Origin of the sequence: Nostoc sp. DedQUE02 (assembly GCF_034531035.1) — a bacterium.
Classification (GTDB): domain Bacteria; phylum Cyanobacteriota; class Cyanobacteriia; order Cyanobacteriales; family Nostocaceae; genus Nostoc.
Window position 1 is genome coordinate 1 of the sequence record NZ_JAVRBY020000044.1, and the last position, 57,671, is coordinate 57,671.

Below are 57,671 nucleotides of genomic sequence, written 5' to 3' on the forward strand. Positions count from 1 at the left end.
CCCCAATTTATCGGGGGATTTAGGGGGATCTAGAACGTTTTGCTACCAAGAAGAGGACTTTTCAAACATCCTCTTAGTAGAAGCCTACAGCTAGCTATAAGCCTTTACAGGAGGTTATGGTTCAAATAAATCAAAAAAGCTGTAAGGATAACATTTATGTAGCATAATAAATACAATAGAATTACAGCATTAATTGTGTAATTTTTCAAAAAAAGTATAAATAATTGCCAATACTCTATTGCCTAATATGAATACTAAAATATCCCACTATTATCTGATAGTCGATTTGGAAGCCACATGCTGTAACAGTGGGACTATTCCCCGTCACGAAATGGAAATCATCGAAATTGGTGCAGTGATGCTCAATCGAACAACCTGGGAAATTGATTCAGAGTTTCAGCAATTCATCCAACCTGTGAGACATCCACATCTGACAGGTTTTTGCACCGAATTGACTAGTATTCGCCAGCAAGATGTTGACGAAGCACCCAAATTCTTAGAGGCGATTACTCGTTTTAAAGAATGGATTAATTTATTTCCCAACTATATTTTTTGTTCTTGGGGCAATTACGACAAAAAACAATTTATTCAAGATTGCACGTTTCATAATTTTCCTTATCCTTTTACTTCAAAACATATAAATATCAAAGAAGAATTTTCAGAATATCTTGGCGTATCTAAAAAATTTGGTATGGCACAAGCTCTCAATGAGTTGGGGATAGAATTAAAAGGCACACACCATCGTGGTATTGATGATGCCCGTAACATTGCGGCTATCTACAGACAGATGAAAAACAAAAAAATAAGCTGAATAATAAAAAAATTTTAGTAGCATAGCCTAGCTAAAATAGTGCATAAAATCTAGCTATTCTAGTGTGGACAAGATGTTCATACGGACGAGACGCTTCTATCAAAATAAAATTAGGAGTTGGATTAATAATTATTCTTAGCAAAAATATTTTTTTGATTATAAGGTTTTAATGGTTTCACAAAATAAAAGTTCAGCTATATTTATAGCTTGTTCAAATTAACTGACAACTAAGGTAACATATATAATATTTGGCTGAATTAGACTGCAAAACAACAGTTTCCAATCGGACTAGAACCCAATAATATTGATTTCGAGGCTACAATTTATGATCAGATTTTGGGGAAAAACAATAGTTGTTTTCTTCACAACAATTGTGTTGACAATTGTGCTAATTTCTCATGAACTAGTACCAATAGCTGAGGCACAACCTTCCACACCAATAGATGCAAGACCGTTTGCCACTGTCGCTTATCCTAATAGATCGTTAAGTGCTTCTCCTGCACAGCTACAACCATTGCCTTATGCTTATGGGGCACTAGGAAAAGCTATTGATGCTGAAACAATGAAATTGCATCATGATGCACATCATGCTAGCTACGTCAAGAACTTAAATGATGCATTGAAACAGTATCCAGATTTGCAAAAAAGAAGTGTTGAAGGTTTACTAGTGAATTTGAACAGCGTACCTGAAGATATTCGCACAAAAGTACGTAATAACGCTGGTGGTCATCTCAACCACACGATTTTTTGGCAACTGATGAGTCCCCAAGGTGGAGGACAACCATCAGGAGCGATCGCTCAAGAAATTAACCAAACTTTTGGCAGTTTTGATGCTTTTAAAAAACAGTTTAATGCAGCAGGTACAGCTCGTTTCGGTAGTGGTTGGGTTTGGTTAGTACGCAATCCTCAAAAGCAACTCCAGATTGTCACTACAGCAAACCAAGATAACCCAATTATGGACGGTTCATATCCGATTATGGGTAACGATCTGTGGGAACATGCTTATTACCTCAAATATCGCAACCGTCGAGCTGAGTATTTGGATAATTGGTGGAATGTGGTGAATTGGCCGCAGATTAACAGGCGACACCTTTCCTTCTCTACGGGACGCTCCCCGAACTGAACCGTATTGACATTCGCTTTGCCAAGCCAACGCAATTTAAGGCGTTGCTGAATAGAAGTATGAATCTAGATGTAGAGACGTAGCACTGCTACGTCTCTACAAGGATTTTGGTATTATGCAAAATCGTTTTCATACATGGAATCAGCAACGCCCAATTTAAAGCTGACTCTGCGCGTTTTCTACGTTCCGATTTGGGAATACTTGCATAGATTATTGGCAGCATCACGTTTTCTATAGCCGTAGAACGAGCCAGCAAATTGAACTGCTGAAACACAAAGCCAAGGCAGCGATTACGGATATATGCCAACTCATCATCGGTTAGGGTAGCACAACTAACTGTGCTACCCTACGTGGTTAATTATTTCTTTCTGAGTATGATGTTCGCAGACATCGCTGGTTTCCAGCGCTCTGACTTTTCGCTAAATCCCCTTATGTAACATAATTACGAATTTTTAAAGATCGGTGTTTGTAACGCACTATGGATAGTAGAACAATTAGCAATACAAGTGCTTTGATCATTGATGGCTCCACTACCTTCTTCACTTCCGTAGGGGTTGTAGGAGTAACATTACACGGAACCTCAATCATCTGTGTGTGATCAGAACCATTACCACCGGGAGTCAGATCGCATTCGCCTTTGCTATTGAGAGACAAAGGTGTATTTGCTGGAGAAACAGGTGCAGGTGGTTGAGATGAAGAAACAGATGGTTGAGCCGAAGAACTATCGCCACCGAGTAGTAGAAGCAGCATTAAAGCAAGACCCCCAACCCCGATTAGTGGCCAGAGTGGAAAGGAACCAGAACCCTCTGGTACTAGGACATCTCCCGTAGAACCAGGGAAAGCATCAAGGGCTATTGTTTCTCCCTCCAAGGCTAGTGGGTTGTCACTTAGTAAAGTATCTCCTGCGATATCTTCTCCTAAGAGTTGATTAAATTCCTGTGGAATCGCATTATTGGGGCGTCCGAGTTCTCCACCATCTTCGGAGTATGGAAAGGATAGTACTTCAAAAATCTTCTGTTGGAGTTGGTTCTGATCTCCAGAATTCAAGGCATCCAAGCCTGTAGAGATTTTATTTACATAAAAATTTGTCATCTCTGGCGACAGACCTAGAGATTGAATCTGCTCTTGAATGTTAGAAATCTTTGAGGCTTCTTCAAACAGCAGTCGTCCGTATGACAATTTTAGGTCTAGTAATCCATTACGCAGGCTAACAGAGTCATTGACTCCTGAGTATGGTGCCCAGTAGAACTGCTTGGTTACTAGTCCGAGTCCTTCTACTGGATTGCGACCAAAAGATTGTCCAAGAAGGTATTGAGATCCATCCATGATTGTGGGAGATGCGTTTCTCCAAAATGAAGCGTAAGGCACCGCAGAGAGATTGGGATTATTGCTGTAGAAGCTAGCGAAATTCTGGAAGTTTTTCTCCCCACCGGCTGCTCGGATCAGAAGGTTTTGATAACTAGTCCCATTGTTCAACTCCACTAATCGTTGGATTACCGATCCGGTCTTATTGCAGGTCAGACCAAATCCCACATTACATGCAGGAATGACTCGCATCTGGCTTAGATTCTGGTTATTGATTTGGTACTGGAGATACTCAGACTCCAGTCCTTGTTGGATGCCATAGCGTCCAATATTTAGCTGTGCAAAAGCAGACTGATATGTAGTGAGTACTACTGCAACAGATGAAAATGCGATCGCTCCAAAGCGAACTACCTTCTCTACAAGATGCTTTGCGAACGGCATCGTAATTCTTTGAACACTTGATTTAGACAAGATGCACCTCCACTAAACGACAGCAATTTAATTGGGCATTGGGTATAGAGAAAAGACAAGGTAGACACGAAAGAGGAGGAGACAAGGGAGAGACTTGTTCAATAATTTCCCTTTGTCTCCTTATCCTCTTGTCTCCACTCTCTAATTCAACTCTTAGGTAAATAAATATTGATCGTGATTCCTGTACCTTTGAGATTTCCTGATGAGAGTGTGTGATATAAGACCATTGCCCGGTTTGGTTGATCAAAAAGATACCCACGACGGGTAGGTTTGATTTTCCCTTCTTTGACTAAGGAAACGAAGGCTTGTAAATATCTACGTATACCTTGACGGTTCTCTTGAGTAGTATTCGTATGATGCTCAATCAGCATCATAAAGAAGTCCAAGCTCCGATTTTCCTGCCCTTGAATCAGACTGCCTTCATCTAGGAAAGAACTTGCTATGAGCCTGTTATCAACTTGTTTAACCTTAAATAGAGTAAAGTAACGTCCTTCTTTTTTAGGATCGTTGGCATAACAGACCCAAGAACCCTCATTATTTTGTGTAAAACCCTGTTCAGCAAGGTAAGAAAGCAAAGAATTACTTGCCTTAGTTTGTGGTGGAGGTAATAAATCTTCAATGGGATCTAAAGAGCAAATCCTCTGTGTTGTTTTCTGTGGATGAACAGCAGGAGTCTCTTGAGTATTGACGCGAAAGGGCTTGTCATTAGACATTGCCATGCTAGACATTGCAGCCAATGCAGATACTTGAAGAGCGATCGCTCCAAACAAACGAACAATGATATTCATGTTTTTCCTGTTACTTTTACTTACTTTGTGAATAGTCAAATTGTTACTACGAGATTTATCTAGCAGCCCTAAATTATTTGTTAAATTTAAGTGTTTGCCTGATTTGAGCGAGGGAAACTTAAGTTTTCACTAATCAAATAGGGCTTTTATATATTGGTAACTAAGTACGAATAGAATCAATATCTAAATAAAACATCAATACCAATGTTTTGTTGGCAATAAAAATTAGGCTTTTTGATATTTTTACATACACAAAAAACAATCGACATTGTGTCAGAATTTTTCTATTTACTATTGTCTAATTTTTTGCCATTTCAAGAGGGTTTTATGCCTTTATAGCTGGCTATCATGATTCCTAAAAAAGAGCTTTAATTAGCTCTTTAGTACCTTATATAAGCAGAGTTTAAAAAGCTCTGTGCTTTGCACATTAGGGCTTTTGTTGATTTCCTGGGTAGGTTGAATAATTTTTTTTTTTGGAGGTAGCACACCTAATTAGCTGTTTCAGCATGGTTACAAATGGATGTATAAAATCATATCTCCTTGACAGTAAAATAATATTACCATGAGCTTGAGACATGCAACAGTATTGTGGACAGTTGTCAAAGCTGTACACTGGGAATCAGTAGGAATTCAGCACCCAAGAGTCAGGAATACACATCTCCAGAAATTAAATATGTGTTACCCAGAACCCTTGTAGAGACTTAGCAGTGCTACGTCAAAACAATTATTTTTCACTCCTATGTCTAATCAGAATTTATCAGGAATCTAGAATGATTGGTATATTTATTCATCAAATGCTCTCCTGATTTTTTAACTATTCTGACTCCTGAATTCTTACGGGAATCGTAACTACCTCTTCATTCAATTTCACAGCAAATACGTGAGAGACAAGCTTAATCTATTTACACACTACTAGTATTTAAGAACTTAATACTATTTTTAATAAACCGAATGACACGCTTGTTAAGATACAGCCCTTATCCTGACTGGTTAAGAGCCTCCAGGCTTGGGAACTCATTCTAGGAGGCTCCGCCTCCATAGCTTGACAAGAGGTAGAACCTCTCGGAATACATTCTCAAACCTCCAGGCTGGGAACGAGTCTACACAAGCTTTTGGGCTTTTCTTAGTGCCATTTGTTAGTAAACCCTTAATTTATGTAGTAAATATAACTTATATTTTGAATAAAATACGTATAAGTAATAGATTGCGATCGCTAATCCAAGTTTCTAATTATCGTGTCAAGCGATGTCTAGGATGGGCTATGCCTACGCACCAAACAAAGTTAAGTTAAATATAAGTATAAAATTCGCGATTTAGCACGGTGTTTCAGTTGTCGCCACAGACCTTATAAGCTTGTAAGCTAAAGATTTCCGACTTCTCTGAGTGTTTTAAGTAGGACTATATATTGTCATAACGAAAGAGTATGTGCTTAAATTAGCTCTATAGATAGAGAAATATCCTGAGCCAAGTTGGTATAATTACAAGTTTCACTAATAACGATTTTTTACTAAAATTAAGATATTAATTTGGTATTTTTACAAGCCTTGGCAGTATGAATGTGGAATTTTTTAACAGGATTCCCTTGATGCCTTTAGTATTACTCTTATTGGCTTATACTCTCCTGGGATGGTATCTTGCTGCTAATCATATTATTTGGTTAGTGGGAGCTTTTGTAGTGGCTATGGTTATAGCTGTAGTGCGAAAGAGTTTTTCTTGGTTAGAGCGTTTGGTTGAATTTGGATCGAGAACTTTAGTTGTCATATTATTTTTAAGTATATCTATTGCTTTTGTAGCAACTTGGTCAATATTATTAAGGTTCTTTATTATCCCCTTAGCAACTACGCTTTTAGCTGATTTAGAAATGCGCTTTTCTGGTTGCAATAAACTAGATTCATTTTGGCTTATAACTGTCCTAGCTGTCTTGGGTTTGGTAGTAGGTGAAGTAATAGATATTTTATTTTTTTCCAGTAACAGATACTAAAGAATTAAGAATAAGAAGCCGATATATTATTTCTTAATTAAGAGCGTACAGATGTGCATCTCTTTTTAATCAAAATTAGGGAGCGATCGCAGTCTTACAGTAGGTGTAAATCAAGCATATTAAATCAATAAAACGTTTGCAGTGTAGGAATTACGCTAAGTAAGTAGACGCGATTAAACCGAACTATATAAAGTTTTGTATTGATAAAGGGAAAAGTTAACTGCTTTGAACATCATCGGTTTGCAGCAGGGTAAGTGGACACAAAACTTGCTGAGTGGTGCGAAAGTTCTGGGTTTATTGCTGGTAGTAATTCTTGGACTTACCACCATTCCCAATTCTGCCGCCCCTGTGGAATCTGCATCATCAGGAACGTGGGGATTGGGAATGGTGTTTGTGTTGCTCTCTTACGGCGGTTGGAATGAAGCGGCTTACATCTCGGCAGAAATTCAAGATGGACGACGTAACATTGTGCGATCGCTGATGTGGAGTATTGGCATCATCACTACTATTTACTTACTCATCAATCTGGCTTACCTGCGGGGATTGGGATTAGCAAATATGGCCCAGTCCGAAGCAGTAGCCGCAGATTTAATGCGCTCTCTTTGGGGCGCACCAGGAGCTTTGTTCATCAGTGTATTGATTGCGATCGCTACTTTAGGAGCAACCAACGCCACAATCTTTACCGGAGCGCGTACCAATTTCGCACTGGGACAGGATTTTTCGCTATTTGGTTTTATGGGGCGCTGGCAGCAACCTCCTAGTAGCCCTACCTATGCCTTATTCTTACAAGCTGCGATCGCTTTAGCACTGGTTTTTTTAGGCACGCTCACCCGCAAAGGCTTTGAAACAATGGTGGATTACACCGCCCCGATATTTTGGTTCTTCTTCTTGCTTTCCGGTATATCACTGCTGGTATTGCGAATCCGCGAACCCCACATAGTGCGTCCATGCCGTGTGCCATTTTATCCTTTCACACCATTACTCTTTTGTGCCGTCTGTGTTTACTTGCTTTATTCCAGCTTGGTTTATACAGGTGTGGGAGCAGTTGCAGGTGTTTTAGTTGTGGCAGCCGATATCCCCCTGCTGTTCTGGAATAACTATCGTCAAGGCTAGTAGTCTGCCAACCCAAAATTGTTAGGTGAGGGCTGGGAAAAGGGGAAAGGTTAAAGGAGTAAACATCTTTCCCTTTCCCCCTTGCCCTTAAAAGAGCCAAGTGTTTGGCGTTAAGTTGACACTAATGAGCAATGCTGTGCCCTGACGACAGATGTGGTTCAAATACATGATTTATGCTGTAAGCAGAAAATATGATAGGGTTAAAAGGAAAGAATGCTTTAATTACAGGTGCAACTTCCGGTATTGGTCAGGCGATCGCAAAGCTACGTTGCCTGTTTTGTTAGCCTCGTGTAGGGTACGAACCACGCTTGTAGAAATGGGGGACTCAGACATTCTGCTTTGCTTCAGAGCAGTTCTTGGTGAAGTCATTTCCCCCTTTTCCCTGCCTCTCCCTTGATGTAAGGCTTGCGTACTTTCCACAATTGAGCCGATACATACCATTAGTGGAATTAAACGCTTATGACTAGCGCGATCGATAAGAACAGTTTGCTAGAAGCAGAAGCCTGGGAATTGTTGGAAGAGTCGATAATTTATTACCAGGGAAAACCCATTGGTACTGTAGCCGCCCAGGATGCGGAGTCAGATGCACTCAATTATGACCAGTGCTTCCTCCGCGATTTTGTCCCTTCTGCCTTGGTGTTTCTCATGCACGGCAAAGCAGAGATTGTGCGTAACTTCTTAGTAGAAACACTGAAATTACAAAGTCATGAAAAGCAGATAGACTGCTTTGAACCGGGAGCGGGATTAATGCCTGCAAGTTTCAAAGTACATTCTACTGGGAATGAGGAATTTTTGGTCGCTGATTTTGGTGAACTAGCGATCGCTCGTGTTCCTCCAATTGATTCTTGTATGTGGTGGATTCTCTTGCTACGCGCCTATGAAAAAGCTACAGGCGATTTGACTCTAGCGCGTCAGCCAGATTTTCAAGCAGGAATCAAGTTAATTTTGGATCTTTGCTTGGTACATCGCTTTTCCATGTACCCAACAATGTTAGTTCCCGATGGCGCATTTATGATTGACCGTCGTATGGGAGTCTACGAACATCCTCTAGAAATTCAGGTGTTATTCTATGCGTCCCTCAGAGCTGCTAATGAATTGCTTTTACCAAATGGAGATGGCGATAGCTACATTGGCAAAGTCAATAGACGCTTAGGATCTTTGAAATATCATATCCGCAACTATTACTGGCTAGACCTGAAGCGATTGGGGGAAATCTATCGTTACAAGGATAACGAATTTGGTAAAGAAATTGTTAATAAATTCAACATCAACTCAGAATCAATCCCTAGTTGGTTGACCGAGTGGTTGCCCGAAACTGGAGGATATTTAGCGGGAAACTTGGGGCCGGGACGGATAGATTTTCGCTTTTTTGCTCTGGGAAATCTGATGGCAATCTTAGCTTCCTTAGCAAGCGAAAAAGAATCTCAAAGCATTATGAATTTATTTGCCCAACGTTGGCAAGACTTGATCGGCTATATGCCTGTTAAAATTTGCTTTCCAGCCTTGGAAGGTTTAGAGTGGAGGATTGTTACAGGATGTGATTCTAAAAACAGGGCTTGGTCTTATCACAACGGCGGTAACTGGCCCGTTTTACTGTGGTTATTTACTGCGGCAGCACTGAAAGCAGGTCGAACAGAACTTGCCCAAGCAGCGATCGCTATTGCCGAAAAGCGTTTATTTAGAGATAAATTCCCGGAATACTACGATGGCAACAATGGTCGTTTAATTGGCAAAGAAGCCAGAACTTATCAAACTTGGAGCATTGCCGGATTGCTAGCTGCTAAAAAGTTTGTGGAAAATCCAGAATACTTGGAATTAATCAGCTTTGCAGAGGGTTTTGAAGTCCCAGGCTGTAGCCTGTAGGTACTGAATGCCCCACAAAACTCTACCCCCAAAGCTGATTTAATAGTGCAATTGTATTAGGGTGCTTCTGCTAAATAGCTATATTTACACAACATCACAAGCGATGCAGCTTTGCGTCTATGCCAAACTTTTAGTAAGTATTCAGTTAATAAATAGCATATTTGTGGTAGGTAAAATTTTGATCGCTTCTTTTCTAGGAGATACTACGCCAACGATTTATTCTGCGTCTGATGCCCCTTCTCAAATACCCGATAACTGATACACTATATTGTAAGAGGTATCTGAAGTGTCATACTTAGTAATATCACCAGATAGTCTTTGCATAATTAACACGTTTTAACGTGTATAAACCATGAAAACTACTTCAGATTTAATTCCAGAATTTGAAAAACTATTCAGACAGAAATTGCAACTAAATAATTGTAAGCTCAGAAAGAAAAGACAAGAAAATAATTATGAAATTGTGACGCCAGCTAAAGATATTTTTTTGATGTACTGGTCTGAATTCCCAGAAATTAACTTAATATATCAGCCTATAGGGGTACGCACTCAGCAGACTGGAGTTTATGAGCGAGCTATTCGCTTGCACATTAGTTCTAGTCTGAGTAGTATTCAAGAGAGTCCTAGCTCTGAATCTGCATTATTGGTGAAATAACTAATACTCAGATAACCCAGATAATATTTACTAATACTCTCGCCAGTTTTGTTATATAACTGACGAGAGTCAATCAACAAAAATCTGTTGATCAAGAGATAAAAATGCAATCCGAAAAAAATCAAGATCAAGATCAGCTAGATTATAAAACTTTGTTAGCTAATGCAAAGCAAGCTTTAAAACTTGAATACCATAAATCAGCCGCTTTAGCGTCCCAACTGCAAGCCATCAAAACTCAGTTACAGCAAGTCCAGGCTGAAAACAAAACTCTCAGAGAAAGTGCTTATGAGGATGTAATTAAGCACTTTGAGGCGCGTACCCAAGCAGCAGAAGCACTAGCACTAAAAACAGAAGTACGCCAAAGATTCCTTGAAGCTAATGGTTGCGAAGATGATGAGAGCTTCGATAATCTATGGGACAACATTAAAAATAAGATTCAGATCCAAGACGGTGAAGTGAGAATCGTTGCTCAAAATGGTACTCCTAAGTTCACTTTAACGGGTAGCATGATGACTTTGAGGGATTTTATTCAATCCCTCAAACAAGACCCAATCTTGGGAAAATTTTTCTTTAACTAGAGGGACAAATTAATAAAAACCTCTGTTTAGAAGTGGACTAAATCTTGTAGCAGAAAGCTATTCATCCCTACCTTGCGAGTACGCTGAAGGTGGGGACTTTCGCGTTACGTTAAACTATGTCTGTTGCAATAAATTTTGTTAATGGCAATCGCTCACTGTCGCCTGCTATGTAACTATTTAATCTTAAAATCGCTTAACCTGGGGGGGTTGCTTCTTCAAAGGGACGGATAATCGCCGGAGCTGGTGTAACCTCTGGTTTAAAAATTCCCTGCAAGGCTTGTTCTAAAGTTTGGGCCATGACAATCCGGTTTTCGTAAGCCACGACTACCCGCACCAAAGTTGGCAGACTATTCTGTGTGGCTTCTAGATAGATTGGCTCGACATACAGTAAGGATTGCTCAATAGGAATTACTAATAGATTGCCTTGAATCGCCCTTGAACCCTGGCGATTCCACAAGGAAATTTGCTGAGAAATTACTGGGTCTTGGTTAATCCGCGCCTCGATTTGCTCTGTCCCATAAACCAGGCGTTCTTTAGGAAATACGTATAGGACGAGCTTACCATAATTCTTGCCATCGGATCGCGCCGCTAACCAAGCGATTAAATTAGTCCGTTGTTTGGGAGTATAAGGGAGAAACAGGATAAATTCTTCTCTACGAGAGGCTTCTCTTTCAGAGACACGATCGCGATCGCCAACAAAAGCGACTGTAGGTAGACTAGTAATCAAATAGTAAGGCTCTACCGGACGGGGTTCACTACCATAAATTTCGTTGGGGATTTGCCATTGGTCTTCCCGGTTATAAAATACCTGAGGATCGGTCATGTGGTAAGTCATCAACCGCTTAGATTGAATTTTGAAAAAGTCTACTGGATACCGGGTATGACTGCGGAGATTTACTGGCATAGCACTGAGCGGTTTGAACATTTTAGGAAATATGTTTGACCAAGTGCCAATGATCGGATCGCTTGGATCGGCAATATAAAAGTTAACAGTACCGTTGTAAGCATCAATTACTACTTTGCTCGAATTGCGAATGTAGTTGATACCATCGCTACCAGTGTCTGAGTAAGGATAGCGATCGCTCGTTGTGTAGGCATCAACAATCCAGTAAAGATTACTGGGATTACTGGGAAAATCTTGATTAGCAGCAGCAGCTACTAAATAAGGGTCGCTGTCAAATTTCAGGAAAGGTGCGATCGCTTGAATTCTTTGCTTGACATTTCGTCGAAGTAAGACTTTTGTATCTGGCAAAAAATCCCGTGTCAGCAACATCTGCCAATCTTTCAAATACATCGCAAATAGCAAGCGCCGCCATACCGAACCAATTTCAACACCACCCAGACCATTGTAAGAGTTGTAAACATTATCACTACCGCTTGGGTAGTCCAATTCTCTAACTTTTGTGCCAGTCATTACATAACTATTAGTAATTTCGCCGTAATAAATCCGGGGTTGTCCAATGGGAATACTTTCACGAATGGCTTCACTGGAAGTTGTCAGAGCAGTACTATTACCGCTAATATCTTTGACAAAATATTCTGGTAGCCCACCCGGCCCAACTGTATTAACTGGGCTAACAGTGAATCCGAAACCGTGGGTATAAATTAAATGGCGGTTAACCCATGTTTGAGCTTCCTGTGGTACAGCAGTGTAATCTAATTCTCGTGCGGCAATCAATACCTGTCGCCGTTCTGGTGCTTCAACTGGTTCTGGTGGCTTTTGGGGAGCGGATGGTTGGCGGGAAGCTATATCTGTTTTGAGAGTATAACGATCAATATCGGCATCGGGGAACCGATAATACGGCCGAATTTGTTGCAGTTGACGGTTAGTTTCTAACAGTGGTCGCTGATCCCAAAGGCGAATATTCCGAATTGTCAGGTCATTTTTTTGAATGTCAGCTTCAGTCAATGTTCCTTGGGGGTTGAAGCCTCTAGAATCGATCGCCTCTAAATCAAATGCTTGGCGAGTCAAGGCGATAGTACGCTGAATATAGGGTTGCTCTCGTTGCAACTCATTAGGTTGGACAATTAAATATTGCACCACAATCGGTAGAACAACGCCAGCAGCAACTAATACTAGATAAACCCCTAATCCGTAAAATACCAAAGGACGATACTGCGATTTGGGTTTCCAGAAAAACGTTCGCCAAAGTAGGTAAAAGGCGATCGCTACTGCCAGAATGCATAATACGGTGTAAGCTGGCAACTGGGCTGTCACATCGGTATAGCTGGCACCATAACTTACTCCACGGCTAGAATACACGAGTTCATAGCGACTTTGCCAATAACTTAGAGCTACCACCAGCATCAATAAGCCACCCATACCGTATAAATGACGCTGCTGCTGGGGCGAAAAACCAGGGAAAATTCCTTGACTCAAACTATCCCCTGACAATAGATAAGTGAGAGTAACGGCGACGAAGCCATACAAACATAATCCCATCAGCCAGAGTTCTAGCAGTTCCCAAAAGGGTAAGGAAAATACGTAAAAGCTGATATCTCGACCAAATAAAGGCTCAGTGCTGTTGAAAAGGGTGGGGTAGAAATATTGCAGCAGTTTTGGCCAGTGTTGGAATAGGATGAACGCAAAAATGGGACTGAGCAAAACTGCGATCGCAGTTAATAAAAATTGGGGATAAATTAAGATGGCGATCGCAACTCCCCCAATGAAGCTGAGATTCCAGATTTGAGAGGGAATCTGCCTCAAGAGTTGCCAGATTGTCTCTGGTCGAAATAAGGCAGGAACAGGTAGATTAGCCTGATTAACGGGAGAATGCCAGTAAAAAAGAGCAATTTGACCATAGTGAGCCAGCATCAACCCGATCAACAAGCTCAGTACCAGAGTCAGAGGTAATAACCAACGCAATCTCAATGCTTGAAAGCGTTGTGGTGTAAGTCTTTGGGTTTCGTTGCTTCTTTGATAATCAGGACTGAGAAAATTTGTTAATTTACTGCTGAGTTGTGCTGACTCAACCTTCAAAGACTGGGGATATTTTAGTCGTTGTGCTAAAGCCAGGTTTAGCAGTAGATAAGCAGCAGTTATTCCAGCCACCACTACCCACAAAATACTACCAGTTATCACCCTCAACAGAAATACTTGGAGATAGCCGACTTCCTGAAACCAAAAAATCTCTGCTCCCAGCCGGGAACCCAGATCCAACAGTAGCCACAGCCCCAAGAATCCGATTAATATTCTAAAGCCCCATTTCCGATACATTCCGTGGTGGCCAAACTCTCTGCAAAGCTAACCTTACTGCATTAAGGAAAGTATGTAAAAGGGAGGGACTGGAGTAGTGGTATTTCAAACGACAAATTATGGAATTAGCTCTAAGCACGAACATATTTTGGAATGTTTTCCCGCCCCCAAACCCCAGTCCAGAAGCGGCGTTCCTCCCTCACCATACCTACTCATTGGTGGGAGATTCTTCGCTGCAACCAGTTGATACTTTTCCAAAAATTATTACTACTTTCTAGAATAGCTAAATTTAGCAATGCCTCAAAGCCGATATCCTACACTAAAATAAAAGCCATGATCCTGAGCATTTTCACCCCGGTCATCTAAGTTAATTAGGGGAAGACCATAATCTAACCGCATATTTAGATTTGGTAACGGTTCCCATAAAACTCCTAATCCCACACCTGCTAAAAATTTCTGTTTTTGTAACTGGTTGGGGTTATTATTCACATTCCAGATCACTCCCGCATCGAAAAATGGAGCAATTTGCAGCGTAGAATTTCCAGATTCGTCTTTTTCTAGAGTGATGCGGTCTTCTAGCGAAAATCGGACTCCGTTATCGCCAGCGCGGGCATTTTGTCGATAACCGCGCAAAGATTGACCACCGCCAATCACAAACTGCTGAGAGGGTAATAAACCATTGGGTGTTAGTTGTACCTCAGCTTGGGCGATTAAGAGATTATCGGTAGTCAACCGTTGCACCCGTTGGACTTGCGCCAACCAACTGAAAAAGCGACCATCAGGAACAGGGTCAGAGTTGATAGTGGCATCAAAGCTACCAATACCCAAATTAAATAGCGATCGCAATGCCCATGCACCATTGACATCCCGGCGTACATAATCTTGACCAAACTTAATAACACGGGTACGGCTATTACCTTCTGTGTCAGGCCCAAAGCCAAAAGCTGTTGGGCCTGCGAAAGTAAATGTCTGACCATCTTGGACAGTAAAGCCTAATGATAAAGCTAATTCTTCACGAGGCGATCGCACCAAAGGCTGACGATAACTTATTTCATATAACCGGGATTCTCCCCGAATATCAAAGGCATTCAAAGGTTCTTGAACGACTTTGTTGTTGTTAATAGTGGTACGTAGTTGTAAAGTACCATTCATCGCATTTAGTGGTACTCGGTAGCTAAAATCATAAATATTTGAGCCTCCCTGGGTTGTGCGGTAATAAGCTGCTGCAAGTTCATCACCTATACCGGTGAGGTTTCGATAACTAGCATTAAAGCCCAATCTTTCAGAACCAACGCTAGGTGGGGAATAATTATCAATACTTACTGACCCATCAAAGGCATCAGCTTCACTAACTCTGACTACCAGAATACTTTGACCAACCTGATTACCTGTGCGTAAGCTAGCTTCTACATTTGACAGTAGAGGATCGGTTCGTAACAATCTTAATTGGTCTTCTAAATTAGCTGTGGAAAGAGGTTTACTAGCGCCTAGAGCGACACGCGATCGCACATAATTAGGATTCAGGCGTTTTGTTCCTTGGATTTCAATTTTTTCCACACCACCTTCAATTACCCGAATTTGTACCACACCACCGGTAATTGCTTGGTCAACCAAAATTGCTCTTGAGGTGATAAAGCCGCGCTCAAGATAGATTTGGGTAATTGCATCGGCAACTTCTCTGAGTTGTTCTAAGCTGACAGAACGTCCTTCAACTGGCTTTGTGATGGAATTCAGTTGCTCTGAATTCAAAATTGTACTGCCTGTCACCTCAATTTTCTTAACCTGAATACTTTCAACAGCAGGCACAGGCGCAGGTTCTGGAGTCGGAATCGGCTGCACAGGTGTTTGAGTTTCTGGCGGTAAAGGTTCTGGATTTGGTGCAGATTGCGGAAACCTTTGCCGATTTGGATCGCCTTCTGGATTTGCTGCTTGCGCCAATATCTGATCTGGTAATTGTGAAGGAAGCAGGAGGTTGCAATACAGCGTAGGCAATTCTTGAAGACGCTGTGCTAACAGACCTAGAGTGATGGCAGGATACAAAATCAGAGATTTGGATGCGGACTCAAACCCAAAACCTGTTTGGTCGTGGCAAGAGGCAGATAGGGCAGCGTTAGCGTCGAGCAGTATTCCTTCTGCCTCTTCCCCTCTGCCTCCTGCATCTCTTTCTAAAAATACAGATGAACTAGACAAATTACCATAACTTGGCGATATGGATGCCAGCCATAACACACCATGAACTAAAAATACATACTGCATCCTAAACTTTAAATGCCACCGCATACAATTACTACTCTCTTTTGAATTTGCCTACGTAGATAACTAGGAGGTTTCCAAGTTAACACACGAGATTCACTCTGATGTAGTGTTGGCTGAGTTTTACAGGCTTTTTCTAAAATTAATCAAAAGATATATCACTAGTGTAAGTAATATTTAGCACTTATAATTTACATATATGACCTGATAATATGCTGCTTATTCGTAAAGAAAATCATATTTTGATTAAAAAATTATCAAGTACGTACTTACGCAATATTCCTATACTCGGTTAGATTTATTACAGGATATCTTGGACGAGAAATATAAACAATATTTGTTAGGAGACAGTCAGATGTTGAGACAATCTTTAGCTATTCTGAGTGGAGTTGCCCTTCTAAGTGGTCTAGGAGCAGTTTTCAACACACCTAGCTACGCAGCAGGCACTATTCAGTTTTCTTGCGATACTACTAGTAGTGCATTACCTGCAACGAAGGCTACCAACATCGCGACAGGTGCAAGCTTGTCAGTAGTTCGCTGGTACTCAGAGTATTTTACTGGTTCTGGATATGACCCTGTAACCCGTTGTCAGCAAGTGTCTGCAAGATTTCAACAAGCTCATAACAATGGTTCTTTAGATTACATCACCGCAGGTGTAGTTAACGGTATGCCTGTAGTTTGTGCAGCCAGTCCAGGAGGTAGTTGCAACAGCAGCAATCTACTATTCACCCTCAAGCGTGGTGTGAATGCGGCAGAAACCTTGCAAAGACTCTTTGATGTGCGTGATGGTGCTGGCCCTGCTTTGTATGAATCTAAAGGTCGGACTTATGTTAACTTGACACAAAAATTAGCTCCTCTGAACGCATCGACAGGAGTAACTGGTTCTAATGGTGCAGCAGCTACACCAACTACACCAAGCAAGCCGGGTCGCGCATTCTAAAGAATTTTTATTAAGTACAAAATGAAATTTCGTAATTTTTGTATGCTTGCTTGTGTTGCTAGTTTACCGTTTACGCTATCAACACAGGCATTTTCTTCAGAAGTAGCTTCCCAGGCTAGTGTTTTGGGTGTCAGTTTAACTAGTCAAGCAAAAGCACAATTGTCATTGAAGCAGTTACGCGATCGCGGTCGGGCAATTACCGTCAAAGTGCTTGCAGGACAAGGTTGGGGTTCAGGAATTTTAATCAAAAAACAAGGTCAAGTTTATACAGTAATAACTAATGCCCACGTCCTGAGAATCGGTAAAAGTTATCAAATCCAAACTGCTGATGGCAAGATTTACAGCGCACAGGCGATTAAATCTACGCAATTTCCAGATGATGATTTAGCTTTACTGAGTTTTAGGAGTGCGAATAATTATGCGATCGCGGCGATCGCTAGTTCATCTCTAGCCATTGGAGATGAAACCTTTGCAACTGGTTATCCTGACGAACAACAAGGCTTAGTTTTCACAACGGGTAAAGTTGAATACTTGTTACCAAAAGCTTTTCGGGGTGGGTATCAACTTGGTTACAGCAACGACATTTTTAAAGGAATGAGTGGTGGCCCATTACTAAATCGTCGTGGTGAACTTGTAGGAATTAACGGCAAACATAAGTACCCTCTCTGGGGCAATACTTATATCTTTAAAGACGGTTCCACCCCAGTTTTACAAGTCCGACAAAAATTTGATGCATCTAGTTGGGCTGTTCCAATTCAAACATTTTTACAACTTGCTCCCCAATTTGCCACTGGGGCGACATCTCCACCTAAAGTGCAATCTTCCTTTCCCACTCCCATTGTTCCTGAAGTTCCCCATTTACCCTTATCTCCAGAGGGAACGCCAAGTTTTCCCATCCCAACAACTAATCAAATCTCTCCAAGTTCATTTTGGTAAAAAGGAATCAGCGCCATGCTAAATCGATATCTCTTACCAGGTTGCTTTGTTGGTGTCGCAATGATCGCGCTAGCCAGTCCAGCAATGGCTAAACAAGCACTACTACCAACTGATGTAGCTAATATTGCTAAATCAACCGTAGTACGGATTGAGCCTACAGTTAATTCTCCAGGTTCAGGCGTGATTATCGGGCGCTACCAGGAAGGAGGAAAAAACGTTTACGTGGTGCTGACAGCGACTCACGTTGTCCAATACGACGATGATGAATATTCCGTTGTCACACCTCTGCCCCAAGGAGGTAGAAAACGCCAAAAAATTGCGATTTCCACACAGAAAGATATTCAGAAATTGCCTGGTGTAGATTTAGCGATTGTGAAGTTTCGCAGCGATCGCACTTATCAAACAGCCGCTCTTGGTAATTCTAGTTATACGACTGAAGGCGCTGGTGTCTATATTGCTGGATTTCCTAACCCTGGTGCAGCGATTAAAAAGCGTGTGTTTCAGTTCACCTCTTCTTTGATTTCCAGTCGCTTGGATGAGAGTTCAGTTGAAGGCGAACAAGATGCACAAGCAGTAGAAAATGGATATGCACTGGTTTATACAAGTGTCACTAGAGTAGGGATGAGTGGCGGGCCTGTATTTGATGTGTCAGGACGGCTTGTAGGTATTCACGGCAAAGGTGACAGAGAAGAAAGAGCTAATCCTCAAGCATCAATTGGAGAAAACCAAGAAAGCGGCGCTCAAAGTATTACTGATAAGACCGGATTTAACTTAGGGATTCCCATTCAGACTTTTCTTCAATTAATGCCGAATGCTGTCCAAGAATTGGGTTTAAAACTTGATACCTCAGAGCCTGGATTATTCAGTAATCTTGTTGCCTTGAGAGGTGGTGGCAACAATTCCTCGAAAATCCCGCCCAGTACGAATATTAGCGAAGAAGAAGAGGGAACCATCGATGTTGTCAAGGAGCATTCGGAGAATAGCACATCATCCCGCCCAGAGTCTATTCAGCCTGCGCGTTCGGAGAATAGTACACCATCCCGCCCAGAATCTATTCAGCCTGCACCCAACCAAAATACTGCTCCTAGTTCCTCCGGTTCTCGTGCGTGGTAAGTGAAGAAGGTAGAAGCTTGGAATTTGTCTGTTACTCTCAACCAGATATAATTTCAAGCCACCTATACAAATCAGCACAGACAAACTTTATGGTATCTATGATATCTGTAAACAGGAAGAGTTCATAAGTATTCTATCGGAGAATTTATCTCATCTTTTAGGAAACTTCCATACTTGTACTGATGTCGCTTATGTTACTACATAGGCGAAATTATAGTGAGATTGGAGTTTTCTTTATACAAGGATTTAGATGAATTCTGTAGCTCAAAAAATTGGTTTATTTTTGCTCACTCAAGCGATCGCTCTGGTTGCTGTTTTTCAGGCGATCGTGATCGTGAGGGCACAATCTATTACACCAGCTACTGATGGTACAGGTTCTCTTATCACCCCCAACGGCAACAAGTTAGATATCAGTGGAGGTAGTCTTTCTAGAGATGGCGCGAATCTCTTTCACAGCTTCCAAAAATTCGGGCTGGATTCCAACCAAATCGCAAATTTTCTCTCCAACCCAAATATTCAGAACATTTTGGGGCGTGTCGTTGGTGGTGATCCTTCAGTAATTAACGGACTATTACAAGTCACTGGTGGGAATTCCAATCTGTTCTTAATAAACCCTGCTGGGATCGTATTTGGTGCCAACGCCAGTTTAAACGTACCTGCCGATTTCACCGCCACCACTGCCAACAGCATCGGTTTTGGAGCAAATTCCTTTAATGCAGTTGGTAATAATAACTACTCTACTTTAGTCGGAACTCCCAATACTTTTGCCTTCACAATTTCTCAACCAGGGAGTATTGTTAATTTTGGCAACTTAGCAGTCGGTACTGGCAAGAACATAAATTTACTCGGTGGCACGGTCATTAGTACCGGAAAGCTATCAGCACCAGGGGGTAACATTACCATCGCCGCAGTTCCTGGTGAAAACCTCTTACGTATTAGTCAACCTGGACATCTGCTAAGTTTAGAAATTCAACCTCCATCAGCTACATCAGTTAATCCTGCAACTCTACCGCAATTGTTAACAGGTGCTAGTGTAGGTAACGCCAATGCCTTGAAAGTTAACAGCAAGGGACAGGTAGAACTTATCGGTTCTGGGATTGGAGTTAATTCTGGGGATGTCGTAGCCAAAAATGTCACATCTGGGACAGCAACCCTATCAGCTGCACGTAATTTGACACTACCAGAGAGTCAACTGCTGACAACTGGAGATTTAAACCTGTTAGCTAAAGACACGGTGCGGGTACGCGATAGTGTCGCGAATTCCTTTTTGGCACAAGCTGGTGGGAATCTCAAGATTCAAGGAAATCAGAATATTGATATCTTGGCGCTAAATCATCCGCAGACACCCTTTGTTAGTGGTGGAAATCTCAGTTTAATTAGCGATGGTAATGTTTCTGGGGATGCTCATTTTTTCAGTGGTGGGCAATTTTCAATTCGCAATTTGGCCGGAGGCGCGGGTAATTTTGTTAGTTTGTACGATCCAATTATTCGGGCTAATAGTGATGTAGAGTTTGGAAATTACCAAGGTGCAGCGCTGAAGGTAGAGGCGACGGGAAGTATTAAGGGTGGCGATATTACGATTAATTCACCCGATACGAGTGGGAGTATTCCGGCTGCTGATCCTGATTTTACAGCGTTGACTAGCAGCCGTGCTTTAATTTTGCGGGCGGGTTTGGCTTCAGTTACACCTGAGAATTTCCCTTCATCTCAAGGCTCACTACCAACTAATTTCCAATCGCCATTAAGTCCGTTGGGTTTGCCACCTGGAAGTATTCAGGTAGGGAATATTGATACTCGTTCTTCAACAGGCGACAGTGGTTTAATTGCCTTATCTGCCAGTGGTACTATCAATTCTGGTTTTTTGTTTACAACTGCGTCATCTACAGGTAGTGCAGGAGTCGTTGATGTTAACGCCGGAGGAAATATTTCAATTGGCAACGCTTCCGGTATTAGTGTGGAGGCTGTTGGTTTAAATGCTAATGGTGCCAATGTCAATATTAACAGCACTACAGGCTCTATTCTCTCAAGCGGTACAATTCAATCTGAAAGTACCAATGGAAATGGCGGAGTAATTACCCTTAATGCTTTTGGTGATATTAATACGGGTAGTCTTCGCTCATTAGCAATTGATCCTTCTAGCTCTGGATCGGGTGATGCAGGAAATATCAACGTTACTAGTACTAACGGCAGTATTATCAATACGGGTCATATTAATGCTGTTGCTGAAGGAAATCATAGTGGTGGAATAATCACTCTTACTAGTAATGGTGACATTACTATTAATAATTATATTGCTGCACAGTCCAGGACTGGTACAAGTGGCAATATTAATCTCACTAGCAACAATGGCGCTATCAATGTTAACAATTCACTTGGCAGTATTAGTGTTGGCTCATCATTCTTCCTAGATTCTGGTACAGGGTTGCTCACCTCTTTTAGCAGTGCTATTGGGGGCAATGTAAAGCTTATAGCATCAGGCAATATTTCAACTGGTGTGATCACAACAGGGGGAACGAGTAGTAGCGGTACTATTGACATTGATAGCATCACAGGCAGTGTTATTATTAATAGCCTCTATAGTGGATCGCAACCAACCCAAACGGTGGGTAGCGTAACACAACCGGGGATTTCTTCTACTAGTGGTGGAGATATTTCTGTTAGCGCGGCAAATGATATAACCTTTCAGAAAGTAAGTGCAGAAGGAAGTAGCACTGCGGGGACTATCGATTTAACTACCAGGAATGGTAGCCAAAATATTAATGAATTGATTGGCAAGAATGTCTTTCTCTATGGTAATGAAATTAATTTTACTGGCGGAAATTCATCAATTTCTGGGACAGTAAGTTTGTGGATAACAACATCTCCATCCAGTTTAAGCCAAGGAATTGCTATTGGCGGTTATAGCGATAGTGGTATAGGAACTTTAGACCTGACAACAACAGATATAGCTGCTTTAAAAGATGGCTTTAGTTTCATCAATATTGGACGTGATAATGGCAGTGGAAATATTACGATTGATGGCAGTGTAACTTTTAAAGATCCTGTAATCATTGGTTCGCAAACAAAAGCGCTGATAGTAAATAACCCAGTAATAGGTGCAAATGAAGCTTATATTACCGTAGATAGTCCTACTACCCTGAATGCAGGGATAACAACGAATAATAATAACCTGACTTTCAACAAAGATGTCACTTTAGGAACAGGGGTAACTCTTGATGCTGGGACTGCAACTATTGGCATAAATGGCAAATTAGCAGCTGGTAATAATGCACTGACGCTGACAGCAGATGAAATTAACTTGCCATCTACAGCTAATTCCGTCACGGGAACAGGTAATTTATTACTTCAGCCGAAAACACCTACTACAAATATTGCGATCGCAGATTCTACCGACACTGGTACAAATATCTTAAATCTGACCACAACTGACTTAGCCGCACTACAAAATGGCTTCAGTTCCATCACCATTGGACGTGATGATGGCAGTGGTGCGATCGCCATCAACCCTGTTACGTTCAACGATCCAGTAACAATTATTTCTCCCACTGGGAATATCGCTGTTAACGGCGCAATTATAGCTACAGACAACGCTTCACTTACTCTCAATACTGCCACAACAACTCTCAATGCAGGTATCACCACCAACAATCAACCCATCAACTTCCTGAATCAAGTCTTACTTGGCAATGGTGCTAATATCCCTCTTAACTCTGGCAATGCCAACATCAGCTTTGGTAATACAATTGATGGCGGTGGGAATTTAAACTTGAGTGCTGGTACTGGTAATATTACCTTTGGTGGTGCTTTAGGCGGTGTTACGCCTCTTTCAAGCCTAAATATTATCAGTGCAGCCAATACAACTATCCCAGATAATATCACCACAACTGGCGATATAAATATAAGCAGTCTACTCAGCTTAAGTGGCAGTGGTAATAAAGAATTCAATGCTGGCACAGGTACAATTGCCTTAAATAATTCCTTGGCAACTGGTAGCAATAACCTCACCCTCACTGCTAACGAGATTAACTTACCATTAACTTCTAATTCTATAACTGGTAATGGTAATTTACTGCTTCAACCCTTTACCACTAGTCAAAATATTACGCTTGGTGGTTCTAGTGACAGTGATGCAAACACCCTAGAACTCACTACAACTGACTTAGCTGCCTTCCAAAATGGCTTCAATACTATCACCATCGGACGCAATGATGGTAATGGTGCAATTAATATAGCTAGTAACCTCACATTCAAAGATCCAGTGACAATCCGCACTTTAGGAGCCGTTACAGGTCAAGGAATAAAGACTGTTGGTGATGCGATCGCTATTTTAGGACGAAGCATAAATCTCACCAATATTAGCACCAGTACTGATAGCTCTGTTGATGGCGGTGATATTAGTCTTACAGCCACAAACGGTGACATTATTACAAATAGTTTAAGTTCTGGATCTGCGACATTTTCATCTAATGCAGGCAATGGCGGTAACATTATTCTTAGTGCTAACAATGGCAACATAACTACAGGTGGTATTCTATCTAGTTCTGGCTCATTGACTTCTGGAGGTAATTCTGGAAATGGTGGTGCGATTAGTATAAATACTACGAATGGTAACGTTAGCATTGGTAATATACAATCACTCGCTTATAGCAATTTTGGTAATTCTGGGAATGGAGGAGCGGTAAATATAACTACCACCAACGGTAGCATTAACATGACAGGTTCATTTCCAAGTATAGAATCTGGCGTTTTTGCTTCCTCTTATAGTGGTGGCAATGGTGGAGCCATTTCTCTGATTGCTACTGGAGACATAAATACAGGTAGAATATCTTCTGAAACATCTGGCAGCGATAATGCAAGTGTTGGTAATGCTGGAGCAATTACTATCAATGCTGGGAAGAATATTTTCGTAAATGAAATTTCATCAAAATCTACAGCTAGTGATGGCAATGCTGGCAATGGCGGTAATATTATTTTTAATGCTGGCAAAAATATCACAATTAATGCTAATCCTGGACGTGAAGTTTACTCTACTTCTTATTCTTCCTATGGCAATTCTGGAGTTAGCGGTGCAATTAGTCTAACTGCTAACACTGGGTTTATTGATATCAATACTTTCTTGGCAAGTGGTACTTACCCTGGCTCTGTTGGTAATGTGTCGATCAATAATGGTGGAAATATTACTCTAAATGCCTTTAATGACATCACCACAGATAATATTTTTGCACAAGGTAATATTAGTAGTGGTACTGTAAGTTTAACCAGTAGCAATGGTAATATCAATACTAATAGTGTAAGTGGTAAAAATATTGCCATTACCAGCAACAATAATGCTACAAATATCATTACTTCTGGAAATTTAACCACAAAGGGCGATGACATCAATTTAAATGGTAACGTTTTACTTGATGGCGATGTCACCTTTAGTACTGATAGCAATAATCCAGGAAATATTAACTTTACTGGCACAGTTAATGGGGCTAACAACTTGACCCTGATTGCGGGGACAGGCAATATTAACTTTGGCGGCATTATTGGTGGGATCACTCCACTCACTAGCCTTAATATTACCAGTGCTACTAACACAACCGTCCCAGGTAACATTACCACTAATGGCAATATCAACTTTAACAGTCTACTAAGCTTGACTGGATTAGGTACTACAACCATCAACGCGGGTAAGGGTTCAGTCACATCAGGTCAGATTACATCAGCAGGCAAAAACATCTCTATTTTAGGAAGTAGTTTATCTCTAGGTAATATTTTTAGCAATGTAGGTTCTAGCAATGGTGGCAATATTAGCCTGACTTCCACTACTGGCAACTTTACTGGTAATGGTTTATTCTCTTATGCTTCTCAGACTGGTAATGGGGGCGATATTAACGTTACATCTGCTGGCAGTATTAATTTTACCAATGCGATAGTTAGCGATGGTAGTAACACCAGTGGAAACATAACACTCCAGGCAAATAATGGTATAAATGTCGCATCGAGTATTAGTGCAGGTTCTCCCACCGCCACCAAAGGAGGGAATATTACTCTCAATACTACTAGCGGGGATATTACAGTTGGGGGACAACTGGATGCGATCGCCAAAACACCTGGTAATATTCTAGTCAATAGCGGTGGTAGAATCTCCATCGGCACAACCGCAGCACCATTCCCATCAATAGACCTTTTCTCTCCAAACGGTTTCGGTGGCAATGTCAATCTTAATGCTCAAGGTGATATCAACACTCAGGGTATCCGCACTGATGGCACTACAGGTGGCGGTAACATTACCCTTAATAGCAATACTGGCAACATTAATTTTACCAGTGGGGGTTCAGTTTTAGCTGGTTCTGGAAACATTAGCTTGACTGCTAATGAGATTAACCTACTAGGAGGCGCAAATTCTTTCATTGGCAGTGGTAATATTTTCCTGCAACCCAACACACCCAGTCAAAATATTACCCTTGGTGGAATTAGCGATACTGATGCAAACACCTTAGACCTGACCACAACTGATTTAGCCGCCTTCAAAAATGGCTTTAATTCTATTACCATAGGCCGCAATGATGGTAATAGTGCAATTGAAATTAATAATGCCACATTCCAAGATCCAGTAAAGATTCAAAGTCCAACTGGTGCAGGTTCAATAATAGCAACTGGAGCAATTATAGGCACAGACAATGCCTCAATTAATCTGCTAGCAAACCAGAAAATTACCACCGCTAGCATCACTACAAACGGCAATAATATCGATATCACCAGCAACAACGGCGGTATTGAAAATACAAATTCTATCCAATCTTATTCTTATTCTGGCAGTACTTCTGGCAATATTACCCTCAAAGCCAGTGGCGATATTAACTTATCAGATGATTTTGGAACAGGAGAACAATTAAGCGATGTATTAACAGCAGGAGATATTTCGATTATTAGTGGCAGTAAAATTACTACTGGTAGGGTATCTGCCGTTGGTATTACTAAAAGTGGTAATATTACTCTGAATTCTGTAGGCGATATTACTACAGGAAAAGATGTGATCGACGCTAGTAGCGAAAATGGACAAAGTGGTAACATTTTCCTCACTAGCACTAATGGCAATATCTTCAGTGGGGGGGGTTTCTTCACTCAAAGTACTCTTGCCTCTAATAACGGTGGCAACATCACTCTCAAAGCTGCTGGTAACATTACTACAGGTGATATCGCGGCTGGTGGTGACAAAGGTGGCGAAATTCAACTCGTCAGTAGCAATGGTGCAATCAATACTATTGGTGGTTTACTGTGTGGAAGTTATAGTTCCTGCGAGATAGATTCATCAGGAAATACTGGTGGTAAAATTACACTCAGCGCTTTTGGTAACATCAACACTGGTGGTATATCGTCTCGCGGTTCTGTTACTGCTGGAGATGTTTCTCTGACTAGTAGTAACGGCAATATTGACATCAGTCGTCTTGTTTTCAACGGGTTGGAATCCAGGGGTGGCTTAGATGCTTCTGGCACAAACGGTGGTAATGGTGCTGTAATTAACCTTACTGCTAGAAATGGTAGTATTACCACCGATTATTTAGACAGTTCATCTTTTGGTAGTACCAGTAACGCTACTCCTGGTAATGGTGGTGCAATTACCTTAACTGCCAAGAATGATATTAATACAAATTACGTAGTCAGTACTTCCTATGGTTACTCGTCCTTTGGCGTTGGTTCAGCAGGTAATGGTGGAGCAATAAACTTCACAAGTACTGATGGTGGTATTAATGTGTCTTATCTAGCATCAGATACAGGTGCAAACGGCGGCAAAGTCGGTAATGGTGGTGATATCACTTTCAATGCTAAAAATGATATTGCTACAGGATATGTATTTTCCGGTGCTGAGGGTGCTACACCAGCTAATGGTGGAGCAATAAACTTCACTAGCACTAATGGTACTATCAGCACCAATTCAATAGAGACATCATCTTATTCCAGCACTGGTTTTGCAGGTAATGGTGGTGCAATTACCTTGAATGCAAACAACAGTATCAAAGCTGGAGAGTTAAATTCCCGTTCTAGAACAGATTTAGATACAACTGCCAACGGTGGTAAAGCAGGTAATGGTGGTGATATCACTCTGAAGGCTACAAATGATATTACTACAGGATATGTACTTTCTGGCACTAAAGGTGGTGCTATAGGTGATGGTGGAGCAATCAACTTGACTAGCACTAATGGTACTATCAGCACCCAAAAAATAGATACATCATCTAATTCCGCCACTGGTTTGGCTGGTAATGGTGGTGCAGTTACTTTGAATGCAAGAACTAGTATCAAAGCTGGAGAGTTAGATTCCAGTTCTACCACTGGTAATGGTGGTAACGTAACGCTAGATCCAAATAACGATATTGAAGTTACTTCTATCAATGCCCAAGGTGGAAGCAATGGCACTGGCGGTAATGTAGATATTACAACTAAAAAGTTCTTTCGAGCTACTGGGACATTTAGCGATCGCAATAACATCAATGCTAGTATTTCCACATCTGGTGGAACTGGTAGCGGTGCAGTCACTATCCGCCACGGTGGTAACGACACTACACCCTTTGTAGTTGGGAACGCTGATACTAATGGGACAAAAGGAGCAATTACTACTAGCTCTAACAATATTATTTCGCCTAACAAATTTTACACGGGTAATTACACACAAGGCAATATTCAAATAATTACCGCATCTTCTTCAGACAACGATCCTAAACCACCCGAACCGCCCATTCCACCGATTTCCCTGCCAATATCCAATAACAATTCTTTCGCTTTAGTTGACACAGCATTTGCAGAAGTAGATGAACAAGCTACACGCCAGTTTGACCAATATCTGGGACAATCAAGCAAAACTTCTATTAAAAGTTTGGCAGATGCACGCGCCGCCCTCAGCCAAATTCAGGCAAAAACAGGCGTTAAACCAGCAATTATCTATGCACAGTTTACTCCTAGCAGCAATATATCGACAAAAGATAAAGACATACTAGATTTAGTTGTTGTCACTGCTGAGGGTAAACCTATCCGCAAGCGGCTTCCTGGTGTCACGAGAGCGAAGGTTTTGCGAGTAGCTCAAAAATTTTACAATGAAATTTCAGATGTTAACAAAGCTGGCACTACCAGCTATTTAATCTCAGCCCAGCAACTATATAAATGGCTAATTTTGCCCCAAGAGGCAGAGTTGCAAAAGCAAGGCATTAAAAATCTGGCTTTTGTAATGGAATCAGGTTTACGTTCTATTCCTTTAGCCGCACTTCACGATGGTAAACAGTTTCTCATTGAAAAATACAGTCTGGGAATGTTGCCCAGTCTCAGCCTCACTGATACTAGCTACGTTGATATCAAAAACTCCCAACTCTTGGCAATGGGGGCTAGTGAATTTACCAAAGAGCAAAATCAAAGTCCTTTACAGGCAGTGCCTTTAGAAGTTTCTACCATCGTCCAAAAACTGTGGCGGGGTAAATTCCTCCTGAATAAAGACTTTACCCTAAACAATCTCAAGGCACAACGCCGACAAAATCCGTATGGGATGATTCACCTAGCAACTCACGTAGACTTTGTGCCTGGACAATCAAGTAAGTCATATATTCAGTTGTATGATACCAAACTGCGGTTAGATCAAGTACGCCAGTTGGGATGGAATAAGCCGCCAGTGGAATTACTGGTTTTAAGTGCTTGTAAATCAGCTTTTGGCGATGAACAGGCGGAGTTGGGTTTTGCTGGGTTAGCGATACAAACGGGTGTGAAGTCAGCGATTGCTAGCTTGTGGTATGTCTCAGATGCCGGAACTTTAGGGCTAATGACAGAGTTTTATAGCCAGTTAAAAACTGCACCAATTAAAGCAGAAGCACTGCGACAAGCACAGTTAGCAATGATTCAGGGTAAAGTACGAATTGAAGGTAATCAATTAACTGGCATAAATCGAGGCGTATCTTTGCAACCGCAAATGGCAACCTACTTGCAACAAAATATAGTTGGTAATCTTTCCCATCCGTTTTATTGGGCACCATTCACTATGATTGGTAGCCCGTGGTAAGAAAAGTGAGATTTCTTCGATTGCCACTTGATGCAAATTTTAGAAAAAACTTATTTAGCGATTTGCAATCATTCCTTGAGTAATTCGCTGTTTAAGTACACGATAAAAAAATAATGGAATGCCTACAATGTAACGATCCCATAAACGGGTAGGTTCAGTAACTAAGCGTGTTAACCACTCAAGTCCATTATCAGTTAGCCAACGTGGCCCGCGATATACAGAGTCAGTATAAAAATCTAGACAAGCACCTAAAGGTAAGAATACAGTAGTTTCAATTTTGTTAAAGTTATCTGAAATCCAGCGTTCCTGTAATGGCATACCAAAACCAATATATAAAATATCTGGTTGGAATTTATTAATTTTCTCTATTACCAGATCATTTTCTTTTCCTGATTTATCAAAATAACCATTATGTCCTTGTACGCGTAAATTAGGCGCAATTGCTACTAACTTAGTAATTGCCTTTTCCACTACGCCAGGTTTTCCAGCTAACAAAAATAAAGAAAGGTTTTCTTTCTCACATCTTAATGCTAAATCTTCTATGTAATCTGGCGCTGTCATGCGATGTATAGATTGCATTGAATAACCGTTGAATCTAGCTCCTAGCAATACACCAAATCCATCACAAAATACTAAATCAGCCTTATTCAAAAAATCTCTATACCAAGACTTTTCATAAGCAAAATTCATCGCTCTGATATTCACATGTGCGACAACTGTCTTTTTTTGGCTTTTCGCTGCTTCTATTAAATAATCAACTAATTCTTGTACTTTAACTTTATGGAATCTTGTATCAAACAACTTAACTTCAGGAAAGGTTTTCATTTCTGTACCTCGATTTATTTTATTAGCCAGTATACCAAATTTACAAAAATACAAACAATACCTCTATAGCTCCTTTTATTGTTATTAACATCTATTATCCTTATAAATTAATTGGGCAGTTTTCAATTTTGATATTTAATACATAGTATAAGTCACTTGAGCTTCAAAAGAGCAGTAAAACTAATAATCCAGACGGCTATCAAGCTATAACTGCTGCATAAATATACCTTAAAGATGCAAAATAATTGTTGATATCCAAGTGTTTAACTCTGAGTCGTGCATTATTTCCTAGAGATATTCTCAAATTTTCGTTTGCAATTAAAGATTGCATTGCCTCTGACAATTGTTGAATATCCCCCGGATTAACTAATAAACCATTTTGATCTTGAGTAACGATCTCAGGTATTCCTCCCACTCCTGTAGTAATAACTGCTAAACCCCAACTCATTGCTTCTAGTAGTGCCATAGGCAAACCTTCGTTGTAGGAAGGTAACACAAATACATCAGCTTTAGTTAAGAGATCGTCGCGCTTTTCTTGGTCTACCCAGTCAAGAATAGTGATAGAGTTAGTAAGATTTAGAGTAGGAATCAAACTACGAGCTTGTTCTACTTCTCCGTCCCCTGCCATAACTAACTTGGCTCGGCTTTTTTGAGCAACAGGTATAGAAGCAAATGCTTTAATTAAATCAAATGCACCTTTGCGCTCACCAATACGCCCTAAAAATAAGAAAAATATCTGTTCAGAATTTATCCGTTGTGGGATTTGGGGGGGAATTTTTACCGGGTTAGGGAGAACAATAACTTGCTCTGGCTTCAAACCAAGATTTTCAATATAAAATTTTTTCCAGCTATCTGATAAAACAATAAAACGGGTACACTTACAAAATGACCAACTGAGCCATTGCTGGAGCAATTGAGGAAGTTTAGAGTAAAATAAATGAAAATCAGCACTATGAGTATGAATAATTACTGGTTTTCGAAATAGCCAACCAATAAGAGTAGTGATTGAATGACGAAAAGCGCTACCTCTATCTGAAACGTGGATGTGAATTAAGTCTGCTTTCTGGTTTAATAAGTTCCAAAACAACTCACCTATTGCTTGCAAAAACACTAACATCTTATGAAGGGCAGAACCATTGGGTAAGGTAGTAATGTGTTTAATCTGAATATCAGAGGTAGCTTTTTCAAGAATGAGCTTTTCCACAGAAACTATTCCACCTTGGCGATCCAAGCTTTCGCCTAACATAATAATTTTTATGGGACTCATAATTGCTATTAATCTGTTTTTGAAACTCAGTACACCACTATAATTAATAAACGATAAGAAATTTTTTCCTATAGTTTATATGGAGAGCCAGACTTGACAATAATTTTGAAAGCCACTGCTATTGACTCTGCGCGATCGCATCTTCACAGATTCTTTAAATTTACACTTTTCTGATTTTACAGCATGACCTCCATAACAAAACTCTGCCATAGAAAGGGTTAGAGGATGTTTGAACAGTATGTTTTGATAATAGCAATAGCAAATTGTCAGAAACGAACTCTCCTTCCCGATGAAGGTATAGGGGTTTTAAAGCCTCTCAGAAGTTGAGGAGAGGTTTGAAGAGGGTGTTTATAGTAGACCTTTTGCAACTTTTCAAACATCCACTTAAACAATGCTTACTTTTGAACTCTGTAAACTATATCATGTATCACGTGTAGATCCAAGACGATCTACGAGAATTTGCCGATAAAACTTAAATCGCGTTTACCTTGAAATATTGTAGTTTTTTGGAATTAGGGTAAAGCTCAGAACTCAAGCTAGGAGCCGATAATATACTATCTTTGAAAACTCTAGGTTTCAAAATGAACGGAGTTTAATTCATAAAGTAACCATTATAAACTAAGTACACAAGTAGGTACACAAGGGCATGTTCCCAGAACTGGCTAAATTATTTGTTTACAGGGCGGAAAAACTTATGAATTTATTTCAGCTTTTAGTAGGAGAAGACAATCATCCAGCCCTAGTTATGCCTGAGGGGCGATCGCTAACCTATAAGCAATTGCGCGAGAATGTTGTTGGACTGGTATCTCAACTCAACAGCTTTGGATTGAAACGGGGAGAACGCATTGCCATTGCCATGACTAATGGTTCACCAATGGCTATTACCTTTTTGGCTGCGGCCCTGTGTGGAACTGCTGCACCCTTAAATCCCAAATACAAACAAGAAGAATTTGCTTTTTACTACCAAGATACCCAAGCAAAAGCACTGATTACCTTGTCTGAAGGGCCAGAAGCAGCCATTGCCGCCGTCACACCCGACATGATGCTGATTAATACTAGGGTAAACACTGACGGTACATTAAGTTTTGAACTGGGGACACTTCTCTTCGAGACGCTTTGCGAACGACAAGCTCAGTGCATCGCTGGGGATTCGGGACTAGAGATAAGAAGTAATGGGGACTGGGAAAATTTGGTTGGGGACGATGATATGGCAATGATTCTCCACACTAGCGGTACTACCAGTCGTCCCAAGCGTGTGCCGATTCGTCATCGCAACTTAATCGCTTCAGCCACCAACTTCATAGGTGCTTACTCACTGACATCTGCTGACACTACACTTTGCCTAATGCCTCTGTTCCATGTTCACGGATTGGTGGGCTGTTTGCTGGCAACTCTGGCATCGGGCGGTACACTAGTTTGTCCCAATGGTTTTAATGCCCTGGAGTTTTGGAAACTGGTAGATACCTACAAACCTACTTGGTACTCCGCAGCGCCAACTATGCACCAGACAATTTTGGCACGCGCTAGCCGCAACACAGAAATTGTCAAAGCTAACCGCTTTCGGTTTATTCGCTCTAGTAGCGCTTCCTTGCCCCCGATTATCATTGAACAACTAGAGACAACTCTTAATGCTCCTGTTGTGGAAGCTTACAGTATGACTGAAGCATCTCACTTAATGACCACCAATCCCCTACCGCCAAAAGTGCGGAAACCAGGTACTGTAGGTTATGGCTTCGGTGTAGAAGTGGGCATTATGGACTCTGAAGGCAACCTGTTATCTTTGGGAAGCTTGGGTGAGGTGGTGGTAAAAGGGCCCAATGTTATAGATGGCTACGAAAACAACCCAGAAGCTAACGCCACAGCTTTTGTAAACAGCTGGTTCCGTACAGGGGATCAAGGTACTGTGGATGAAGACGGCTACCTCCGCTTAACTGGACGCATTAAAGAATTGATTAACCGGGGTGGGGAAAAAATTTCTCCCTTAGAAGTGGATGATGTCTTGCTGCGCCATCCCGCCGTTGCCGAAGCCTTGGCTTTTGCCGTCCCCCACAAATCATTAGGAGAAGATATCCACGCTGCGGTGGTTCTGAAAGCAGAAGCTAGCGAAAAAGAACTTTTAACTCACTGTTCAACTATGTTGGCAGACTTCAAAGTTCCCAAGCAAGTTTATATTTTGGATCAATTACCTCGTGGTGCTACCGGGAAACTGCAACGGTTGACGATGGCAAAATTGCTTAATATTGGCGAGTAGAGACGTGATTAATTGCGTCTTTAGTGGGTAATGGGGGAAGATGTTAGCATTTTTGTATTGGATATCTTTGACCGACAAAGAAAAGGATACAGAGCAACTAAGATGTATTTATGGGAATTTTTAGTTTTTAATTATCAAGGTTTTATTTTTAATTAAAAATTCTTGAATACAGTTGACAAATTCTTCTAACTCTGAGACTAGGTTAGTAGCGCCTTTAAGGTCTTGGTCGTTAGTTATTTGTTCTAGTTTGTTGGCTGCTAGATACATAGCTGTGGCTCCAATGTTGGCACTAGCGCCTTTAAAATGATGAGCTTCTCGTGCTATTTGCTCAAAGTCATTATGTGCGATCGCTACTTTAATAAGTTCTAAACGGGGTTTAATATCTTCAACGCATAATTGCAAGAGATTTAATTCAAATTCTCGATCATTTCCTGATATGCGATGCAAGTGTTCCCAATTAATTGCTAGGTCAAATGTGCCGTTGTTTGTGGTATAAACTGTCTGTTCATAGATAACTGCCTTTTGTTGTGAAGCGATCACGCCTGTCCAATGCTCTAGAGTCGCAGCCAATTTTTCTTTAAACACTGGCTTACTCAAATAGTCGTCCATTCCTGCATTGAGACATCTTTGTTCGTCTTCTTTCATCACATTAGCTGTCATCGCAATCACCACAGGACGATGACCCAGGGCAAAAGCGTCCTTTTGCCAACGATGAATTTCTTTTGTGGTTTCCAAACCGTCGAGAATTGGCATTTGGCAATCCATTAGAATCAAGTCGTAAGGAATTTTTTCTAATAGCTGCAAAACTTCCTTGCCATTGGCAACGACATCGGCTTTGTAGCCCAAACTTTGAAGTTGCTTTAAGGCTACTTTCTGATTCACCAAATTATCTTCAGCTAAGAGAATTCTTAACTTGGATTTAGTAGATAGATGAGAGGAAGAAGCAAGAATGCCTGAAGTTTCTGGACTTTGGATTTCTTCAGTATTTTCTAGCCTCCAGCCTTTACTTGCTTGTGTTGATCCCGGCTGATTTTCTAAAATAGTCATGATGCTATCGAAGAGCCGTGATGGCTTAATGGGTTTGACTAAATAAGCAGCACATCCGATTTGAAACATCTGCTGCACTTCATGCCGTTGATTAGTAGAAATGAGCATAATCAAAGGGATCTCAGTAATTGCAGAATTGGCTTGAATTTGTTCTTTTATTGTCATGCCAGAAGTCTGAGGTATTTGCATATCAACCAAGGCAAGATGATATGGTTTTCCCTGCTCACGAGCTTGCCCAATAACTTTGAGGGCCGCAGCAATACTGTCAGCTTGATCTACCTGCATTCCCCAATGAGTAGCTTGATGGGAAATAATTTTGTAATTAGTAGCGTTATTATCCACCACTAACAAGCGGTGATTGTCTAAAAGTGCGCGTTCGCGTTTTGGTAGAACAGCCTCAACTTGCTTGGTAAAAAGCACCTCAAACCAAAAATTAGATCCTTTTCCTGCCTGACTTTCTACCCCAATCACTCCTCCCATTAAGGTTACAAGTTGTTTACAAATGGCTAATCCCAAACCGGTACCACCATACTTGCGAGTGGTAGAAGCATCCACTTGGGTAAATGGCGTAAAGAGTTTGCGTTGGTCTTCAGGGCTAATGCCAAGACCTGTATCTGTAATGGCAAAGTGGATGGTGGCTGTAGTGGGGGAAAGGGAACGCAATTCGGCTTCCACCAATACCTCGCCTGCGCTGGTGAACTTGATCGCGTTACTGATTAAGTTCATCAGAATTTGCCGCAGTCTGCCGGCATCTCCTTTGAGTTGGGTAGGGACGTTATGCTCAATCAGTGCAGCAATTTCTAATCCCTTGTTATGGGCTGAGGGAGCCAATAATTCCACCACTTCTTCCACACAATTGGATAAATCAAAATCTAGAGTTTCGAGAGCCATCTCTCCAGCCTCAAGTTTGGAAAGATCCAATATCTCGTTGATTAAACTTAAAAGCGCGTCTCCACTATTGCGAATTGTTTCAATAAAATCTCGCTGTTCAGCGTCTAGGGGAGTATCTAACACCAAACTGGTCATCCCCAATACAGCGTTCATCGGAGTGCGAATTTCATGACTGATATTTGCCAAAAAGGCACTTTTAGTTTGAGAAGCTAATTCGGCTTGACGACGGGCAATTTCAAGTTCTTGGCGCTGACTAGTTTCTGCTGCTAATAGTTGGGCTTGGGCTAAGGCAATACCTACTTGGTCGGCTATTTGCCGCAAGAGATGAGTTTCAAAACTAGACCAGTGATGGGAATCATCACATTGATGAACTATCAGCAAACCGCGAACTTCTTCTTTAACAAGAATGGGTATAACCAAATTGACTTTGACCCCAAACTGTTGCATTAGTTCCAGATGGGTTTGTTCAACTTCTGGCAGATACAAGTTAGCCAGCCCAAAAATCTGTCCTTGACGGTACTGCTGTAGATAGTACTGTTGTAGATATTCCGTTTGTAAATAGAAGGGAGTGATGTTTTCCTCTTTGATTGCTGGTAAGCCAAAAACTACTGCTTCAGTAACGGTGGTTGCAGACTGATCTGGCAAAAACTGATATATCAAAACTCGGTCGGTCTGGAGAATCTTTTGTACCTCTTGGACAGTGGTTTGGAGAATGTCTTCGATTTTCAAAGACTGGCGAATCTTGAGGGTGATTTCGGTAAATAGTTGCGATCGCAAGTTTTGGCGTTGTATTTCTTCTTCAGCCTGTTTACGCTGGATAAATTGCCCCACTTGCTCACCGATAGAATTCATGGTTTTTACCAAATCTTCGTCAGGCGGAAGGATTTCACGGTTGAAGCAGGTAATGACACCAAGGATTTGATGACCACTGCGGATCGGAAAACCAAAAGCTGCGTGTAATCCTACTTGAGCAGCAATTTTGAAGTTAGCGAAATTAATATCTTTAACAATATCAGCAATCCAAACTGGTTCAGAATTAGCCCAAACCCGGCCAGGTAGTCCAATTCCTGGTGCAAAGGTGGTTTGCCGCTTCAGCGATTCAAATTCTTGCATTTCCAGGGACTCTTTATGCCATATATCGAGAAAACACAGCACATTTGCTTGCTGATCCACCATCCAAATTTCACCCAAATCCCATACCAAACTCTCACAGATCCCTTGCAGGATTTGGCGAGTAGCTTCGCTGATGGTGGTGGACTCCGCTAAAACGCGGGTTGCAGCATATTGTGCAGTTAAATGCTGTTGTGCGCGTTTGGCATCAGTGATGTCAATGCCAGTGCTAATAATATATTCAACGCAGCCCTCATAGTCTTTTAAAGCAGTATTTGACCAGGCAATCAGTCGCCGACTGCCATCTTTCATTACCCAATAATTTTGATAATAATTGGAAAGTTGACCAGATTGTAACTGCTCAAAAACTGCTTTGACTGGCTCTACCTCTTCAGGGATTACGAACAAATTCCAGCTATATCTACCTCTGACTTCATCAAAGGAGTAACCCGTTATTCGCTCACAGGCTTGATTGAAACGAACGATTTGCCCTTGAGAATTGAAAACTATTACCAACGCACTGGCTGTATCAAGGACTGCTGAGATAAAGTTGCGTTCTTGATTTAGGGCTTCTTCTGTCCTCTTCCGTTCAATGACCTCACGATAGATGAAGTAGTAGACTACAGCAAGAACGATAAAAGTTAGACTTATGGCGATCGCAAGTATCACAATTGTGTTATGGTTTCTGGCTTTTTTTGCTAATGACTGCTGCTGAAGCCGCATTCTTTCCTCGTTCTCCATCTCATAGATCGCCTTGCGGATATCATCCATAAGATTTTGTTGATCATTTCTCAGCAGTACTTGCAACGCCGCCTCTAATCCCTTCTTCTGGCGCAAGTCTATAGTCTGTTTTAGTTCAGTAAGTTTAGCAATTATGAGAAATTCAAGCGTTGTGATCTGTTTTTGTTGGTTCGGTTGGTCTGCTGAGAAACCCTTCAGGTTGGCAATTTTTTGATCGACATTAGTAAGTGCTGCTTGATACGATTTTAGATAAAGTTTCTCTCCAGTGAAGATGTAACTCCTTTGTCCAGTCTCAACATCTTTTATCTGGGACAGTAGTTCTTCTAGGCTGTTGAGTTTTTTGTAAGTGTTTTTTATTATACTGCGATTATGCGTAGATATTTTTGTATTTTGATAAGAAACCACTCCAATCAGAACTAAAATTGCCGACGCTAAACCAAAACCTGCTGCAATCTTTTTGAAAAATTGCTTACGTACCCTCTGCGCCTGTTTGCTTTTCTTAGTGACAAGTACCAAACTTGCGAGATTTCGGCGTAATTCCAGTTGCTTAATGACTTGACGACCTAAGGTTTGTAATGCGTTCAGTTGCTCTGGATTCAGTTCTCGTGGTACGTAGTCAATTACACATAGAGTTCCTAGCGCGTATCCCTGAGGGTTAGTCAGAGGTACACCAGCATAAAACCGAATATTTGGATCAGATGTTACCAGTGGGTTGGCGGCGAACCGTTCGTCATTTGTTGCATCAGGCACAACAAAAACGTCAGGCTGTAGAATAGCATGGGCACAGAATGCTAAATCTCGATGTGTTTCTGGGACATCCAAACCGACTTTTGACTTGAACCACTGGCGATTTGTATCAATTAAGCTAATTAAGGCAATAGGAGTCTGACAAATATACGAGGCTAAACGGGTGAGGTCGTCAAAAGCGGCTTCAGATGGTGTATCCAGAATCTTATACTCTAAAAGCGTCTCAATTCTCTGTGCTTCGTTATCAGGTAATGGTGCTTTCATCCTTAAGCCTTATCTACATTCTGGGAACTGGGGCAGGGGGGGCAGAGGGGGCAGAGGGGGCAGGGGAGGCAGAGGAGGCAGAGGGGGCAGGGGAGGCAGGGGAGGAGAATAATAACCAATTCCCAATTCCCAATCCTCAATCCCCATTACCCCTTATCCTCAATTCCCAATCCCCAGTTCAACAAACTTACTTTAATTAATGACAATAGTTTAGTTAAAAACGTTAGCGTAATTTCACGGAGTTCGATATTGTTAAATAATCAATTAAATGATTAAGTCATTCCTGTATTTTTTCTGGGCTGGTTTCTTTGAAATTGGGGGCGGCTACTTGATCTGGTTGTGGTTGCGCGAAGGTAAGCCGTTCTGGTGGGGCATGTTGGGGGGAATTGCTTTAGCTTTCTATGGGGTTATTGCAACTCTCCAGCCAGCAAATTTTGGCAGAGTGTATGCGGCTTACGGTGGCGTGTTTATCGCAATGGCAATGCTTTGGGGTTGGAAGGTAGACGGGATAACTCCAGACCGCTACGACTTAATCGGAGTATGTTTAGCTTTAATGAGTGTTTTAATTATCATGTTTGCACCTAGAATTTAGGTAAAATTTCTATATTATTTTTGCTCAATAACTTTTATATTGTTCCCTTTTAAACAGATAAAATCTCACGCCAAACTGCAATTTTTTTTAGTAACCAACCTGTAAGAAGCAGCCAAGTACATATCTACACGTTTATGTAGGAGATATCAAGAGAACTCAATTTTTGTGAAAATTATTTAATAATACTGGCGATAATCTACAATATTTGTCAATTCTCACAATCATTTTGGTTTGTAACATGAGGTAACTAAAAATTTGCAATTTTGTAGCACTTGAATAAAATGCTATTCTTCAAAAAAAAAGATGCAATGATTGCCTCGGTACACCCTTGCTTCAATTTTGGCAACTACAATCGGAATTATATTTTTGTTAACATTTCAAGAAAATTCCGGTTAAGTAACTTTAAAGACAAAAATGTGTAACTAAAAGTAATCAAATGTAGTTAAGTATACAAATCATTGGTACTTAGGAAGAAAAAGAAGTGTTGAAGAAAATTGTGATGATTGGGGCTATGACCCTACTGTTTTTGGCAGGGCCGTTGATGGGCAATGCTTTCGCCCAAACCCCTACTGCTGCACCGCCTGCTGCTGATACTGGAGATACAGCATTTATGCTGATTTCAGCAGCACTCGTGCTTTTAATGACACCAGGATTGGCGTTTTTCTATGGTGGATTTGTGCGATCGCGCAACATCCTAAACACATTGATGATGAGCTTTGTGTTAATGGCGATCGTCGGAGTTACCTGGATTTTGTGGGGCTATAGTCTTTCCTTTGCGCCAGGTTTACCATTTATCGGTGGATTGCAATGGCTGGGTTTGAATGGTGTCGGATTAGAGATAACCGATTATCTCAAAGGGTCAAACCCGCCGGAAGTCGTCTCTTATGCCGGTACAATACCCCATCAGGCATTCATGATTTATCAAGCCATGTTTGCCATTATCACCCCAGCCTTAATTTCCGGGGCGATCGTTGAGCGGATGAGTTTCCGCGCCTATTCGCTGTTTGTCCTCCTGTGGTCAACCTTTGTTTACGCTCCCCTGGCCCACATGGTATGGGCGAAAGGTGGATTTTTAGGTTTGTACGGTGGATTGGGTGCCCTAGACTTTGCAGGTGGCACAGTAGTTCATATTAGTTCTGGCGTTTCAGCCCTGGTAGCTGCGATTGTCCTTGGGCCTCGGAAAACCCATCCCGATCGCCTTAGCCCGCCGCACAATGTTCCTTTCATTTTACTGGGTGCTGGCTTGCTATGGTTTGGCTGGTTCGGTTTCAACGCTGGAAGTGCCTTATCTGCTGCTAGTGGAACTTCTGGTAATGTAGTCACAAATTTAGCAACAACAGCCTTTGTTGCCACCAATACAGCAGCAGCGGCGGCGGCTTTAATGTGGCTAATTTTGGAAAGCGTTTTACGGGGTAAACCAACCGCAGTGGGAGCAGCTACAGGAGCTGTTGCTGGTTTGGTGGGTATCACCCCCGCCGCCGGATTTGTCACACCGCTATCAGCGATTTTAGTTGGTTTCATCACCTCTTTTGTTTGCTTCTATGCTGTGAGTTTCAAGCATAAGCTGCAAATTGACGATGCTTTAGATACCTATCCCGTGCATGGCGTTGGCGGTACAGTAGGGGCAATTTTAACGGCCATTTTTGCTACGACTCAAGTCAACGGAGGAGGTAAAGACGGAGTACTGCGTGGTAATTTCGGTGAATTGATAGTTGAACTAGTAGCAATTGTCGTTGCCTATGTAATCGCAGGTATTGGTACGTGGATTATTCTCAAAGTTATCGATGCTACAGTCGGGCTGCGAGTCAAAGAGGAAGCTGAATTGCAAGGTATGGATATCAACGAACACGGCGAAGAAGGTTACAACTCCGAGTTTGGCGATCGCCCTACTCAGTAGAGAGTGCTGAGTGCTGAGTGCTGAGTGCTGAGTGCTGAGTGCTGAGTTCGGAGTTTGCTTCCCTTTCTCGCCAATTTACACTTGAATATTGGGTAATTTGCGATCGCTAGCGTTAAAATTTGATTCAAATAATTGGTAAATTTCGCTAGCCGTGTCTACTTCTTTTAAAACCTTTCCTATCTGGGCATTTTTCTCGCTGTTAACCAACGGCATCCTAATGTTGGCGGTCATTCTGCTAATTTGGCAACAGCAGAGATTGGCCGCTTTTTTTGGGATAATAACATCCCCACAGCCAATCAACCTGAACAGCGATCGCCAAATTGCTACACCTGATTTAGGTCGTCGTCACCAACTCACTTACCAGGAGTGGGTAGACATCCTTAAGCAAGAAGCCAAGGTTGCTGCCGATCAACGTCCTCCGCATTTAAGCATTCTGGCGGGAGATTCTCTAAGTTTGTGGTTTCCCCCTGAGTTATTACCCGAAGGTAAAAATTGGCTCAATCAAGGAATTTCTGGCGAAACCAGCAATGGACTCTTAAAAAGATTGAAGATATTTGACCGCACCCAGCCAGAGGTGATTTTTGTGATGATTGGCATTAACGACCTAATTCGGGGAATAAACGATGGGGAAATTTTAGATAATCAGCGACAAATTCTCAATTACCTACGAAAGACGCATCCCACAACGCAAATTGTTGTCCAATCGATTTTGCCACATGGGGCAGAAGAAGCAACTTGGAAAGGACGAGATAAACTTCTGGCTGTTAGCAATAGTCGCATTCGCAAGTTGAATCAGCAACTACAAAGCATATCCACCAAAAAAGGTGTCAAATATCTCGATTTATATCCTCTGTTTACCAACAAGCAAGGAAATCTCCGTCACGAATTTACTACTGATGGCTTGCATTTAAGTCCTGAAGGCTATATAGTTTGGCGTTCTGCGTTGCAGATTTATAGCGAGATTGAATTAAAACCGCAGCAAGATAAAAGAGGGGAAAAGGTTAAAGGGTAAAGGGTAAAGGCATCTAATCCTTTTCTCTTTACCCCTCTCTGATAATATCTTTGAATACAACTCTGTATAAATCGCGTCTGGGCGCGAGAAAATAACAAATAGTGGTTTAAGTAGATAAATCTTATGGATACAAAAGCTTTTAAGCGTAGCCTGCAACATTCAGAAAATTACAATCGTAAGGGCTTTGGTCATCAAGCAGAAGTTGCCACCCAGTTGCAATCTGAGTATCAGAGTAACTTGATTCAAGAAATTCGCGATCGCAATTACACCCTACAACGAGGTGATGTGACAATCCGACTAGCACAAGCCTTCGGCTTTTGCTGGGGTGTAGAACGCGCTGTGGCAATGGCCTACGAAACCCGTCAGCATTTCCCCACAGAACACATCTGGATTACTAACGAGATTATCCACAACCCTTCTGTAAATCGGCGAATGCAGGAGATGGAAGTAGAATTTATCCCTATCGAAGGAAAGAATAAAGACTTTTCTGTTGTTGGAAGTGGTGATGTAGTCATATTACCCGCCTTTGGGGCTAGCGTTCAAGAAATGCAGATACTTCACGATAAAGGCTGCAAAATTGTTGATACAACTTGTCCTTGGGTATCTAAAGTTTGGAATACAGTAGAAAAGCATAAAAAAGTTGATTATACTTCCATTATTCACGGTAAATATAAGCACGAAGAAACAGTCGCTACTAGTTCCTTTGCTGGCAAGTATTTAATTGTGCTGAATTTGCCAGAAGCAGAATATGTTGCTGACTATATTATCAATGGTGGCAACCGTGAAGAATTTCTGACAAAATTTGCTAAAGCTTGTTCAGCAGGATTTGACCCCGATCGCGATTTAGAAAGAGTTGGCATTGCTAACCAAACTACCATGCTCAAAGGCGAAACTGAGCAAATCGGCAAGCTTTTTGAGCGGACTATGTTGCAGAAGTATGGTCCCACTGAGTTAAATCAGCATTTCCAAAGCTTCAATACTATTTGTGACGCTACCCAAGAACGGCAAGATGCCATGTTGGAGTTAGTAGAACATAACTTAGATTTAATGGTAGTAATTGGTGGATTTAATTCCTCCAATACTACTCAATTACAACAAATTGCTTTTGAGCGGGGAATTCCTTCTTATCATATTGATACTGTTGAACGGATTAAATCACGAAATTCCATAGAACATCGGCAATTAAATGGGCAGTTAATAACTACAGAAAACTGGTTGCCAGATGGAGAAATTATTGTGGGAATTACTTCTGGTGCTTCTACACCAGATAAGGTAGTAGAAGATGTGATTGAGAAGATTTTTGCAGTCAAAGCAACAACAGCACTGGTTTAACAGTGCGATCGGTTATCAAGTAAACAAGTTCGGAGTAAAGACTTTAGTCTTGATTTTTTCAGCACTAAATTCTTTACTACGAACCCTCAAAACTAGCTTGATAAAATTTGTGAGAAATTGAAGAAATGGTTGTTTATGAGCAAATTGGCAAAGGCTATGATTTGACTCGTCACGCTGACCCTGAGATTGCTGCCCATTTAGCTGATTACTTATTTGTAATCGCCGATAAAGGATTAATTATGAATTAGCATGACAGAGAAATGGCTTTCTATCGTCGGTATTGGAGAAGATGGGTTACAGGGGTTAAGTGCGATCGCTCGTTCTCTAGTTGCTCAAGCTAAAGTAATTGTGGGAGGCGATCGCCATTTAGCTATGCTCCCTACAGATGACCAACGTGAGAAACTAGTCTGGACATCCCCTATTAGCGCCTCAGTTGACGAAATCATCCAGCGTCGAGGTCAGTCAATTTGCGTACTCGCAAGCGGCGATCCTATGTGTTACGGCATTGGTGTCACCTTAACACGGCGAATTCCCATCTCGGAAATGACGATTATCCCTGCACCTTCAGCCTTCAGCCTCGCCTGTGCCAGAGTTGGATGGTCTTTAACTGAAGTGGAAACCTTGAGTTTGAATGGTCGCCCATCCTCCCTACTCCAATCTTATATTTATCCGGGAGCGCGGCTGGTGATTTTGAGTGAAGGGAAAGACACACCCGCCATTGTTGCGGAAATTTTGACCAATCGCGGCTATGGTGGCAGTAAGATTACCGTCTTGGAGCGTATGGGCGGCGCTCATGAAAGAATTATAGAAGGTACAGCAGCATCCTGGAGTGAAACTGAAGTTGCTGCTTTGAATGCGATCGCAGTTTATTGTATTGCTGATGTTGGGGTTGTCCCATTACCAAAATTACCAGGATTACCAGATAACGTCTACCACCACGATGGACAGTTAACTAAGCGTGAAGTCAGGGCAATCACCCTAGCAGCTTTGGCTCCCACACCGGGAGAATTATTGTGGGATGTTGGCGCGGGTTGCGGCTCAATTTCTATCGAATGGATGCGGAGTAATGCTCGGTGTCGAGCGATCGCGATCGAACAAAATTCTTCTAGACTACTTTACATTGCCGATAATGCCGCGACTCTTGGTACTCCAAATCTGCAAATCATTGAAGGTAAAGCACCTCATGCCCTGAAAGACTTGCCAGCACCGGATGCTATTTTTATTGGTGGTGGAGTGACAGCAACGGGACTTTTTGATGTTTGCTGGTCAGCATTGCGGCTGGGTGGACGTTTGGTGGCAAATGTAGTGACAGTAGAGGGTGAGCAAACTTTATTTCAATGGCATGAACGAGTCGGTGGTGATTTAACTCGTATTGCCATCCAACGGGCGGAACCTATTGGGAAATTTTTGGGCTGGCGAGCAATGGCACCTGTGACGCAATGGATAGTTGTAAAATCTGAAAAATTGAATGGTTAATGTATAGGCTTAAAACAAAATAATTCAAAAAAAGATAACCTCCTGGCTGCTTGAACCAGGGGTATAGAAACAAATAAATTGATTCATCTTTACAAGCGTTGTAGCAGGCTCAAACCGTGGGTATCAGTACCACAGGTATTGAAAAGAAAGTATTCATCAGCCAACTTTTGCACTTGTTCTGATTCCAAGGTGCTGGGTTTCCAGGGGTTAGGGTTATTGTAGGCATAGAAAGTTTCCACGCCATCGATCCCCTTTTGGGCAGCAGCTGGAATTAAGTCAAAAAGCGATCGCTTGTAACGAGCTGGATGAGCTAGAACCGCCAATCCTCCAGCTTCATGAATCGCAGCAATCACGTTACTTGCCTGATATTCTTGCCCTGTAGTCGGCCTTCTTTGCAGATAGGGTTTCATACTAGGGTGTTCTGGTGCAAAAGCGTAAGCCAAAATGTGAACTTCTATATCCAAAAGCTTGGCATTGATTTCCACGCCACTCCACAGGTGAGGAGTGGTTGCATTAGGATTACTCCACTTCCAATCTTCTAACCAAGCAAGTGATGCTTGATAGCCGACAATACCATGATGGTCGGTGATCGCTAACCCTTTAAGCCCAATAGCGATCGCCTGTTCCATCAATGCACTAGGCTGCAACCTTCCATCTGAATAGACAGTGTGCATGTGAAAGTTGAATAACCTTGGGCAACTATGTGCATCAATGTTTTTGAATACTTGCTTCAAAAGTTCTGCCGAAGCAGTAGTCCGGGCCAAATTTACAGCCATAACTCCCTCTGAACAAAAATATATATTTTTAACACACTAAAACGCCACATCTACAGATAAGAGAGATCCACCACTAAAAAATTAGTGTTGGTTGCTACTTTCTCAGCTTTCTCAGCCAATTTTTCAATATGTTAAGACTACGTTAGCAAATCTTAATCTCAGTAGTCATGGGTATTTCGGACTACTTTAAAATTAAGTGGTAACAAATATTGCACATTAGATTTTAGCAATACGCTGATAAAATTTGTGGTAAATAACTTAGATACTAAAGGCTTAATAGATAATTTATCTTTAATAATACGGAAATATAACTCTGCATCCTGTGTAAAAAATATTATTTTTATCAGTAATTACCGATTTTATCTAACCAATGATGAATTAAGCGATCGCATTGATAAGAAAATCTTGTGAGTTGAGAATAACTCCAAGAAAACTAGCGATGTCTACGACGGTCACTGAGCGCAGCAGAAGTGCGGGCTATGCCTACGCTTGGATTGTATTATACCCCTCGCGCAATTCCAAAAGAATCTCCCTTCAAAGTGACTCCCAGGGGTTTTATCACTACCTCGCGGGTAAGGGACGCTTCAACCCTTCCGGCAATCACAGCCGAGAGTTGATGTTCTCTTGCAAGTAGGACAATCCTCTCTGCATCCTGCTCCGACTCTGTATAGAATGCAAATCCTGCACCGTAATTGAACACCGAAAGCATCGTCTCGGCCCCGCCCTCAAGATGACTCTCAACAAACGTAAATATCTCTGGTATTGGAAGCATCGTTTCGATGACGTACCGAAGCGGCTTCACCGACCGCATCAACTTTTGCCAGCCATGACCAGTGATATTCTCCATCGCCGTAGGATGAATCCCCTCACCAAGTACCGCCTGTACAAGCGGCGTGTAAAGATACGACGCAGCATTCATCGCTTCCCAAAACTCCTGCCCACTCGGAAGTTTTGTTCTGTAGCCATCAGGAAGAGATTCAGCCAGCTTTCGCAGTGGGGTAAAGCCGTTCTCATGGGGGCCAGAACTCTCGACCAGAACAATGGTATTTCCAGCATCCAGACGCGAGCTGTCAATAGGAGCAACACCAGTCGGCATAACCCCAAAAACCGAGCCGGCGATATCGAGCCGCCCTGGAATCATCTTAGTTTTTAGTTGAGGAGTTTCCCCTGAGAGATAAACACACCCCACTCGTTTACACCCATCAACCACTCCATCCAGAAATCCATCAAGAAAGGCGGAGGTAAAGATTGTTTCAGGAGTACTCGATGGCAAATAAAGACCGAGAAGTATAGTCTGCATACCAGAAGTTGCAGCGTCATTCGTCAGACACGAGATGATCTTAATACCAATATTCCACCAGAATCGTCGAAGTTCTTCTTCAGAAAGGTCATCAGGGCGGGTATCGTCTGCGGTGCCTAGTCCTTCGGGTACAAGTGTCATCGAAAGTTCTCTAGCACCCGCCTCTAGAAACGGAGCGAGGTTGAAGCTAAAAGCGTTGGCGCTTGCTCCCAAACCCGACGCGGGCACTATGCCATAGGCGCTTGCAAAGCCAAGTGTGCGTTTTGCAGCATCGATGAAGCGTCGTTTCGCAGCATCGAGAGTATCGTAATCGACTTGATCGAGAGCTTGAGCCATCAGGTTGCGCTTTAAGTAAAAAGTGAAGAGTTAGGAGTTAGGAAAACTCATAACTCCTCACTTTAAAATACCTCATCTTCAATACCGCGCCACCATTCACCCAATTTCATCAAGTCTTGGTAAATATCTTCTAATTCTTTGGTATAAACATCGTTTGTCAAGGTGGCTCGACGCTCTTGCAATTTTTTGAGGCGCAGTTGTATCAATACCCAAGGTTTGGAGATGCTATTCGTTGCTTCAATGTATTGCGCTAGTTCTTTGCTATCCATATATCTTTAATTTCTCTAACATCCCCTCAACGCCTAACCAAAAACAGTCACGATACTAGTACAATGTCAAGCTAGTTTTCAGGGTTTGTAGTAACCACTTTAGTGCTGAGAAAATAAGTACTAAAATCTCCTTACTACGAACTCGCTTACCCATCGATTTAAACTTGACTGACTACTATCGTGACTGCTGACAACGGTGTTAACTGAATTATTTCTACTTTACATATCTGGCACAATCTACATAGCCGCAAAGCAGCTGGCTAAAAGACATTGTAGCCAGTTCAAAACTGCAAAGTAATTAAGCTTTAGCCAAGTTTTCAGCAGCAAAGTCCCAGTTGACTAAGTTTTCTAGGAAATTCTTGATGAACGCTGGACGGGCGTTTCTATAGTCAATGTAGTAGGCGTGTTCCCAAACATCCAAGGTTAGGAGTGCCTTCTTACCATGAGCTAGAGGGTTTTCTGCATTTGGTGTTTTGATTACCTTCAGCGTACCACCATCATCAATCAGCCAAGACCAGCCACTGCCGAATTGAGTTGCGGCGGCGTTAGAGAACTCTTCCTTAAATTTGTCGAAGCTACCAAAATCTTTATCAATTTTGGCTGCGAGATCGCCAGTAGGTGTGCCGCCACCGCCTGGTTTCAAGGAATTCCAAAAGAAGGTGTGGTTCCAAACTTGGGCAGCGTTGTTGAAGATTCCCGCTTTAGAAGAGTCATTGAAGGAAGTTTTGATCACTTCTTCCAGAGACTTATCAGCAAGTTCTGTACCTTCAGTGAGCTTGTTGAGGTTATCTACATAAGCTTTGTGATGCTTGCCATAGTGATATTCAAAAGTTTCAGCTTTCATGCCATGTGGCTCTAGAGCATTCTGGTCGAAAGGTAGTGGTTCTTGTACAAATGCCATTGTGTTCTAATCCTCTCTTTACTGGTTTCCAGTTTTAAGCTATTGCAGAAGCTTGGGAAATTAATAGCTTTTATGTTTAGGGGTTTTATGTTTTTAATCATGGAACATAAAACTTAGCATCGTCATTCTACTACCAAAGTGAAGACCAAAACAAACTACTTCGATGATAAGTCAAATCGCCAGTAATTCCTGACTATAAATAAAAATGGCTAATATTATCATCGCGAAAAGCCAATAAGTAATTAGCATTTAGCAATTAAAGCTTTCCTACTTCTACCTTTAGTAAGATTAATTACAATGTAATAAATCAGTCGAAAGCGAGATTCTTTTAAATATTAAATAATCTAAGCTCATAAGTAAAAAACTTAATAATTAAGAAAAATAGCCAATAGTGAAATTATCTATTTTGTTTTTAAATGCAGTTTTGAAGATGGTAAGTGAATAATCACTCACCACCCTTTGAAACTAAACAACTAACAGCAAATAGCGGTGATTACTACTGAGATAAACGCTGTTGGTAATAGTTAATGATTTGTGCAGTGACTTCAGACACTTCCAAGCCATCGGTTTGAACTTCGATCGCATCTGCTGCCTTTTGCAAAGGAGAAACCTTACGTGTACTATCTTTCCAGTCACGTTCGGCAATGTCGTGCTCCAGTTGCTCTAAACTCACTTCAGGTTGACCTTGTTTGTTAAAGTCTTCTTGGCGACGACGGGCGCGTTCACTTACAGAAGCGGTTAAGAAGATTTTCACTTCAGCATCGGGAAACACATGAGTGCCGATGTCCCGACCTTCAGCGACTAAACCACCTTTTTTACCCCAGCTTTGCTGTTGTTTAACCAGTGCTTGACGGACAGCGCTTTGTGCAGCGATCGCAGATACTTGAGAAGTTACCTCAATCGTGCGAATTGCTTGGGTAACATCGATACCGTCAATCCAAACCCGCACCGACGATTGTAAATCCTGCGTAGGGGTAAGTTCAATTTTACACTTGCTAGTTAATTCAGCGATCGCACACTCATCGTCAATTGCAATTTTCTTTTGCAGTACTAACCAAGTGACAGCACGGTACATTGCTCCTGTATCTAAATACACTAAACTCAGATTTGCTGCCACTTGTCGCGCCACTGTGGATTTTCCAGCACCAGCTGGGCCATCAATGGCGATAATAGGTTGACGATCGCGCAATATGATATTGTCAATCAAACGTGTAGCACCAAAACGAGCTGCGATCGCCAACATTCCTTCCTCCTCAACTTTTTCTAAAGACATCAACGTAGTCGGTTCAACCAATTCAATATATTCCACTGAGACCGTGCTGACCATTGCCACTTCTTGCTGTACCACTGCTATCAACTTGTTACTATTGCGATCGCCTGCAATGAATGCAGCTTGGGCTCGTTGCAAGCCACGATATAACACTGCTGCTTGCTCTTTTGCCGTTGCAGTCAAATATTGATTGCGAGAACTGAAGGCAAGACCCGACGCTTCCCGTACTGTTGGACAAGCAACAATTTCTACTGGCAAATTTAAGTCAGCTACTAAGCGTTTAATAATTGCTAGTTGCTGACCATCCTTTTGACCAAAGTAAGCACGGTCAGGCTGTACCAAATTGAAAAGTTTGGTAACAATCGTAGCGACACCCTGAAAGTGACCCTGCCGAGAACGACCACACAAGCCTGTTATCATAGCAGATGGGGGGATAACTTGTGTAACCTTTGATTCTTGTATACTCTTCTGAGGAACTGCCATTTCTTCCGGACTCGGTGCAAAAATGGCATCTACCCCAGCTTGTTCGCAAAGTTGTTGGTCTTGCTCCAAAGTGCGGGGATAGCGTTGATAATCCTCATTAGGAGCAAATTGCAGGGGATTAACGAAAATACTCACAATCACCGTAGAATTTTCTTGCCGCGCCCGTTGGATCAAGCTTAAATGACCTTGATGCAAATTTCCCATCGTTGGTACCAAACCGACTGCCGTCTGATACCAGCTAGTCATCTCATCTAGTTTCAGATCCTCAGTAACCGCAATTAGCTTGTTTTCTGAGCAGCGTTTAGTTAAATAGCAGCGTAAAGCTGCGACTGTTGTCAGCAGGCGCACAAAAATACCCCTAGTTCTTATCGATCCCTCCCCCGTTAGTTTATATCTGAAATAGAGGGAAGAGATAATTGAACTAGGGGAATTAAGTGATACGGAACTGGGATTGGGGATTGGGCATCCCTTCTCTGCAAGACGCTACGCGTTAGCGGAGCTTTCGCTTTAGCAATACGCTCGGCACAAGTCGCTCAGGGCAAGCGGGCATTGGAAAAACCCCTATTGCCTATTGCCTATTGCCTATTAGACTTTTTGGCATAAGTCGGGAAAAGGGCAAGAAGGAAGGTGGGGTCCCCTCTGGGGATAAGGGGCGGGGGAAAAAGTTCTGTATTGTCCCCTTCCCCTTTAACCTTTACCCTTTTCCCCCTCTTGCAAAAAGCACTTTTGCCAAGAGGTCTATTGCCTATTACCTATTGCCTAATAATTATTTCCCCAAAACCTCAATATGTACTGGTGCAACACCACTGCCCATCATTCCCAAAATTCGAGCCGCGCCGGCAGACACGTCAATGACTCGACCCCGAATGTATGGGCCTCTGTCATTAATCCGCAGCACTACAGAACGACCGTTGCGGGTGTTGGTTACACGCACTTGCGTACCAAAGGGTAAGCTACGATGGGCGGCAGTCATTGCTTCGGGATTAAATCTCTGACCGCTAGCAGTACGATTACCAGAACCGTCATAGCCGTAATAAGAAGCCATGCCTCTGAGGGTGGCTCGCACTACTCCGACGGCAATCTGTTGGGGTAGCTTTGATATTGATATTTGTTGACGCGCTGGTAAATTCGCAATCTCTTTTAGGGGAGATGCATTGCCTAGTAGTCTCCGTAAGCGATTGGTTGCTTGCAATGCATCTTGTGCTAAATCGTTGGTAGTACCTGCTAATCGCGTACCTTCGTTGATTTCGACCAACTCTTCGCCATTAATTTTGATTACATAGCGATCGCCATTTTGTTGGACAGGAACGCTTTTGTTTTGCGCTTGATTGGCAGTAGATTTTTCCCCTGCTTTCCAACTGACGGTAATTTTACTCCCGTCTACGTTTTCCCGATTCAACTGGTTGATCTTAGCTGCTATTACACCAGCGATCTGAACCGGGTCATCGTCAACAGAAGTAATCTGGTTACTTACATCTGTTACGTTCCCAGTGTTCAATGCATTTGATGAATTGTTAGCAATAAGGGCGTACCCTTGTACGCCCCCAGTATTTCCAATTTCACCAACTTTTTTAGTTTCAAGATTCGTATTTGAGACAGAACTCAAAAAGGTGAGAACAGGTATTTTTTTGATAAAAAGGGTTGCCGCCTTACGTCCTCTAATATTGTGAGGTTGAATTTCTGTAATCACAGCATCCAAGGTTTGTTTCCCTGCTCTGGATTGGTACTCTCCCACTTTAACCACATCAGGAGCAGGTGACTTTTGGGAAGCTAGCGCATTTCCCTTGGTGGTTTGAGTGCAACCGACTGAGGGTAGTCCCAAAACAGTCACAGACAGGGTAACAATAGTCCAGAAATGTCTTTGATTCATGCGTCCGTTTTTGAAAGCGACTGTAGAACTGAAGTTTTATAAATTGCGGGATTTTTCACTAGTGAAAACTAGTGAAAGTGACTTCCCTTCGGAAAAACTCGAACTCGTTCCGTTTTCACTTTGTTATTTATAACTGCAACAGACTAACACGAACCTTTTAGCTTGGGGATCAGGGTTTTAGCGTAACTATGGGCCACTTTCTCAAATTACCATTCCAATTTGAAGGTCGAAACCTTTCTCAAAAGCGGACTTTAGCTATGTAACGCTTTTTTCTGCAAGTCAAAAATTTCTTAAAAAAACTTTACCTTTATTACACGCTAAAGCGGCGATACCCTATTCACATTGGTTCTAAAGGATCGCAATTACTCGTGTATTCTAGATAACATGTTTTAAACTTATTTCCTCTAAAAAGCTAATATAACTTTTCTTAAATGGCAACGGCATAAATACTTAAAATGGCTTATTTAAGGAAATATTTAGATTTCCCTGTAAATAAGCCGTGATAGGAGTTACATCTGAAGTAATTACGTAAATCAGTTTCAGTTTAATATCTGTTTTCAAAGTTGATTCTACTTAGATTAATCATAACTTTTATTCTACATAACTAGACTGAGATAGGTAATTAATATAACTTGTGTAACTAGTATTGCTGAGTATAAAAAAAAGGACAATACTCAACTTAATATTTTTCCGGACTAATGATAAAAAAATTCAAAAATCTTTGCAATCGCTTGTACAACAAACTACGTGTGTATTAAAAAACACAAACACTATTTTTATCCCTAAGTAGTTGCTTAAGTATGATTTTTTAGAGCAAGCTGTATGAGAGGAAAATCTTTCCAATTTTAGGGATGTACAGCTGCACCCCTACTATATATAGTGAGTATTTTGGGGAATGCTATCAGCGTGATGATAAACCAAGCGGATCAAGGAGATTTAGAAATAGAACCATTGCCATTAAAAGCTGTTCTCAATGAGTTGCATTCCCAGTACAAGTCTCTGCAAGAGGGTGCAGTGGCGAAATACATTCCCGAACTGGCAAAGGCAAACCCGGACTTGTTTAGCATTTGCATTGTGACAGTAGACGGTCAGGTTTATAAAATTGGAGACTACGAGCAACTTTTTACTATTCAGTCAATTTCCAAGGTGTTTGCTTATGGACTTGCCTTAGAAGATCATGGACTGGATTATGTTTTGACGAGGGTTGGCGTAGAACCGACGGGGGATGCATTCAACGCGATTGTTTTGGATGAGCAATCAAAGCGACCTTATAATCCAATGGTAAATGCAGGTGCGATCGCCACCACTAGCTTAATCAAAGGTTCCGGGCCTACCGAACGCCTCAACCGAATGCTGGATATGTTTCGGCGATATATTGGCCACGACGTGTTTGTTGACATTTCAGTTTTTACCTCAGAACGGAGTACAGGGCATCGCAACCGGGCAATGGCGCATTTGATGCTCAACTTTGGCATGATTGACCGAAACATTGAAGAGGCGCTGGATCTTTATTTCCAACAGTGTGCTGTGATGGTGAATTGCCAAGACTTAGCAGTGATGGCGGCTACCCTAGCTAACAAAGGTATGAACCCCATCACCAAAGAACAGGCGGTAGATAAGCGTTACATCAAAGATATTTTGAGTGTGATGTACACCTGCGGAATGTACAACTTTGCGGGTGAGTGGGCTTATAAAATTGGGATTCCGGCGAAAAGCGGTATTTCTGGTGGGATTATTGCCGTTGTACCCAATAAAATGGGCATTGGAGTTTTTTCGCCGCTTTTGGATGTGCGTGGTAACAGTGTGCGGGGGGTGAAAGTGTGTGAAGAACTTTCGCAACGATTAGGTTTACATCTATTTGATTGTTCAGGTCAAGAGTGAAGTGGGCATTGGGCATCGAAAAACTCTTCCCCAGTTATCAGTCCCCAATCCCCAATTTAGCGATCGCCAAATTCTAAATAATCCCTCTTCGCGTATCTGTCCAACCGTATGCGATCGGTTAAGTTTGCTTCGCGGATCGCCATAATATCTCTTGGCAAGAGTTCGATATAGCTTTCTAGCTAGTTTACAATTCTTCTGCTTGGGGAAGCGGGAAGATTTCACCAGCTAAGTAAGCTTGAAAGTGCTTTTGGAAGTACAACCAGGAAGTCATATCTTCCCCATCTATCAATGCTTTTGGGGCTTGTTTATATAGAGGAATACGGTTATTAATTTCGTCTTGCAGCACTGGAGGCAGTTCTGTTAAACCGTTGACTTTGCTGCCAACAGCACTGTAGATTAGTTGACCGGGGCGATCGCCCATTTTCATCCAGGGAAGCCATTGACCAATCCGATCCCAACTCAGTTTGAGTTCAGAAACTGATTTAAGTGCTGGGTTGAATAAATCTGCGGTTGGCACAGTTAATTTAAACAATTCTGCTGCCTGATAAATTGGATTTGGGCTATATTCGGCAAATTTGCGATCGTCTGCTAAGGGGTTGGGGTAATAAGGAAATATATCAAAAACAAAGGTCGTGCTGTCACCATCGACTTGTGCGGGGAAATTTCCCTCAAACTTACCCTGCACAGGATTATTGGCAACGTGAATCACCGGAACTGTCTCGCCTGTCCAAGGATTCTCCCATTTGGATAAAACCTCATCTGTTTTTGGGTTGAGGTAGTAAGTTAGTTCTCTAGAAGTAAAATCCCAGCTACCCTCTGCTGTGGGAATACATCGGCTAACGCTTAATCCCAGCATCTTAAACAGGAGTTGTCTTTTCTCACCGGGAATAAAAGCGTAAATTTTACCTTTCCAAATTAGGAAAGTGGATTCGCTAGGATCGAGGGAAGAACGAGTTTTAACCCAGTGCTGCGCTTCAAGTTCTTGAATTTGGGCAACCATCTAAAGCATCCTTAGTATTTGGATAACAAAAGAATAAGCTATCAGCATTGAAGTTGCATCTTTGTTATTAGTAATTTGTCATTTGTCAAAAACTAATGCCCCATTCCCAATGCCCAATGCTTTCATCAATTAAACTGATTCAGGAAGTTGCTTATCTAAACGGCGAAACAAAAACACCCAAAGAGGCAGGGAACTATTAATTGCAATTAGTCGCACTAAATGACCAGTTGTGACAATTTCTACATTATGATTCAATGCCAGGGAAACCAGGATCATTTCTGCCGATCCTCCTGGTGCTGTGACTAAGAGACAGGTTAACCAGTCCCAAGAGGTTAATTGCATCGCAAGTATAGCAGCGATCGCTCCGGCTACGAGAGTCATCCCCACGGACATCAAGGCATAGGCGACAGTCCGCTTTTTCAAGTTGGGTTTGTCTCCCCAATATTCACCAATCGTAATTCCCAGAAGCATTTGCCCCAATAAGTTTATTATTGGCGGCGGACTAAAGCTAATATCACCTACAAAAGGCAGCCAATGTAGCAAAGGATTAAACCCGATACCAATCAACAATGCACCAAAGAAATCGCCTGCGGGTATTTTAAATAATATAGCTGGATAAACTACTAATCCAGTAATTACCAGTACTAATAAGAGTAATTCTAGTTGAGATGGATCGAGATTGAGCCAAGCAGCTTTGATTGGGAGTGTTTGCGGATAATCATTACCGGCTGATGTCTTAGCGATGAGGGGAATCAGAACAACTACACAGGTGACGCGAATTGCTTGAACTAGGGCAACCAAACTAACATTTTTATTGTAATCGGCAGCGATCGCAGCCATAATTCCTACACCACCAGGAACTGTAGCCAGCATTGCTGTAAATAAGTTGGTTTTGCTGGCGCGGGAGTAAATATAACCGATACAGCCTCCACTTAGCAGCAGAAATAAGGTAAGAAAAATAAATATGGGAATACCAGAAGCAACACTAGCTAGATTAGCGTGGGCATTGGAAGCGCCGACAGTTAAACCGACAAGTGCCATTCCCACTTTTCTAGCAGTGCGATTAGGTGGGGGGGAATATTGATAAAAAATTCGACATCCTTGGAGAACCATTGTACCTGCCGCAATCCCGCCAAATATCCAGGCAATCCTCCCAATTTGGAACTTTGCCAGGAGTAAACCCAGAGGTAATGCCAGAAGCATTTCCAAGACAAGGACAATTAGTTGCTTCCCAAATAGCTGCTGTTTGGTAACAACAGGATTTTGATGAGTGTGTTCTTCCAGGCTGGGAGTAGCACTTAGACTTTGATTCATCGATACTAAGCTTTTTTTTAAGTCTAAGCTATAGGTGCAAAAGTGGATCTCCAGCGATGCGATCGGACACGACACCGCGTCTAAAAGACTGACACGTTAGAGAGACGCGATTTATCGCCGTCCTGAGAGAGAATGTACTCGTGAATTATTCCTTGACAAACTACTCACTAATAGTAACAACAGCTACCATCGCATCGGCTAGAGGGGGATGAGACGAAGCACACTAAAAATTTATTTTCATAACTGAAAATTTTATTTTATTTATGTGTTAAGTAGCTTTACTATTTTATCTGTATAATCTATCATTCAGTCTAAATTATCGCATGTATAATCTATCATTCAGTCTGATTGATTATTGACCTATGTTACTTATTGAGCGGTTAAAATTTGGGGATTGAGGCATCTCTTTTTAAGACATAACATACCACTCACCTAGTAGTTATTTATTAACGGAATTTAAGAAGTTATGTAGACATACTCTATCTCAGACATTGCCTGAACTTGTGCTTCAAAAATCATGAGCCATTATATGAATAGTTAGCACGTTTACGGCACTATCCAATGTCTGAAGACTTATTAAACTCCTTTCAAGAAGCATACAGCAATCTCGAACTGTTTCCGTTGATGGAACGGAACGAAATGGAAAGATTTAGAGTTGAATATGGTGATGATTTGATTGCAGACCTGAACCAATTAGTCGAAGATAGTCCTAATGGAGATGGCAAAATTGTCTTTACAGGACATCGAGGATGTGGTAAGTCTACTTTATTAGCTGAATTTAGCAGACAAATCCAAGATAAATATTTTGTAGTTCTGTTTTCTATTGCTGACAAAATTGAAATGTCGGCGGTTAATCATATTAATATACTGTTTGCGATCGCAGTTAATTTAATGACAGAGGCAGAAGCACGCAAAGTTGATATTCCGCAATCGACAAAAGAAGCTCTTTATAAGTGGTTTGCTACCCGGACTCGCACTGAAGAATCGAATTTGCAAGCAGAAGTTAGTATAGGTTTTGACCTTTTAAAGTTGATTAGCTCTAAATTAAAAGCTGATGCTAGCGTTCGGGATGAAATTAAGCAAGAGTTTGAACGCAAGTTATCAGATTTAGTTGCTAGAATCAACGAAATAGCTGCTCTAATTCAAGCTGCAACTAAACAAAACGTTTTAGTAATTATTGATGATTTAGACAAACTTGACTTAGGCAGAGTTAACGAAATTTATCGAGATAACATCAAAGCTCTTTGTCAACCTAATTTTCAAATAATTTACACCATCCCGATCGCAGTTCTTCGAGAAACATTTATCAGCACAATAATTGCCACTGAAACCAACGATCAAGTTGTCGCAATGCCTGTGTTAAAAATATTCGATAAAAGTAAAAATCGCTTTCCTAATGCTCAACCTCGCCCAGAAGCAACAAAGATTCTCGGTGAAGTTTTACAAAAGCGGATTCCTAGTGAACTAATTGCGGCTGAAACTGCTGAAAAAATTGTGATTTACAGTGGTGGTGTATTGCGAGAAGTAATTCGTATTTCTAAGGAATGTTGCCGCATTTGTTTACGAATGATCCGGCGAAATCCTTCAGCAAAAGTTATCATTGATGATAAAATTCTTCTGCAAGCAATCAATAAGATCCGCAATGATTTTTCTATACGTTTAG

At 41.6% G+C, this 57,671-nt stretch carries 35 protein-coding genes and 3 pseudogenes (1 of these 38 running past the window's edge); 21 read left to right on the forward strand and 17 right to left on the reverse strand.

The genetic code is table 11. The annotated features are described in order from the left end of the window. The first annotated feature begins 247 nt into the window (after positions 1-247). Positions 248-811: a 3'-5' exonuclease gene (locus RMX98_RS25895; RefSeq protein ID WP_322680779.1), complete on the forward strand. Its 564-nt coding sequence runs from the start codon at positions 248-250 to the stop codon at positions 809-811. A 325-nt stretch (positions 812-1,136) separates the two neighbouring features. Beyond that, positions 1,137-1,934, forward strand: a complete 798-nt coding sequence (locus RMX98_RS25900) for a superoxide dismutase (RefSeq protein WP_322680778.1) — start codon at positions 1,137-1,139, stop codon at positions 1,932-1,934. Between the two features lie 157 nt (positions 1,935-2,091). On the opposite strand, the pseudogene RMX98_RS25905 reads toward RMX98_RS25900, so the two are convergent. The 3 genes and pseudogenes from RMX98_RS25905 to RMX98_RS25915 form a co-directional block, all read right to left on the reverse strand. After that, positions 2,092-2,259, reverse strand: a pseudogene (locus tag RMX98_RS25905) (macrolide ABC transporter ATP-binding protein); the annotation flags it as partial. Positions 2,260-2,363: 104 nt separating this feature from the next. Further along, on the reverse strand, positions 2,364-3,680 hold the full coding sequence (locus RMX98_RS25910; protein WP_322680777.1) for a hypothetical protein: 1,317 nt from the start codon (positions 3,678-3,680) through the stop codon (positions 2,364-2,366). A gap of 176 nt (positions 3,681-3,856) precedes the next feature. Further along, positions 3,857-4,498, reverse strand: coding sequence for a hypothetical protein (locus RMX98_RS25915; protein ID WP_322680776.1), 642 nt, complete (start codon positions 4,496-4,498; stop codon positions 3,857-3,859). A gap of 1,552 nt (positions 4,499-6,050) precedes the next feature. Here RMX98_RS25915 and RMX98_RS25920 point away from each other — a divergent pair. The 6 genes and pseudogenes from RMX98_RS25920 (at position 6,051) to RMX98_RS25945 (ending at position 10,688) form a co-directional block, all read left to right on the forward strand. Further along, positions 6,051-6,479, forward strand: coding sequence for a hypothetical protein (locus tag RMX98_RS25920; protein ID WP_322680775.1), 429 nt, complete (start codon positions 6,051-6,053; stop codon positions 6,477-6,479). 216 nt (positions 6,480-6,695) lie between these two features. Next, positions 6,696-7,592 (forward strand): annotated as a pseudogene (locus RMX98_RS25925) (APC family permease); the annotation flags it as partial. 191 nt (positions 7,593-7,783) lie between these two features. After that, positions 7,784-7,852 (forward strand): annotated as a pseudogene (locus RMX98_RS25930) (2-deoxy-D-gluconate 3-dehydrogenase); the annotation flags it as partial. Between the two features lie 199 nt (positions 7,853-8,051). Then, positions 8,052-9,455 (forward strand): glycoside hydrolase 100 family protein, encoded by a 1,404-nt coding sequence (locus RMX98_RS25935; RefSeq protein ID WP_322680774.1) that lies wholly within the window; start codon positions 8,052-8,054, stop codon positions 9,453-9,455. Positions 9,456-9,807: 352 nt separating this feature from the next. Beyond that, positions 9,808-10,110, forward strand: coding sequence for a hypothetical protein (locus RMX98_RS25940; RefSeq protein ID WP_322680773.1), 303 nt, complete (start codon positions 9,808-9,810; stop codon positions 10,108-10,110). Positions 10,111-10,214: 104 nt separating this feature from the next. Next, positions 10,215-10,688, forward strand: a complete 474-nt coding sequence (locus RMX98_RS25945; RefSeq protein WP_322680772.1) for a hypothetical protein — start codon at positions 10,215-10,217, stop codon at positions 10,686-10,688. A 193-nt stretch (positions 10,689-10,881) separates the two neighbouring features. Here the strand turns inward: RMX98_RS25945 and RMX98_RS25950 are convergent, their stop codons facing one another. Further along, complete coding sequence (locus RMX98_RS25950; RefSeq protein WP_322680771.1) at positions 10,882-13,905, reverse strand: UPF0182 family protein; 3,024 nt, start codon at positions 13,903-13,905, stop codon at positions 10,882-10,884. Between the two features lie 279 nt (positions 13,906-14,184). Next, positions 14,185-16,164, reverse strand: coding sequence for a ShlB/FhaC/HecB family hemolysin secretion/activation protein (locus RMX98_RS25955; protein WP_322680770.1), 1,980 nt, complete (start codon positions 16,162-16,164; stop codon positions 14,185-14,187). A 328-nt stretch (positions 16,165-16,492) separates the two neighbouring features. Here RMX98_RS25955 and RMX98_RS25960 point away from each other — a divergent pair, with 328 nt between their 5' ends. The 4 genes from RMX98_RS25960 to RMX98_RS25975 all read left to right on the forward strand — a co-directional run bounded on the left by RMX98_RS25960 (position 16,493) and on the right by RMX98_RS25975 (position 29,156). Continuing rightward, positions 16,493-17,077, forward strand: coding sequence for a COP23 domain-containing protein (locus RMX98_RS25960; RefSeq protein WP_322680769.1), 585 nt, complete (start codon positions 16,493-16,495; stop codon positions 17,075-17,077). 21 nt (positions 17,078-17,098) lie between these two features. Further along, a complete protein-coding gene (locus RMX98_RS25965) occupies positions 17,099-18,013 on the forward strand; it encodes a serine protease (protein ID WP_322680768.1) in 915 nt (304 codons plus the stop codon). Between the two features lie 15 nt (positions 18,014-18,028). Next, on the forward strand, positions 18,029-19,126 hold the full coding sequence (locus tag RMX98_RS25970; RefSeq protein ID WP_322680767.1) for a serine protease: 1,098 nt from the start codon (positions 18,029-18,031) through the stop codon (positions 19,124-19,126). Positions 19,127-19,376: 250 nt separating this feature from the next. Then, positions 19,377-29,156: a CHAT domain-containing protein gene (locus tag RMX98_RS25975; protein ID WP_322680766.1), complete on the forward strand. Its 9,780-nt coding sequence runs from the start codon at positions 19,377-19,379 to the stop codon at positions 29,154-29,156. A gap of 54 nt (positions 29,157-29,210) precedes the next feature. On the opposite strand, the gene RMX98_RS25980 is transcribed toward RMX98_RS25975, so the two are convergent. Both RMX98_RS25980 and RMX98_RS25985 read right to left on the reverse strand, forming a co-directional pair. Further along, positions 29,211-29,981, reverse strand: coding sequence for a WecB/TagA/CpsF family glycosyltransferase (locus RMX98_RS25980; protein ID WP_322680765.1), 771 nt, complete (start codon positions 29,979-29,981; stop codon positions 29,211-29,213). A gap of 199 nt (positions 29,982-30,180) precedes the next feature. Next, complete coding sequence (locus tag RMX98_RS25985) at positions 30,181-31,248, reverse strand: glycosyltransferase family 4 protein (RefSeq protein ID WP_322680764.1); 1,068 nt, start codon at positions 31,246-31,248, stop codon at positions 30,181-30,183. 694 nt (positions 31,249-31,942) lie between these two features. Here RMX98_RS25985 and RMX98_RS25990 point away from each other — a divergent pair. Then, positions 31,943-33,499 (forward strand): acyl--CoA ligase, encoded by a 1,557-nt coding sequence (locus RMX98_RS25990; protein WP_322680763.1) that lies wholly within the window; start codon positions 31,943-31,945, stop codon positions 33,497-33,499. Between the two features lie 120 nt (positions 33,500-33,619). Here RMX98_RS25990 and RMX98_RS25995 read toward each other — a convergent pair whose 3' ends face one another. After that, positions 33,620-38,299 (reverse strand): GAF domain-containing protein, encoded by a 4,680-nt coding sequence (locus RMX98_RS25995; RefSeq protein WP_322680762.1) that lies wholly within the window; start codon positions 38,297-38,299, stop codon positions 33,620-33,622. A gap of 268 nt (positions 38,300-38,567) precedes the next feature. Between RMX98_RS25995 and RMX98_RS26000 the strand changes: the two genes are divergently transcribed. Then, entirely contained in the window at positions 38,568-38,891 is a 324-nt protein-coding gene (locus RMX98_RS26000) for a YnfA family protein (protein ID WP_322680761.1), read from the forward strand. Positions 38,892-39,390: 499 nt separating this feature from the next. Next, positions 39,391-40,788 carry an ammonium transporter gene (locus tag RMX98_RS26005; protein WP_409881024.1) on the forward strand — a complete coding sequence of 466 codons (1,398 nt, stop codon included), beginning with the start codon at positions 39,391-39,393 and terminating at the stop codon, positions 40,786-40,788. Between the two features lie 75 nt (positions 40,789-40,863). Here the strand turns inward: RMX98_RS26005 and RMX98_RS26010 are convergent, their stop codons facing one another. Beyond that, on the reverse strand, positions 40,864-41,019 hold the full coding sequence (locus RMX98_RS26010) for a hypothetical protein (RefSeq protein WP_322680759.1): 156 nt from the start codon (positions 41,017-41,019) through the stop codon (positions 40,864-40,866). Here RMX98_RS26010 and RMX98_RS26015 point away from each other — a divergent pair. The 4 genes from RMX98_RS26015 (at position 41,006) to cbiE (ending at position 44,608) form a co-directional block, all read left to right on the forward strand. Continuing rightward, on the forward strand, positions 41,006-41,800 hold the full coding sequence (locus RMX98_RS26015) for an SGNH/GDSL hydrolase family protein (RefSeq protein ID WP_322680758.1): 795 nt from the start codon (positions 41,006-41,008) through the stop codon (positions 41,798-41,800). The genes RMX98_RS26010 and RMX98_RS26015 overlap by 14 nt on opposite strands. 123 nt (positions 41,801-41,923) lie before the next feature. Further along, positions 41,924-43,132: a 4-hydroxy-3-methylbut-2-enyl diphosphate reductase gene (locus tag RMX98_RS26020; protein ID WP_322680757.1), complete on the forward strand. Its 1,209-nt coding sequence runs from the start codon at positions 41,924-41,926 to the stop codon at positions 43,130-43,132. 125 nt (positions 43,133-43,257) lie between these two features. Continuing rightward, complete coding sequence (locus RMX98_RS26025; RefSeq protein WP_322680756.1) at positions 43,258-43,380, forward strand: hypothetical protein; 123 nt, start codon at positions 43,258-43,260, stop codon at positions 43,378-43,380. 1 nt (position 43,381) lies between these two features. Continuing rightward, the gene (gene cbiE / locus RMX98_RS26030) at positions 43,382-44,608 is read left to right on the forward strand and encodes a precorrin-6y C5,15-methyltransferase (decarboxylating) subunit CbiE (protein WP_322680755.1); all 1,227 of its coding nucleotides are present in this window, start codon (positions 43,382-43,384) and stop codon (positions 44,606-44,608) included. An 89-nt stretch (positions 44,609-44,697) separates the two neighbouring features. Here cbiE and RMX98_RS26035 read toward each other — a convergent pair whose 3' ends face one another. The 6 genes from RMX98_RS26035 to RMX98_RS26060 all read right to left on the reverse strand — a co-directional run bounded on the left by RMX98_RS26035 (position 44,698) and on the right by RMX98_RS26060 (position 51,813). Beyond that, positions 44,698-45,384, reverse strand: a complete 687-nt coding sequence (locus tag RMX98_RS26035; protein WP_322680754.1) for a PHP domain-containing protein — start codon at positions 45,382-45,384, stop codon at positions 44,698-44,700. A 499-nt stretch (positions 45,385-45,883) separates the two neighbouring features. After that, positions 45,884-47,020 (reverse strand): AIR synthase related protein, encoded by a 1,137-nt coding sequence (locus RMX98_RS26040; protein ID WP_322680753.1) that lies wholly within the window; start codon positions 47,018-47,020, stop codon positions 45,884-45,886. A 62-nt stretch (positions 47,021-47,082) separates the two neighbouring features. Next, positions 47,083-47,289: a hypothetical protein gene (locus RMX98_RS26045; RefSeq protein ID WP_322680752.1), complete on the reverse strand. Its 207-nt coding sequence runs from the start codon at positions 47,287-47,289 to the stop codon at positions 47,083-47,085. A 298-nt stretch (positions 47,290-47,587) separates the two neighbouring features. Next, positions 47,588-48,190 carry a superoxide dismutase gene (locus RMX98_RS26050; protein WP_322680751.1) on the reverse strand — a complete coding sequence of 201 codons (603 nt, stop codon included), beginning with the start codon at positions 48,188-48,190 and terminating at the stop codon, positions 47,588-47,590. A gap of 496 nt (positions 48,191-48,686) precedes the next feature. Next, positions 48,687-50,291, reverse strand: a complete 1,605-nt coding sequence (locus RMX98_RS26055; protein WP_322680750.1) for a bifunctional pantoate--beta-alanine ligase/(d)CMP kinase — start codon at positions 50,289-50,291, stop codon at positions 48,687-48,689. A gap of 418 nt (positions 50,292-50,709) precedes the next feature. Beyond that, positions 50,710-51,813, reverse strand: coding sequence for a septal ring lytic transglycosylase RlpA family protein (locus tag RMX98_RS26060; RefSeq protein WP_322680749.1), 1,104 nt, complete (start codon positions 51,811-51,813; stop codon positions 50,710-50,712). Positions 51,814-52,722: 909 nt separating this feature from the next. Here RMX98_RS26060 and glsA point away from each other — a divergent pair. Next, positions 52,723-53,694, forward strand: coding sequence for a glutaminase A (glsA, locus tag RMX98_RS26065; RefSeq protein ID WP_322680748.1), 972 nt, complete (start codon positions 52,723-52,725; stop codon positions 53,692-53,694). Positions 53,695-53,878: 184 nt separating this feature from the next. On the opposite strand, the gene RMX98_RS26070 is transcribed toward glsA, so the two are convergent. Together RMX98_RS26070 and RMX98_RS26075 are read right to left on the reverse strand one after the other, a co-directional pair. Further along, a complete protein-coding gene (locus tag RMX98_RS26070) occupies positions 53,879-54,694 on the reverse strand; it encodes a DUF1838 domain-containing protein (RefSeq protein WP_322680747.1) in 816 nt (271 codons plus the stop codon). A 129-nt stretch (positions 54,695-54,823) separates the two neighbouring features. Next, entirely contained in the window at positions 54,824-56,008 is a 1,185-nt protein-coding gene (locus RMX98_RS26075) for an AbrB family transcriptional regulator (protein WP_322680746.1), read from the reverse strand. Positions 56,009-56,569: 561 nt separating this feature from the next. Between RMX98_RS26075 and RMX98_RS26080 the strand changes: the two genes are divergently transcribed. Beyond that, positions 56,570-57,671, forward strand: the 5' portion of a protein-coding gene (locus RMX98_RS26080; protein WP_322680745.1) for an ATP-binding protein. 191 nt of this gene lie beyond the right edge of the window; the window shows 1,102 of its 1,293 coding nt (coding positions 1-1,102); the start codon lies at positions 56,570-56,572; the stop codon falls past the right edge of the window.

Excerpts from the sequence above, each read along its gene's own strand:
- RMX98_RS25895 (WP_322680779.1), top strand. The coding sequence starts at position 248 with ATGAATACTAAAATATCCCACTATTATCTGATAGTCGATTTGGAAGCC.
- RMX98_RS25900 (WP_322680778.1), top strand. The coding sequence starts at position 1,137 with ATGATCAGATTTTGGGGAAAAACAATAGTTGTTTTCTTCACAACAATT.
- RMX98_RS25910 (WP_322680777.1), bottom strand. The coding sequence starts at position 3,680 with ATGCCGTTCGCAAAGCATCTTGTAGAGAAGGTAGTTCGCTTTGGAGCG.
- RMX98_RS25915 (WP_322680776.1), bottom strand. The coding sequence starts at position 4,498 with ATGAATATCATTGTTCGTTTGTTTGGAGCGATCGCTCTTCAAGTATCT.
- RMX98_RS25920 (WP_322680775.1), top strand. The coding sequence starts at position 6,051 with ATGAATGTGGAATTTTTTAACAGGATTCCCTTGATGCCTTTAGTATTA.
- RMX98_RS25935 (WP_322680774.1), top strand. The coding sequence starts at position 8,052 with ATGACTAGCGCGATCGATAAGAACAGTTTGCTAGAAGCAGAAGCCTGG.
- RMX98_RS25940 (WP_322680773.1), top strand. The coding sequence starts at position 9,808 with ATGAAAACTACTTCAGATTTAATTCCAGAATTTGAAAAACTATTCAGA.
- RMX98_RS25945 (WP_322680772.1), top strand. The coding sequence starts at position 10,215 with ATGCAATCCGAAAAAAATCAAGATCAAGATCAGCTAGATTATAAAACT.
- RMX98_RS25950 (WP_322680771.1), bottom strand. The coding sequence starts at position 13,905 with ATGTATCGGAAATGGGGCTTTAGAATATTAATCGGATTCTTGGGGCTG.
- RMX98_RS25955 (WP_322680770.1), bottom strand. The coding sequence starts at position 16,164 with ATGCGGTGGCATTTAAAGTTTAGGATGCAGTATGTATTTTTAGTTCAT.
- RMX98_RS25960 (WP_322680769.1), top strand. The coding sequence starts at position 16,493 with ATGTTGAGACAATCTTTAGCTATTCTGAGTGGAGTTGCCCTTCTAAGT.
- RMX98_RS25965 (WP_322680768.1), top strand. The coding sequence starts at position 17,099 with ATGAAATTTCGTAATTTTTGTATGCTTGCTTGTGTTGCTAGTTTACCG.
- RMX98_RS25970 (WP_322680767.1), top strand. The coding sequence starts at position 18,029 with ATGCTAAATCGATATCTCTTACCAGGTTGCTTTGTTGGTGTCGCAATG.
- RMX98_RS25975 (WP_322680766.1), top strand. The coding sequence starts at position 19,377 with ATGAATTCTGTAGCTCAAAAAATTGGTTTATTTTTGCTCACTCAAGCG.
- RMX98_RS25980 (WP_322680765.1), bottom strand. The coding sequence starts at position 29,981 with ATGAAAACCTTTCCTGAAGTTAAGTTGTTTGATACAAGATTCCATAAA.
- RMX98_RS25985 (WP_322680764.1), bottom strand. The coding sequence starts at position 31,248 with ATGAGTCCCATAAAAATTATTATGTTAGGCGAAAGCTTGGATCGCCAA.
- RMX98_RS25990 (WP_322680763.1), top strand. The coding sequence starts at position 31,943 with ATGAATTTATTTCAGCTTTTAGTAGGAGAAGACAATCATCCAGCCCTA.
- RMX98_RS25995 (WP_322680762.1), bottom strand. The coding sequence starts at position 38,299 with ATGAAAGCACCATTACCTGATAACGAAGCACAGAGAATTGAGACGCTT.
- RMX98_RS26000 (WP_322680761.1), top strand. The coding sequence starts at position 38,568 with ATGATTAAGTCATTCCTGTATTTTTTCTGGGCTGGTTTCTTTGAAATT.
- RMX98_RS26005 (WP_409881024.1), top strand. The coding sequence starts at position 39,391 with ATGATTGGGGCTATGACCCTACTGTTTTTGGCAGGGCCGTTGATGGGC.
- RMX98_RS26015 (WP_322680758.1), top strand. The coding sequence starts at position 41,006 with ATGTTGGCGGTCATTCTGCTAATTTGGCAACAGCAGAGATTGGCCGCT.
- RMX98_RS26010 (WP_322680759.1), bottom strand. The coding sequence starts at position 41,019 with ATGACCGCCAACATTAGGATGCCGTTGGTTAACAGCGAGAAAAATGCC.
- RMX98_RS26020 (WP_322680757.1), top strand. The coding sequence starts at position 41,924 with ATGGATACAAAAGCTTTTAAGCGTAGCCTGCAACATTCAGAAAATTAC.
- RMX98_RS26025 (WP_322680756.1), top strand. The coding sequence starts at position 43,258 with ATGGTTGTTTATGAGCAAATTGGCAAAGGCTATGATTTGACTCGTCAC.
- cbiE (WP_322680755.1), top strand. The coding sequence starts at position 43,382 with ATGACAGAGAAATGGCTTTCTATCGTCGGTATTGGAGAAGATGGGTTA.
- RMX98_RS26035 (WP_322680754.1), bottom strand. The coding sequence starts at position 45,384 with ATGGCTGTAAATTTGGCCCGGACTACTGCTTCGGCAGAACTTTTGAAG.
- RMX98_RS26040 (WP_322680753.1), bottom strand. The coding sequence starts at position 47,020 with ATGGCTCAAGCTCTCGATCAAGTCGATTACGATACTCTCGATGCTGCG.
- RMX98_RS26045 (WP_322680752.1), bottom strand. The coding sequence starts at position 47,289 with ATGGATAGCAAAGAACTAGCGCAATACATTGAAGCAACGAATAGCATC.
- RMX98_RS26050 (WP_322680751.1), bottom strand. The coding sequence starts at position 48,190 with ATGGCATTTGTACAAGAACCACTACCTTTCGACCAGAATGCTCTAGAG.
- RMX98_RS26060 (WP_322680749.1), bottom strand. The coding sequence starts at position 51,813 with ATGAATCAAAGACATTTCTGGACTATTGTTACCCTGTCTGTGACTGTT.
- glsA (WP_322680748.1), top strand. The coding sequence starts at position 52,723 with ATGATAAACCAAGCGGATCAAGGAGATTTAGAAATAGAACCATTGCCA.
- RMX98_RS26070 (WP_322680747.1), bottom strand. The coding sequence starts at position 54,694 with ATGGTTGCCCAAATTCAAGAACTTGAAGCGCAGCACTGGGTTAAAACT.
- RMX98_RS26075 (WP_322680746.1), bottom strand. The coding sequence starts at position 56,008 with ATGAATCAAAGTCTAAGTGCTACTCCCAGCCTGGAAGAACACACTCAT.